The 57,671-nt window shown below is 35.9% G+C and carries 48 protein-coding genes (2 of these 48 only partly in view); 12 read left to right on the plus strand and 36 right to left on the minus strand.

Features of this window, described 5'->3' with window-relative positions; translation table 11 throughout:
* The 9 genes in view from BKH40_RS00740 to BKH40_RS00780 are tightly spaced (at most 60 nt apart) and all read right to left on the minus strand, a layout consistent with a single transcriptional unit that may run on beyond the window.
* Positions 1-1,330 carry the 5' portion of an SH3 domain-containing protein gene (locus BKH40_RS00740; RefSeq protein ID WP_095275942.1) on the minus strand. 92 nt of this gene lie to the left of the window's left edge, so 1,330 of the gene's 1,422 nt are visible here — the first part of the coding sequence; the start codon lies at positions 1,328-1,330; the stop codon falls past the left edge of the window.
* A complete protein-coding gene (gene purM, locus BKH40_RS00745; RefSeq protein ID WP_095275944.1) occupies positions 1,327-2,310 on the minus strand; it encodes a phosphoribosylformylglycinamidine cyclo-ligase in 984 nt (327 codons plus the stop codon). The genes BKH40_RS00740 and purM overlap by 4 nt, the downstream gene beginning before the upstream one ends.
* A gap of 47 nt (positions 2,311-2,357) precedes the next feature.
* Entirely contained in the window at positions 2,358-3,401 is a 1,044-nt protein-coding gene (gene hypE, locus BKH40_RS00750; protein ID WP_257842463.1) for a hydrogenase expression/formation protein HypE, read from the minus strand.
* Positions 3,391-4,530: a hypothetical protein gene (locus tag BKH40_RS00755; protein ID WP_095275947.1), complete on the minus strand. Its 1,140-nt coding sequence runs from the start codon at positions 4,528-4,530 to the stop codon at positions 3,391-3,393. The genes hypE and BKH40_RS00755 overlap by 11 nt, the downstream gene beginning before the upstream one ends.
* A complete protein-coding gene (locus BKH40_RS00760) occupies positions 4,527-4,892 on the minus strand; it encodes a TraR/DksA C4-type zinc finger protein (RefSeq protein ID WP_095275949.1) in 366 nt (121 codons plus the stop codon). The genes BKH40_RS00755 and BKH40_RS00760 overlap by 4 nt, the downstream gene beginning before the upstream one ends.
* Positions 4,893-4,904: 12 nt before the next feature.
* Complete coding sequence (gene accD / locus BKH40_RS00765) at positions 4,905-5,786, minus strand: acetyl-CoA carboxylase, carboxyltransferase subunit beta (protein WP_095275951.1); 882 nt, start codon at positions 5,784-5,786, stop codon at positions 4,905-4,907.
* The gene (locus BKH40_RS00770) at positions 5,786-6,649 is read right to left on the minus strand and encodes a hypothetical protein (protein WP_095275953.1); all 864 of its coding nucleotides are present in this window, start codon (positions 6,647-6,649) and stop codon (positions 5,786-5,788) included. Before BKH40_RS00770 ends, accD begins: the two co-directional genes overlap by 1 nt.
* A gap of 6 nt (positions 6,650-6,655) precedes the next feature.
* Positions 6,656-7,219, minus strand: a complete 564-nt coding sequence (gene efp, locus BKH40_RS00775) for an elongation factor P (RefSeq protein WP_095275955.1) — start codon at positions 7,217-7,219, stop codon at positions 6,656-6,658.
* Between the two features lie 60 nt (positions 7,220-7,279).
* Positions 7,280-10,795, minus strand: coding sequence for a bifunctional proline dehydrogenase/L-glutamate gamma-semialdehyde dehydrogenase (locus BKH40_RS00780; RefSeq protein WP_095276142.1), 3,516 nt, complete (start codon positions 10,793-10,795; stop codon positions 7,280-7,282).
* A gap of 254 nt (positions 10,796-11,049) precedes the next feature.
* On the opposite strand from BKH40_RS00780, the gene BKH40_RS00785 reads away from it, so the two are divergent.
* From BKH40_RS00785 to nrdD, 3 genes are all read left to right on the plus strand, one after another.
* Positions 11,050-11,604 (plus strand): YbhB/YbcL family Raf kinase inhibitor-like protein, encoded by a 555-nt coding sequence (locus BKH40_RS00785; protein WP_095275957.1) that lies wholly within the window; start codon positions 11,050-11,052, stop codon positions 11,602-11,604.
* A 281-nt stretch (positions 11,605-11,885) separates the two neighbouring features.
* The gene (locus BKH40_RS00790; RefSeq protein WP_095275959.1) at positions 11,886-12,365 is read left to right on the plus strand and encodes a hypothetical protein; all 480 of its coding nucleotides are present in this window, start codon (positions 11,886-11,888) and stop codon (positions 12,363-12,365) included.
* 10 nt (positions 12,366-12,375) lie between these two features.
* Positions 12,376-14,205 carry an anaerobic ribonucleoside-triphosphate reductase gene (gene nrdD, locus BKH40_RS00795; RefSeq protein WP_095275962.1) on the plus strand — a complete coding sequence of 610 codons (1,830 nt, stop codon included), beginning with the start codon at positions 12,376-12,378 and terminating at the stop codon, positions 14,203-14,205.
* A gap of 95 nt (positions 14,206-14,300) precedes the next feature.
* Here nrdD and prpD read toward each other — a convergent pair whose 3' ends face one another.
* The 10 genes from prpD to BKH40_RS00845 form a co-directional block, all read right to left on the minus strand.
* Entirely contained in the window at positions 14,301-15,746 is a 1,446-nt protein-coding gene (gene prpD, locus BKH40_RS00800; protein ID WP_095275964.1) for a 2-methylcitrate dehydratase, read from the minus strand.
* A gap of 14 nt (positions 15,747-15,760) precedes the next feature.
* Complete coding sequence (locus BKH40_RS00805) at positions 15,761-16,900, minus strand: citrate/2-methylcitrate synthase (protein ID WP_095275965.1); 1,140 nt, start codon at positions 16,898-16,900, stop codon at positions 15,761-15,763.
* 80 nt (positions 16,901-16,980) lie between these two features.
* Positions 16,981-17,856: a methylisocitrate lyase gene (gene prpB / locus BKH40_RS00810; RefSeq protein ID WP_095275966.1), complete on the minus strand. Its 876-nt coding sequence runs from the start codon at positions 17,854-17,856 to the stop codon at positions 16,981-16,983.
* A 21-nt stretch (positions 17,857-17,877) separates the two neighbouring features.
* A complete protein-coding gene (locus BKH40_RS00815; RefSeq protein ID WP_095275968.1) occupies positions 17,878-19,938 on the minus strand; it encodes an AMP-binding protein in 2,061 nt (686 codons plus the stop codon).
* Between the two features lie 340 nt (positions 19,939-20,278).
* A complete protein-coding gene (locus BKH40_RS00820) occupies positions 20,279-21,457 on the minus strand; it encodes a tetrahydrodipicolinate N-succinyltransferase N-terminal domain-containing protein (RefSeq protein ID WP_095275970.1) in 1,179 nt (392 codons plus the stop codon).
* A 16-nt stretch (positions 21,458-21,473) separates the two neighbouring features.
* A complete protein-coding gene (locus BKH40_RS00825) occupies positions 21,474-23,012 on the minus strand; it encodes a hypothetical protein (protein ID WP_095275971.1) in 1,539 nt (512 codons plus the stop codon).
* Entirely contained in the window at positions 23,013-23,561 is a 549-nt protein-coding gene (locus tag BKH40_RS00830; protein ID WP_143428437.1) for a HyaD/HybD family hydrogenase maturation endopeptidase, read from the minus strand.
* 31 nt (positions 23,562-23,592) lie between these two features.
* Complete coding sequence (locus BKH40_RS00835; protein ID WP_257842464.1) at positions 23,593-24,210, minus strand: haloacid dehalogenase-like hydrolase; 618 nt, start codon at positions 24,208-24,210, stop codon at positions 23,593-23,595.
* 242 nt (positions 24,211-24,452) lie between these two features.
* Positions 24,453-24,872: a thiamine-phosphate pyrophosphorylase gene (locus BKH40_RS00840; RefSeq protein WP_095275975.1), complete on the minus strand. Its 420-nt coding sequence runs from the start codon at positions 24,870-24,872 to the stop codon at positions 24,453-24,455.
* The gene (locus BKH40_RS00845; RefSeq protein WP_095275976.1) at positions 24,873-25,577 is read right to left on the minus strand and encodes a Bax inhibitor-1/YccA family protein; all 705 of its coding nucleotides are present in this window, start codon (positions 25,575-25,577) and stop codon (positions 24,873-24,875) included.
* Positions 25,578-25,700: 123 nt separating this feature from the next.
* On the opposite strand from BKH40_RS00845, the gene BKH40_RS00850 reads away from it, so the two are divergent.
* Together BKH40_RS00850 and BKH40_RS00855 are read left to right on the plus strand one after the other, a co-directional pair.
* Positions 25,701-26,678, plus strand: a complete 978-nt coding sequence (locus tag BKH40_RS00850) for a glyceraldehyde 3-phosphate dehydrogenase NAD-binding domain-containing protein (RefSeq protein WP_095276146.1) — start codon at positions 25,701-25,703, stop codon at positions 26,676-26,678.
* A 1-nt stretch (position 26,679) separates the two neighbouring features.
* Positions 26,680-27,315 (plus strand): ATP-binding cassette domain-containing protein, encoded by a 636-nt coding sequence (locus tag BKH40_RS00855; RefSeq protein WP_095275978.1) that lies wholly within the window; start codon positions 26,680-26,682, stop codon positions 27,313-27,315.
* 113 nt (positions 27,316-27,428) lie between these two features.
* On the opposite strand, the gene BKH40_RS00860 is transcribed toward BKH40_RS00855, so the two are convergent.
* Positions 27,429-28,709, minus strand: coding sequence for a hypothetical protein (locus BKH40_RS00860; protein ID WP_095275980.1), 1,281 nt, complete (start codon positions 28,707-28,709; stop codon positions 27,429-27,431).
* A 143-nt stretch (positions 28,710-28,852) separates the two neighbouring features.
* Between BKH40_RS00860 and mnmA the strand changes: the two genes are divergently transcribed.
* Positions 28,853-29,893 (plus strand): tRNA 2-thiouridine(34) synthase MnmA, encoded by a 1,041-nt coding sequence (mnmA, locus tag BKH40_RS00865; protein WP_095275982.1) that lies wholly within the window; start codon positions 28,853-28,855, stop codon positions 29,891-29,893.
* Positions 29,894-29,998: 105 nt separating this feature from the next.
* Here the strand turns inward: mnmA and thiC are convergent, their stop codons facing one another.
* Complete coding sequence (thiC, locus tag BKH40_RS00870) at positions 29,999-31,348, minus strand: phosphomethylpyrimidine synthase ThiC (RefSeq protein ID WP_095275984.1); 1,350 nt, start codon at positions 31,346-31,348, stop codon at positions 29,999-30,001.
* A 146-nt stretch (positions 31,349-31,494) separates the two neighbouring features.
* Here thiC and ispF point away from each other — a divergent pair, with 146 nt between their 5' ends.
* From ispF to BKH40_RS00890, 4 genes are read left to right on the plus strand one after another with little or no spacing between them, the layout of a single operon-like run.
* The gene (gene ispF, locus BKH40_RS00875; protein WP_180675039.1) at positions 31,495-32,796 is read left to right on the plus strand and encodes a 2-C-methyl-D-erythritol 2,4-cyclodiphosphate synthase; all 1,302 of its coding nucleotides are present in this window, start codon (positions 31,495-31,497) and stop codon (positions 32,794-32,796) included.
* A 13-nt stretch (positions 32,797-32,809) separates the two neighbouring features.
* The gene (locus BKH40_RS00880; RefSeq protein WP_095275988.1) at positions 32,810-33,697 is read left to right on the plus strand and encodes a hypothetical protein; all 888 of its coding nucleotides are present in this window, start codon (positions 32,810-32,812) and stop codon (positions 33,695-33,697) included.
* A 15-nt stretch (positions 33,698-33,712) separates the two neighbouring features.
* Positions 33,713-34,885, plus strand: coding sequence for a sulfate adenylyltransferase (locus BKH40_RS00885; protein WP_095275989.1), 1,173 nt, complete (start codon positions 33,713-33,715; stop codon positions 34,883-34,885).
* Positions 34,886-34,893: 8 nt separating this feature from the next.
* Positions 34,894-35,370 (plus strand): hypothetical protein, encoded by a 477-nt coding sequence (locus BKH40_RS00890; RefSeq protein ID WP_095275991.1) that lies wholly within the window; start codon positions 34,894-34,896, stop codon positions 35,368-35,370.
* Positions 35,371-35,450: 80 nt separating this feature from the next.
* On the opposite strand, the gene BKH40_RS00895 is transcribed toward BKH40_RS00890, so the two are convergent.
* The 3 genes from BKH40_RS00895 to BKH40_RS00905 are packed head-to-tail and all read right to left on the minus strand — an operon-like array spanning position 35,451 to position 38,272.
* Positions 35,451-36,263, minus strand: coding sequence for a CoA ester lyase (locus BKH40_RS00895; protein ID WP_095275993.1), 813 nt, complete (start codon positions 36,261-36,263; stop codon positions 35,451-35,453).
* A complete protein-coding gene (locus tag BKH40_RS00900) occupies positions 36,260-37,438 on the minus strand; it encodes a CaiB/BaiF CoA-transferase family protein (RefSeq protein WP_095275995.1) in 1,179 nt (392 codons plus the stop codon). Before BKH40_RS00900 ends, BKH40_RS00895 begins: the two co-directional genes overlap by 4 nt.
* A 3-nt stretch (positions 37,439-37,441) precedes the next feature.
* Positions 37,442-38,272, minus strand: coding sequence for a hypothetical protein (locus tag BKH40_RS00905; RefSeq protein ID WP_095275997.1), 831 nt, complete (start codon positions 38,270-38,272; stop codon positions 37,442-37,444).
* Positions 38,273-38,584: 312 nt separating this feature from the next.
* Between BKH40_RS00905 and BKH40_RS00910 the strand changes: the two genes are divergently transcribed.
* Entirely contained in the window at positions 38,585-39,871 is a 1,287-nt protein-coding gene (locus BKH40_RS00910; RefSeq protein ID WP_095275999.1) for an SLC13 family permease, read from the plus strand.
* 232 nt (positions 39,872-40,103) lie between these two features.
* Here the strand turns inward: BKH40_RS00910 and BKH40_RS00915 are convergent, their stop codons facing one another.
* The 6 genes from BKH40_RS00915 to BKH40_RS00940 are packed head-to-tail and all read right to left on the minus strand — an operon-like array spanning position 40,104 to position 50,821.
* Positions 40,104-40,448, minus strand: coding sequence for a dihydroneopterin aldolase (locus BKH40_RS00915; RefSeq protein ID WP_095276001.1), 345 nt, complete (start codon positions 40,446-40,448; stop codon positions 40,104-40,106).
* Between the two features lie 9 nt (positions 40,449-40,457).
* Positions 40,458-41,648 (minus strand): alpha-1,2-fucosyltransferase, encoded by a 1,191-nt coding sequence (locus tag BKH40_RS00920; protein WP_095276002.1) that lies wholly within the window; start codon positions 41,646-41,648, stop codon positions 40,458-40,460.
* A 2-nt stretch (positions 41,649-41,650) separates the two neighbouring features.
* Positions 41,651-42,727, minus strand: coding sequence for a M24 family metallopeptidase (locus tag BKH40_RS00925; protein ID WP_180675041.1), 1,077 nt, complete (start codon positions 42,725-42,727; stop codon positions 41,651-41,653).
* 11 nt (positions 42,728-42,738) lie between these two features.
* On the minus strand, positions 42,739-43,824 hold the full coding sequence (locus BKH40_RS00930; RefSeq protein ID WP_095276004.1) for a 7-cyano-7-deazaguanine synthase: 1,086 nt from the start codon (positions 43,822-43,824) through the stop codon (positions 42,739-42,741).
* Positions 43,821-45,479, minus strand: coding sequence for a DNA primase (gene dnaG, locus BKH40_RS00935; protein ID WP_095276006.1), 1,659 nt, complete (start codon positions 45,477-45,479; stop codon positions 43,821-43,823). Before dnaG ends, BKH40_RS00930 begins: the two co-directional genes overlap by 4 nt.
* A complete protein-coding gene (locus BKH40_RS00940; protein WP_095276008.1) occupies positions 45,479-50,821 on the minus strand; it encodes an AsmA-like C-terminal domain-containing protein in 5,343 nt (1,780 codons plus the stop codon). The genes dnaG and BKH40_RS00940 overlap by 1 nt, the downstream gene beginning before the upstream one ends.
* A 22-nt stretch (positions 50,822-50,843) precedes the next feature.
* Here BKH40_RS00940 and BKH40_RS00945 point away from each other — a divergent pair, with 22 nt between their 5' ends.
* The gene (locus tag BKH40_RS00945) at positions 50,844-51,725 is read left to right on the plus strand and encodes an endolytic transglycosylase MltG (RefSeq protein ID WP_095276149.1); all 882 of its coding nucleotides are present in this window, start codon (positions 50,844-50,846) and stop codon (positions 51,723-51,725) included.
* A 30-nt stretch (positions 51,726-51,755) separates the two neighbouring features.
* Here BKH40_RS00945 and BKH40_RS00950 read toward each other — a convergent pair whose 3' ends face one another.
* The 6 genes in view from BKH40_RS00950 to BKH40_RS00975 are tightly spaced (at most 22 nt apart) and all read right to left on the minus strand, a layout consistent with a single transcriptional unit that may run on beyond the window.
* Complete coding sequence (locus BKH40_RS00950; RefSeq protein WP_095276010.1) at positions 51,756-54,107, minus strand: UvrD-helicase domain-containing protein; 2,352 nt, start codon at positions 54,105-54,107, stop codon at positions 51,756-51,758.
* Positions 54,108-54,121: 14 nt separating this feature from the next.
* Positions 54,122-54,937 (minus strand): flagellar motor switch protein FliY, encoded by an 816-nt coding sequence (fliY, locus tag BKH40_RS00955; RefSeq protein WP_095276011.1) that lies wholly within the window; start codon positions 54,935-54,937, stop codon positions 54,122-54,124.
* Entirely contained in the window at positions 54,934-55,998 is a 1,065-nt protein-coding gene (gene fliM / locus BKH40_RS00960) for a flagellar motor switch protein FliM (protein WP_095276013.1), read from the minus strand. Before fliM ends, fliY begins: the two co-directional genes overlap by 4 nt.
* Positions 55,999-56,000: 2 nt before the next feature.
* A complete protein-coding gene (locus BKH40_RS00965; RefSeq protein WP_095276015.1) occupies positions 56,001-56,690 on the minus strand; it encodes an RNA polymerase sigma factor FliA in 690 nt (229 codons plus the stop codon).
* 9 nt (positions 56,691-56,699) lie between these two features.
* Positions 56,700-57,014: a hypothetical protein gene (locus tag BKH40_RS00970; RefSeq protein ID WP_095276016.1), complete on the minus strand. Its 315-nt coding sequence runs from the start codon at positions 57,012-57,014 to the stop codon at positions 56,700-56,702.
* Positions 57,015-57,036: 22 nt separating this feature from the next.
* On the minus strand, positions 57,037-57,671 hold the 3' portion of the coding sequence (locus tag BKH40_RS00975) for a P-loop NTPase (protein ID WP_095276018.1). It continues 238 nt past the right edge of the window; the window shows 635 of its 873 coding nt (coding positions 239-873); the start codon falls outside the window, past its right edge; it ends in the stop codon at positions 57,037-57,039.

Here is a 57,671-nt window from a genome sequence, read left to right on the forward strand (position 1 = left end):
CATCTTTCACGCCTAAGACGTTAACTTCTCTGCCTTGTGGGCTTTTAGCCACTATCCTTGCTTCTTCATTTGGCTCTAATCTAACATTAGCCTTATGGGCTAAAACTATAGCTTTATCAGACTTAGCAGGCTCTAAAGTATCTAAAGTAGTAGAATCTAAAGCGGTAGTATCTACCAAGCCTGCTTCATCATCTTTTTGTAAGTTCACATCACTTACATCTTGTGTGTTTTTAGGCTCTGTGTGCTCTACATCTACTAGTCTTTTTGCAACATAGCCTACTATCTCACCATATCTAATCTTATAAAAGTGAGTATATTTATCTTCTAAAACCAAAAAGTGTTTATTTCTTTCTATCTTGCCTATGATGCTACTTTGCACGCTAGGCTCTTGTCTAATAATGGCTGCATCTACTATAACTATCCCAGTGATATTAGGCTCACCTAAGTTGGTTTTAGCTTCTTCATTCTTAGCTTCTTCATTCTTAGCGTCTTCACTATTGGCTTCTTTAGTACTAGATTCTTTATCGCTTGTGCTTTGTGTGCTATTTATATCATTGCTTATATCTTTACTAGTATCTATGCTAGCTTGTGCATCTTGTAAGTTAGAATCTTTTTTAGCTTCAGTTTTAGTGTTGATACTTAAAATCTTATCAATATCATTTCTATTTTTTATATCAGCATGATTTGAAGGATTAAGAGTTAGCTCTATAGGATTTTCTTTTTTTGGCGTTTCTGTAGCAACCAAAGCTTTTGCTATATAGCCTATATGCTCTTTAAATCTAACTCTATAAAAGCCATCTTTAGAATCTAAAATGATAACTTTTTCATCTTTAAGCACCCTAGTTAAAACCTTACTTTTTGTGCTTGGTTCTTCTCTAATAAAGGCTGCGTTTGCTAAGATGCTGCCTCGTTTACGCGCTGGGATGTTAAACTCTATCTCACGCGCTATGTTTGATTCTTGCTGCGTGATTTTGACATTATTAACAGCCTTATTTAGTATCTGAGAAGCCCTAGGGCTAATAGATTCTATAACTACAGGAGTGGCTACTGTAGTTATTCCATCTTCATTAGAAGTTATAGTAGCACTACCTCTTTGTTCTATCTTAGATAGATTCTTTGATAAAGTATCTTTGATAAAGGTTTCTGAAGCGCTATTTTGCATCATTACAAGCTGCTCTTCTTCCTTGCTTAAAGACTTTTTAGACATAACTGTTCTAACTTGATCTGGCTTGCCTATAGTAGTGACTATAGCCCAGTAAATTATAAGTCCTATCACAACCACAGCTAGCGGTAGCGTATAGATTTTAAAAAGCGTGCTAATCTTTTTCATCCTAATGTATCAAAGCCCTTCAATATAACTCTTTTTTCACCATTTTGTATCTCACCTATAACATAGGCATCTGAAGTATCTAGGATATGCTTGCTTTCTTGCTTAGAGACAACTACTATAAGCCCTACTCCCATATTAAACACTCTATAAGCTTCTTTTTCTTCAACGTGCTCTAAGTAGACATCAAACTCTTTTGGTGTTCTTATTAGATCCTTATCGACTATGGCTTGTTTTCCTGAAGGCAAGACACGCACTAAATTTTCAGCTATACCACCACCTGTAATATGTGCTAGTGCTTTAAGTCTATCTTTATATCTTAAAAACTCATCTACATAGATTCTGGTAGGAGTTAGAAGATAGTTTATATCTCCTATATTTTTAGTTTTCATGATACCTTGTAAAAGCGAGTAGCCATTACTATGAAAGCCACTACTTGGAAAGGCTAAGATAGTATCTCCTTCTTCTATACTTAAAGCCCTATCCATGTCTTTTCTTTCAGCCACCCCTACACTAAAGCCTGCTAGGTCAAAGTCTCCTTGCTTGTAAAGACTAGGCATCTCAGCACTTTCTCCCCCTAAAAGGGCACATCTTGCAAGCTTGCATCCTTCAACTATGCCTTTTATAATCTCAAGGGCACTTTCTTTTTCAAGCTTGTGCATGGCATAGTAGTCTAAGAAAAACATAGGCGTAGCGAAATTACAAATTAAGTCATTAACACACATGGCAACTAAGTCTATACCTATGGAATCAAGCTTTTTAGCTTGCAAGGCAAGTCCAAGCTTAGAGCCAACTCCATCAGTAGCAGCACAAAGCACAGGGTCTTTGAAACCAGTTGGCATGCTAAAAGCACCTGAAAAAGAGCCAATTGACCCAACTACATTATCATTATAAGTTTGTTTTGCTAGAGGCGAGAGTGCTTTAACAAAGTCGTTACCTTCATCTATATCAACACCAAAATCTTTATAAAACATCTTGTCCATTTAAGCCCGCCTAGGAATTATTCTAAAAAGTGATTATAACAAACTGCTTAACATATACGTGGCAAAATCTCACCTTGCGGGTATTCTAAGTAACGCTTACTTCCAAAACTATTTTGCAAAATGACAGCATCTCTGCTTTTAGAGGGCACTACTTCCCCTACCATATGGGCCTTTTTTCCATAAGGGCTAGAGTTTAAAAGCTCTAAGGTTTTAGTGGCATCTTTTGCACTAACACTTATTAAGCAAGCCCCTTCATTAGCAAGCACAAAAGGCTCTAAGCCTAAAATCTCACATATGCCTAAGACTTCAGATTCTATCTTTATGCTTGCTTCATTAAGCTCTATGCTAACTTTTGAAGAAGTAGCCCACTCATTTAAGGCACTTGCTATCCCGCCTCTTGTAGCATCCCTTAAGGCATGTATCTGTAAGTCACTTTTTAAAAGATCTTCTAAAAGTAGCCACAAACTAAAGCAGTCACTTTTTAAAGTAGAATCTATTTGCAAGTCATTTTGTGCGACAAAGATAGTAGCTCCATGCCTTCCTATATCACTAGTTAGGATTATCTTATTGCCAACTTCTAAATTCTTAGCACTTAAGTTTGGTCTTATAATCTCTCCCATGCAAGTTGAGTTTATAAATATTTGTGATCTTTGCTTATCTAACTTTGAAAATCTTGGCACAACCTTAGTATCAGCACTAAGTATATAAGCATCTAGCTTTTTAAGCTCAGTATATATGGAATCTACTATGGTTTTTAAATCTTGTATCAAAAAGCCCTCTTCTATGATAAAGCCAAGTGTAAAGTATTTAGGTGCTGCTCCACTTACTGTACAGTCATTAGCACTGCCACAGATACTAAGCTTGCCTATATCGCCACCTTCAAAAAATATAGGCTCTATGATATAGCTATCTGTGCTTACTGCCATGCCTTCTTGTCTACTTGCAAACCTTCCTCCATCTTCTTCATCAAAAAGCAGTCTATCTTTAAAGCCAGCTTTAAAAACTAACTCTGTTAGTTCCCTTGAGCTAGCCCCACCACTTCCATGAGGTAAAGTGACCATTTTTCTAGCTAGGGCATCCCTATGTGTCACTATGTTCACCATTAAAAGGCAACTCTAAAGTCGTTGGAGTAACTAATACTGGCGTAATAGTAGGTTTTACTACTTGGGTAGTGTTAAAAGGATCAAAGAAGCTTTTTAGGTCATATCTTTTATCTTTTAACTCTAAGTAGGCTTCAAATATAGGAAAATAGCCCTTAGGATAGTGACTTATAAAGTCTTTTGCTTCACTAGTTTTTCCTATCTCTAAGAGTAAGTAGATATAGCCTAAGTTCATATTTTCATTTTTCTTTAAACCCTCTTCAAAAAGAGAAAGATAGAAGTTGATGTTACTAGGAGTTAGGCTTGGAAGCAAGACATTAACTAAGTCAAAAAACTCTTTTGCACTAAAATGGCAAAGCTCTAAAATCTTCAACATACTACTTTGTTGCAACTCAAGCTTGCCTTCTATGCTTCTAATAAAAAGCATCTTAGCTATCTCATAGTCCATCTTTGGCTTGCTTAAACCTAAGGCCTTATTTATATCTTTAGTCTCTTTTTTGGAATCTTCTACTATCTCTTCCCAAGCTTGCAAGTAAGCTTTTGAAAGGTCTACATCTGGATAACTCATATTAAGCACATCTAAAGGTTTTTTAGATCCGTTTTTAAGGCTAGCTATTAGATAGCTTTCATAAAAAACATTATGCACATCAAGATTAAGTTTTGTATCTTTTAGACTGCCTTCAGTTGCTAGGTTATGCAAAGATGTAAATAAGGAATCTATATGGGCATTACCACTAGGCTGAGAGTTTAAAAGAGGCTTTAAGCTAAAACGTGAAAGGATTAAAGAAAGGCTTTTAAACTCATCAGTACTAAAGTTTATGGGCTTTGGGTGACTTCCAAGACTTTGAGTATCTATCTGGGCTAGCAGTTTTGTGTACTCTCTTTTATATTTTAGTCTTTTTAGAGTAGAAGATATCTTATTAGAAGTCATAAAGATTAGTGCTATAACAAAAAGCACAACTAAGATGAGACCTATCCATAACGCCACTGGCATGGATACATGAACACTCTTGCCTACTATGCTAGTTAAAGTATAGTCTACTTGCTGTGTATAAAACAAAAAACCACATACACATACTATATAGATAATGCCTATGATTATAAAATATCTAAGCTTCATGATTCTTCCTTGGACTTGCAGTCTTCATAGAACTCCCTACAGCTAGTGCAGTACTTTGCGTGAGGTTTTAGTTTTAATCTTTCTATACTTATGTCATCATCGCACATTTCACATATGCCATAGATTTCAGATTCTATCTTTTTAAGTGAGTTTTTTATATCCACGATTTCGCTACGATACTTTTCTAGCACGCTAGTTTCAAGTCGTATTTGAGAGCGTAAAAAGACTGCATCTGCATTATCTTTTATCTCTTGTGCGTTTAGTTCTTTTATATGCCTACTCTGGGCTAAAGAGATGCCTTCTAAGTAGCTTAATCTTGCATTTAAAATATCACCTAGCTTTAGTATCTCTAAATGTCTCATGTGAACTTGCCTTTATTCTAAGGGATGACCGTGAAAAGAGTAGGCATCTTTTGTAGGGAGGAGTAGTGAGATTAGATTACTTATAGTGTCTTTTAGACTTGGTCTAGATACGACCATATCTATAAGACCATGTTCTAATAAAAACTCAGCTGTTTGAAAGCCTTCTGGTAAGTCAGCACCTATAGTTTGCTTTATAACCCTAGCACCGGCAAAACCTATAATGGCACCGGGCTCTGCTATGATGATATCTCCTAAGAAGGCAAAAGAAGCACTTACGCCTCCAAAGGTTGGATTAGTAAGGACTGATATATAAGGTAGGTTGGCATCACTTAGCTTATTAAGTGCAGTTGAAGTCTTAGCCATCTGCATTAAAGAGTAAGTAGATTCTTGCATCCTAGCACCCCCTGAGGTTGAAACTATGATCAAGGCTTGTCTTTTAGCAACTGCCCTATTTATAGAACGCACTATCTTTTCACCTTCAACTGAGCCAAGACTTCCACCCATGAAGTTAAAGTCAAAGACGCAAAGCTGTACTTCCCTACCATTTATCAAAGCTTCACCTGAGATAACAGCACTATTTTTCCCAGTCTTTGCTAGGGCTTCTTCCATCCTTTTTTTATAACTCTTTTTATCTACAAAGTTTAAAGGGTCATTAGCCATCAAGTTGGCATTTAACTCTATAAAGCTATCTTTATCACACAAGATATCTAGTCTCTCTTTAGCCGAAATCTTAAAGTGATAAAAACACTTTGGACAGATATGCTTATTTTCCGCTATCTCTTTGTTATAGATTAGTGCCCCACAACCCGGACACTTAGTCCAGTGCACTGAGGTATCTTTAGTGCTTTTGGCTTCATCGCGCCTAAAGTTAGAAAAAAAATCTGAAAATTTCATTACATGCCTACTATTTGATTTAAAGTTGTTTGATTATTAGAAATTGCAACATAGTCTTTTGTGCCTTCACTCATCTTAGAAAAGGGTATATTTAAAGCATATACTCCTAAGTTGCCATAGACATATAGATCCCTTGATATAAAAAGACCAGCTAAGACATCATACCTTCTAGAGATCTCTAGCATGATGACAAACTTATATCTAAAGGCAAAAGCTAGACTTAAAGCAGCAGCGCCTAACCCTCTAAACTTAAAGTGCCTATCTTTTAGATATCTTACATAATCTGGTGCAGTGTGTGCTCTTTCAAACACCCCACAAGAAGGTGCTACTGCATAGTTTTTTAGAGGCAAAGTTAAGCTTTTTATATCTACACTCATAAAGTCACTTACACTATCTATACTTTTTAGTTTAAAGGTTAGGGGTGTTTTTAACTCTAGATTAGAGTAGATGACTTCTAAAGAGATAAAGTTTATTACAAAGGCTTCAAGCACTCTATCTTCAGCCTGCAAGCATTTAGAATCTTTTTTTAAGCTATCTAAGTCTTTAACTTCACACAAAGCTAAAGAAGCACCATAATATGGAATCCCAGACTTTAGATTATCACTGCCATCAAGAGAGTCTAAGACCAAAACCCTATTAGTAGCAATTTTGGCTTTTATAAAGCCACTTTCTTCAGAATCTAAATTACAGTAGTCCAAAAAGTGCTTGGCATAAACTTTCTCACTTAGTAAATCAGCCCCTATGCTTATATCCCCTCCAGCACCTTTAGTAAAAGACTTGATAAGATAGTCCCTATCTTTATCAAACTCTTTTAACACTTCAAAAGATGCACGGATGGACTTTTCTAAAAAAATAGATTCCATATAAGACTACTTAACTCTTTCTAGATATTCACCATTTTCAGTATTTACTCTTATAACTTCACCTTCTAAAACGTGAAAAGGTATCTGTACTACAGCACCTGTCTCAAGAGTGGCTGGCTTTTTACCAGCACTACTTGTATCGCCTTTAAAGTTAGGAGGAGTGCTTATTATTTTAAGCTCAACTACTTGAGGTACTTCTATAGATATAGCTTTGTTGTTAAACATAAGCACAGACACACTCATACCATCTAGTAGCCACTTAGTATTACTCCCTATCTGACCTTCAGTTAGTGCTATTTGCTCATAGCTAACAGTGTCCATAAACTGGTAGTTATCCCCATCGTGATACAAAAACTGCATGCTTTTTTCTTCTAAGTTTGGCTCTTCACACTTATCGCCAGCGTGGAAAGTCTTTTCTATAACTTTTCCATCTAAGAAAGACTTTATCTTTGCCCTCACAAAAGCAGCGCCTTTGCCCGGTTTTACGTGTTGATACTCAGTGATTCTATAAGGTATACCATCAAGTTCGATTTTCAAGCCTTTTTTTAACTCACTCATTCCAATAGCCATATATTTCCTTCTTCTTAAAAATTATCGCAATTCTAGCAAAATTAACTTTTTAAAAACCTTTTATTGTTTTAGTGCATGTCGCCCTAGGTTTCCATACCTGTGAAAAGATATGCTTGCACTTTGCTCTTGATGGTAGTTAAGTAGCTCTAAGTAGCCATTCATCATAGGTTTTTTGTGGAAAACTACTTTGCCATAGCTTGCAGCCTTTTTGAAAACTATATCTTCAGTGCTAGCTTCTATTATGTACCTGATTAGATCATAATCTTTAGTCTTACTAGCAAAGTCTTCTAAGCTTTCATGGACTACTTCTACATCTTTTAAGTCTACATACTTAAAGCACTCTAAAACTAAGCCTATTTGCTCACTTGCCCCTGCTGGACTTAAACTTAAGGTTAGCTTAGACTTAGTAAGTGAGCAAGCAGCGATAACTGCAAATATGTCTAATAAACTATTTTCATTATGCACTCTAAAGCAGACTTTTTTAACTGCGTTGTAAGAAAAGATATTATTCTCCCCTCTTATGTGGACATACTCTTTTGGACTTGCAAACTCTTTTTCATAAAAATAAGCATAGTTTCTAGCTAGTGCTAGTACTTCTTGCATCTCTGTTTTAAAGCTACTATCTTTTAACTTAGAATCAAGCAAGAACTGCAGTCTTGAAGTGATATTAGAATCTTTTGACTTTTGCTTATCTAAGCTTCCGCTTGCTTCTACAAACTGTGTCACATAGTTATAAAATCCTACTTTTCTCCCAAAGCCTATAGCTGATTTTTTGATACCTCCAAAAGGCTGTCTTAAGACTATAGCTCCAGTTGTGCTTTTATTAATATATAAGTTTCCAGCTTCTATATTTTCTAGCCAGTAGTCCCACTCTCTTTCATCTAAGCTTTCAAGTCCTGAAGTTAGACCATAACCAGTATCATTAACCATGCTTATAGCGTGCTTTAAGTCTTTAGCACACATGACAGATAAGATAGGTGCAAAAAGCTCATTGTTATGACAAAAGTCTCCTTCTGTAGTCCCATATCTAATAGAAGGCTTTAAGGCATAGTTGTTGTTTTCTACATAGCTTGGTTTTAGTACCCAACTTTCATCTTTATCAAGCTTATCTAGTGCAAGCTGTGCATTTTTATTATCCTTTGGTGCTATGGCTAGTAAACCTATCCTATTTTTAAGATCAAAAGGACTACCTACATTTAGACTACTAGCTGCATCTACTAGGGTGTTTTTAAAGTTTTCATCATTATAGACTTCTTCTTCTAGTATAAGTAAAGACGTAGCTGAGCACTTTTGACCAGAGTTAGAAAAGGCTGAGTGAACTACGTTTTTAATAGCTTGGTCTCTATCTGAAAGCTTAGTGACTATAGTCGCGTTTTTACCGCCTGTTTCAGCACTTAGATATAAGGTAGGATTTTTTTTCAAAATCTCATAAGCAGTATCTTCTCCACCTGTAAGTATGGCAAAGTCTACTTGACCTAAAAGATACTCATTTACATCCTTCCCACTACTTGGTAAAAAGACAAGATAGTCTTTTGGCAATCCTGCTTCATAAAAGCACTTAACTATTAACTCGCCCACACTTACACTAGTATTAGATGGTTTATATATCACTCTATTACCACTTGCTAGGGCTGAGCTAATACTTCCAACTGAGATACCTACTGGGAAGTTCCAAGGAGTGATTGCTACTCCTATGCCTTTTGGAGTAAAGCTTAGCTCTTTGTTATCATCAACTAGCTTTTTCATAGAGTGAGGGTAGAATCTTAAAAAGTCAATCGCTTCACTCACTTCAGCATCAGTCTCTACAAAAGTCTTTCCAACTTCTAATGCACTAAGCCCTATAAAGTCACCTCTTTTACTAGCTATGACTTCAGCAGTTTTAAGTAGTATCTCACCTAGTTCTAAAAAGCTTAAAGTATTTTTAGATTCTTTTAAAAAGCTTACGGCTTTGTTTATAGAATCTTTATTTGCATTATAAACAGTGCCGATTTTTTCACCACTACCTTTTTTAAGCACATCTTTTGCTATATCTTTAGGAGTGTCTTCTCCTATGATAGGGCTTATCTCTAAGCCTTTTAAGTTTTCATATTTTGCTTTGATGCCTAGTGCCCATTCTTGATTAGGCTTTAAGATAAAGTCTGTATCTGCTTCATTTTCAAAAGTACTTAGCCTTTCTTCAAGATTAGTGATATTTAGATCTAGTTTTTCAGTAAGTCTGTTTTGAACTCTATAGCTTTCAGTCCTTAAAGTAGCCATGCCCTCTATTGACTTTGTGAAAATCTCTTCTTGGTCTTTCCACTCTTTACTTCCCACGCTTAAAGAAAAGGCATGACGCATGAAGTTAGCCTCATTAGTATTTTCATCAAGACGCCTTATAAGATAGGCTATGGCATTATTAAAGTGAGCGTCATTACAAACGGGCGCATAAAGTATAAGAGGGTTGGTTTGAGACACTAAAAAAGATGCCTTCATATTCATACCTTCTAGCATCTCAAAAGTAAAGCTTGGCCCTGCTCCTACTTCTTTGATACGCTCTATGGCATAAGCTATCTGAAAGATATTATGAGAGGCTATACCTATATCTACATACTTATAGTTTTCATTATCAAGTACATAGTTTAGCATCCTGTTATAGTTAGAATCTGTATCTATCTTACTTCTAAAAGTAGGCAGTGGCCAGTCTCTAACTGAAGCTATGGTCTCTTCAGATTCCATATTAGCACCTTTTACTAGGCGGATCTTAATAGGCGGCTTGCCACTTTCTACTCTAGCTTTTGAAAACTCAACTAGCTTTTTAAGATAGTTATAAGAATCTGGTATATAAGCCTGAAGCACGATACCTGCTTTTATGTCAAACTTTGATATAGACTCCATAAAGCTTGCAACTGTTAGCTCTAAGTCTTTAAACTCTTCCATGTCTAGGTTTATAAACTTCTTAACTTCACCTTTTGAGTGCTCTGCTGCTATAGTGTAAAGTTTATCAAGCCTTTTTACTATCTCACTTTTAGACCAATCAAAATCAAGTATATTAATCTGAGAAAAGATAGTAGTTATCTTTATAGAAATGTAGTTTATGTAGTCAGATTTCAAAGCCTCTTCATATTTGCGCATCCTATAACTTGCTTCACCTTCACCTAGGACTTCTTCTCCTATAAGGTTTACATTTAATGTGATATTTTGCGTTTTGCGTTTTTCAACATGGGCTTTTAGCTTAGCTGGTGCGTCATCTAAAACCATGGCCTTTGTATCATTTTTTAGCTTAGAGACAAAGAGGTTAACACTCATAGAAGGTAGGCTCTTACCAACCCCTAAGAATAAAAATAGCAAGAACTTCTCACCTGAAGTAAAAAAGTCTGCCATACCATACTTTGCAAGTATGGAAGATATAAGCTCATGGGATGTAGCAGCATCTTTAGACCTAAAACTTCTATCAAGCAGTTCTATAAGCATGACTTTGTTGCTTGGATTAGCAAGTAGCTTTTTCATCTTATCTCTAAAACTCTGTTCTGTCTTATCTACATCAGTATTGATGCTAGTTTGAAGACTTTTAGCTAGTGCTATGCTTTTTTCGATGATGGTAGATGACATATATGGTTTCCTCTTTGATTTTAGTATATAAAGTAAACAAATTCTATCACACAACCTAGTTTTAAAACTTTTGAAAATATTAGAAAAATATATATTTTATACATTATGTAACTTAAAGTTACTATAAAAAATGCATAAATGACCATAAAGTTACTATAGTGCTAAGTTAAAGCTCTATTTTCTAAATCTTAATGCCATTTACTTAGAATCCAAGTTCACATTAATGCAAAAAAGGAGTAAAAATGCACTTTATAAAAGTAAAACTACCAGACTTACAAAAAGATGGCTACTTAGGTGATAAATATGGTGGCAACGCAGAGGCAAAGTATAAAAATGAAAATGGTGATGCTATCTACTCGCCTGCTATAGAGTGGGATGCCGTGCCTAATGCTAAGTCTTACTGCCTAGAGTTAATAGACTATGACGCAACTCCAGTTGTAGGCTTTATAGTGCCTCACTGGGGCGTTATAGACCTAAAAACACCTTCTTTAAAGGAAAATGCCTCAAGTAGTGATAAAAGCTTACTTCAAGCAGTTAATGTTAGGGCTAGAGGGCTTTATAGAAGTGATATAAAAACACAAGAAGAAAAAGATAGGCTAAATGCCGCTGCTTCTTTTTATATAGGACCTAGACCACCAGATAAAGACCACAACTATCACATCAACGTCTATGCCCTTGATATAGAAAGCTTAGACTTAAAAGTGCCTTTCTTCTTAGGCGATATGATGTCTAAGATGTATGGTCACATCATAGCTCAAGGCTCAACTCACTTTAGATATAAAAGATGTATGAGTTAAAGTTTTAGTGTTTTAATATAGTTTTAGTCTCTTTATATAGCCATTTGCCACGCTTATTGCAACAAACGTGGCAAAAAGATATTTAAAAACATAAAACTATGACTAAGCTTTAAGTCAATCTAAGATAATAAAAAATCTTTATACAACTATTTTTTTCTTACATAATCTTTAGTCTTTTTTATAAACTATCCCCTAATAATTTTTATTAAAAATAATAACCATTTTTATTTTATATAAAGCTATTTTGTTATATAGTTTTGACAAATTTAAGAGGGACAAAAGTGCTAAGGTTTATAAAAGAAGATGTTAGTATAGGACTAATTGAACTACCTGATTTTATAAGCCTTATTATCCCGCTTTCAGGCTGTGGACAGGCTTGTCCAAGGTGTCATAGCAAGCATTTACAAAATCCTCAAAATGGCGAGATTTTAAGTCTTAAAGAGTTTGAAAGTTTATATCTTAAGTATAAAGAAAAAGTAGAAGTTATCTGCTTTTTTGGAAGTGCTTCACACTTAGAAAAGCTAGATAAGTTTATATTTAGTTTTCCTTTTAAGTATGCACTTTATTGTGGGCAAGATTTGGATATAAGTCAAGCAAAAAAGCTTATGCTAAAACATAAGCTTAGCTTTTTAAAAATAGGCAGCTTTAAGTATCAACTAGGTGCCCTAGATTCAAAAACTACTAATCAAAAATTACTTTTTTTTGATTCCATAGATGGTGATATAAAAGATATCACATACAAGTTTCACCAAGCAAGCTAAAGGAGCAAAGATGATAACACTAACTAAAAACCAGTTAGATGAAAAACTAAGGTATGCTAAAAGCTACATAGAAACAACGCACAACAACTCAACTCTTAGCGAGGTTGACCCAAATGCAAATGTAGATAAAAAGACGATTGCAACTTTAGGGGCTGAGTTTTTTAAAGACGCTGCTATGCAGGTTAATCGCTACGCTTTAGGAGAAAGGATTGAAGTACTTTTTGGTACAAAATCAAGGCAAAACTATGAAGATATGCTTTCTTCTCATCTTATCTACTCTCATGATGAATCTGTGCTTTTTGCAAGGCCTTATTGCGTGGCAATCGATCTTTACCCCTACATCCAAAAGGGCAATAAATGCGTAGGTGGGCTAAGTGAAGCACCTAAACATCTATCTAGTTTTTGTGGTAGCTATGTCAATCTTATCTTTATGATAGCAGGACGCTTTGCAGGTGCGATTGCAGATGTTAGCCTTCTTACGTATTTTGATTACTTTGCAAGGAAAGACTTTGGGGATGATTATTTAAAAACACATAAAGAAGTTATCATCGGGCATTTTAAGCAAGTTATCTACACGCTTAATGAGCCAGCAGGTGGACGGGGCTATCAAGCAGTTTTTTATAATACTTCTATTTTTGATAAATACTATTTTGAAGCGCTTTTTTCTCATATTACACTGCCTGATTTCTCTAATCCAAAGTGGGAAAGCGTAGAGAAGCTACAACGCTTTTTTATGGCGTGGTTTAATAAAGAAAGAGAAAGGGCCATCCTTACTTTTCCAGTTATAACTGCTGCTTTCATCACAGAGCTTGATAGCAAGACTAAGAATCTTATGCCAAAAGATCTAGACTTTTTAGACTTTATAAGCGAAGAGATGTCAAGGGGTAATAGCTTTTTTATCTATAGTAGTGATAATGCAGATTCTTTATCATCTTGCTGTCGGCTTAAAAATGAGATCACAAAAGATATGAAAAATACCTTTGCTTACACACTTGGAGGGACTGGCATAAGCACAGGGTCAATCAAGGTTTTTACTATTAATATCAACCGCCTAGTTCAAAAAGGCTATAACTTAGAATCCATAGTAAAAGAAGTGCAAAAGTTTCTTGTGGCATTTCGCGATTTAGTAGAAGATAATCTAAAGCATGGCTTACTACCTGATTATGATGCAGGTTTTATTAGCGCTGATAAGCAGTATTTAACTATTGGCATAAATGGCGTGGTAGAAAGTGCTGAGTTTTTAGGGTTTGAGATAAGTAATAATGAAAAGTATAAGGCTTATTTAAGTGGGCTATTTCAAAAAATTGCAAGTTTAAATAAAAAATATAGCCAAATTTATACTCAAAAGATGGGCTATAAGATCCGCTTTAATACTGAACAAACCCCCTGTGAAAATCTAGGTGCAAAAAATGCAAAATGGGATAAAAACGATAACTTATTTGTACCGCGCGATGTTTATAACAGCTACAACTATGTCGTAGAAAGTGACGCACTAGATATCTTTGAAAAGTTTGACTTATATGGAAGTGGGGTTACAAAACATCTTGATGGAGGCAGTGCCTATCATATGAACTTATGTGAATTGCCAACTAAAAGTGTATTTAAAAAACTAGTACTTTACTCAGTCAAAGTTGGCTGCAACTACTGGACTTTTAACGTCAAAGCTACTTGTTGTAATAATAAAGAGTGTGGTTATATCAACAAACACACAAAAGATCATTGCGTGAAATGTGGAAGTAAAGATATAGATTATGCAACGCGTGTTATTGGTTATTTAGTACGTGTGGGAAGTATGAGCACTGAAAGAAAGCAAGAATCTAAAAGACGCTTTTATGCATAAACTAGCTTAGAGGTTTATAAACTAGAGGTTTTGTTTTAAGATTCTAATAGCTAAGAGCTTAACTCTTAGCTATCTTAACTTAATGCATCTAACTTTTATAATACAAATAAATCACTAAACTCATTAAAGTTTAACTCCAAAAAGTCTTTACTATCAAAAGTAGATTCTATAAGCCCTGCTTGCTTAGCTGCAAACTTCACGCTTAAGGCCTTTTGAAACTTCTTTATTAAAAGTGGGATTCCTTCTTTTCTTCTAAATCTATGTCCTATTGGGTAGTCAATCTCTACTTTTTTAGACACTGTGCCATCTTTATAAAAGATTTGCACAGCATTTGCTATAGATCTTTTATCAGGGTCAAGATACTCTTTAGTATATCTATCATCAACTATCACTTCCATCTTTTCACGTAAAAGATCTATACGTGGATCACTTGCAGTGCTATCTTCATAGTGCCTAGCTTCTAAGCCTCCATAGATTAAAGGCACTGCTACCATGTATTGTATGCAGTGGTCTCTATCTGCTGGATTTTCAAGCTTGCCAACTTTGTTTATGATTCTATGGCCACTTTCTTGAGTAGTGATAACTATCTTTTTTATAGAATCTAATCTATCTTTTACCTCATCATGAAGCTTTAAAGCACACTCTACTGCAGTTTGCGCGTGAAACTCTGCTGGGAAAGAGATCTTAAAAAGTATATTTTCCATAACATAGCTTTTAAAAGCTTGGTTTAAAACTAAAGGCTTACCCTTCATCTTTACATCACAAAAGCCCCAAAACTTAGCACTTAAAACACTAGGGTAGCCCATCTCACCTTTTAAGGCTTTTAATGCTAAATCAACCCCACGACTTGAAGCATCTCCTGCTGCCCAGCTTTTTCTACTGCCAGTATTAGGCGCGTGTCTATAAGCACGCAAAGCCCCTCCATCCATAAAAGCATTACTTAAAGCATTTAGCACTTCTTCATAACTCCCACCTAGTAGCTTACAAGCAATAGCTGTGCTTGCTATCCTTACTAGTAAAACGTGATCTAGCCCTACTTTATTAAAGCTATTTTCTAAGGCTAAAATCCCTTGTATCTCATGGGCTTTTATCATGGCTACTAAAACATCTTTTACTTTTAAAGCCTTCTTACCTTTGGTGATATTTGCCCTACTCATATAATCACTTACTGCCCATATAGCTCCTATATTATCACTTGGGTGCCCCCACTCGCTAGCTAGCCAAGTGTCGTTAAAATCAAGCCATCTAACCATAGCTCCTATATTAAAAGCAGCCCTCACAGGTTCAAGCTGATAGCTAGTAGCTGGCACTTTTGCCCCTAAGTTAAAGCTAGCACCCTCCACACTTGGCCCTAAAAGCTTAGTGCAAGCTGGAAACTCCAAAGCTAAAAGCATGCAAGCTATACTGTCCATTAAGCAATACTTTGCACTCTCAAGTGCTAGTTTGGAATCTATTTCTACATCCATTACATACTTTGTTATATCAACTAGCAAGCTATCAAACTCTGGTCTTTTTGCATCTAAGATCCCCATATCATTCATATTATTCCTTTTTGTTATTTTCTATCTTTTAAGGCTACAAAGCTTTGTTTATCTAAGCCGATGTACTCACTACTTGGACGTATAAGCTTATTATCCTTTCTTTGTTCAAAGATATGGGCTAGCCAGCCGCTAGTGCGACTTATAACAAAGATTGGCGTAAAGTAAGCAGTTGGCACACCTAAGAAGTGATAAGCACTTGCGCTATAAAAATCAAGATTAGGGAAAAGCTTTTTTTGCTCCCACATCTCTTTTTCTATAACCTCGCTTATATCATAAAGCCTTGTATCATTAAGCTTATTAGCTAGCTTTTGGCTATAGCTTTTTATGATCACATTACGCGGGTCATTATCCACATAAACCCTATGTCCAAATCCCATAATCTTAGCCTTAGAATCTAGTTTTGCTTTTATACCTTTTAATGCATCTTTAGTATCTTTAAACTCTGAGATTAACTCATAAGCTGCTTCATTAGCCCCACCGTGGAGATTCCCACGCAAAGTGCCAATGCCCGCTGTAATACAAGAGTAGGTATCTGAGTTTGTAGAAGCACAAATCCTTGCTACAAAAGTAGAGGCATTAAACTCATGCTCTGCATAAAGTATAAGACTAGCATTCATCACTTCAGTGCCCAGTGGACTTAAAGCAAGGCTTACTTTAGAACTTGGCTTACTAAAAGCATGAAGCTTTTCTAAAAAGTAGCTTGCTATATCTTCTTTTGTGCTTTGTGTGTCTATCTCTTTACCGTGCACATGGAAGTTATGCCAAAAGGCAAGTATGCTAGGTAAGATTCCAAGTAATCTCACATCAACTAGCTTATCATCTGCTGAGATATTTCCTAAAAAAGACACACCCGTTCTCATAACATCCATAGGGTGTGCATCACGCGGTATAAGCTTTAAGACCTCTTTAAGCCTATCTGGCAAGGCTCTAAAGTGTATAAGCTTTTCTTTAAACTCCGCTAGCTCTTTAGCATTTGGCAACTTTTCTTTTAAAAGCAAATAGGCTACTTCTTCAAAGCTAGCGTACTTTGCAAGCTCATAGATGTCATATCCTCTATAGTTTAGTCCATGCCCTGTGCCAACTGTACTTATACTTGACTTTCCAGCTACTACACCTGCTAAGCCTCCAGTTTTTATCTGCTTTTTTTGTATCATATCTTTTACCTTTAATATTTACTTATCTTTTAACTAGTCACTTACTCTTCTTTCTCTTTGATTTATAAAACTACAAAATGCTATTTGCCAAATAGCTTATCTAGTGTTTTTTCATACTCTAGATAATCAAGCATGGCATAAAGCTCATCACGTGTTTGCATAGAATCTAAACTTTGTTTTTGACTACCATGCTCTAATATGTCTTTATAAACATTTAGTGCTGCCTTATTCATAGCTCTAAAAGCTGAAAGTGGATAAAGGATCATGTCTACTCCTACACTTTTAAGCTCTTCTTTTGTGAAGTAAGGTGTTTTACCAAACTCAGTTATATTAGCTAGGACTGGCACTTTTAGCTCTGTGCAAAAAAGTTTATAGTCTTCTAGGGTGCTTAGTGCTTCAGCAAAGATCATATCTGCTCCTACTTCTTCATAAGCAAGGGCGCGCTCTAGTGCTTTATGTAAGCCTTCATTAGCAAAGGCATCAGTGCGCGCCATAATGCTAAAGTCTTTATCTAGGCTTGCTTTTGCATTTATGCAAGCTTTTAGACGGTCTTGCATCTCTTTAGTATCTACTAGCTCTTTATTTGGGCGGTGTCCGCAGCGTTTTTGAGCTACTTGGTCTTCTATATGCACAGCACTAGCTCCTGCGCGCGCTACTTCTTTGATAGTCCTTTCTATATTAAAAGCTCCTCCAAATCCAGTATCTATATCAACTAGCAAAGGAAGCTTAGTAATATAAGTTATACGTCTTATATCTATACAAATATCTTCTAAGTTAGATATACCAAGATCAGGCAAGCCTAAAGATGCATTAGCCACACCTGCCCCACTTAGATAAAGTGCTTTTGCAGAAGCTTTAGTAGCTTGCAAGGCGGAGTAGGCGTTTATCGTGCCTAGGATTGTAAGAGGCTCACTTCTTTTTTTTGATTCTAAAAGTGCTTGTTTAAAACTGCTCATTAATGCTCCTTTTTGTTAGGTTTAATTTATCTCTCTTGGAAAGCCTATATCTTTTAAGACTTCTTTTATAGCTTCTATAATGCTTACATCTTCTATAGTTGAAGGTATAATGTAGTCTCTAGCACAAGCGATATCTGCGATTAGATTCCTTAAAATCTTGCCGCTTCTAGTTTTGGGGAGTGAAGCACTAAAAGCTATGGCACTAAGCGTAGCTATAGCGCCTATTTCTTCTCTAACTAATGTATTAATACCTTGTTTTAAAGAATCTAAGTCTCTTTCAACATCCCTCATAACACAAACTGCCAAAGGCACTTCACCTTTTAAGCTATCACTAATGCCAACTACTGCACACTCTATAATGTCAGGATGTTTTAAGATAGCCTCTTCTATAGCCCCAGTAGAAAGCCTATGTCCAGCTACATTTAAAACGCCATCCATCCTGCCCATAGCAAAGATATAGCCATCTTTATCTTTATAGCCACTATCTCCAGTTAGATAATAGCCCTTATAGTGATCTAGATAGCTTTTTTTATATCTTTCATCATCTTCCCATATACCCATTAAACAAGCGGGAGGAAGGGGTAGCTTTAAGACTATATTACCTTGCACATTAGGCTTGCACTCATTTCCTTCTTCATCTAATACTTTTACATTAAAGCCTGGCATAGCTATGCCTGCAGATCCGGGCTTACTTAAAGGCACAACACCATTAGCAGCTATAGCCCAGCCAGTTTCAGTTTGCCAATAATTATCAAAAACTTCTTTCCCTGTTATCTTTTTTATCCAAGCAAGCGTGTCAATATCACACCTCTCCCCTGCCACAAAAATAGCTTTTAGGCTTTCAAGGTTGTATCTTTTAGCAAAACTACCCTCTATGTCTTCTTTTCTAATAGCCCTAAAAGCTGTTGGGGCAGTAAAAAGGACACTAACCTTATACTCCTCACAGATTCTAAAAAAAGCACCGGGATCTGGCGTTTTGATGGGCTTTCCTTCATAAAGCACAGTTGTAGCACCATTCATCAAAGGAGCATAGACTATATAGCTATGTCCTACTACCCAGCCAACATCTGAGGCTGTAAACATAACATCACCACTTTTTATCTTATAGATATTATCCATAGACCACTTCATAGCAACACTATGACCGCCATTACTTCTAACTACACCTTTTGGCTTGCCTGTAGTGCCACTTGTATAAAGTATATAAAGTGGGTCTATAGAATCTACTGGTACGCAGTCTATCCCTTTAACTTTCTTTTCTTCTTCTGCCCAGTCTACATCCCTCCAAGGAAGCATAGAACAGATATCTTGTGGTCTTTGATGGATTAAACAAGTAGTTGGCTTATGAGTGCTTTGCTTTATGGCTTCATCAAGGATGATTTTATATTTTATGATTCTAGAGATTTCTATACCACAGCTTGCACTAATGATAACTCTAGGCTTAGCATCTTGTATACGTGAGGCTAACTCACTAGCTGCAAAGCCTCCAAACACCACCGAGTGGATAGCACCGATGCGCGCACAAGCAAGCATGGCAATAAGGGCTTCTGGAATCATAGGCATATAAATAACTACTCTATCGCCCTTATTTACCCCTTTGTTAACTAAGATATTAGCAGTCTTAGCCACCCTCTCTCTAAGTTGCTTATAAGTATAAGTCTTTTTAGTATCAGTAACTGGAGAATCATAAATTAAAGCTAGCTTATCGCCACTTCCATGGTCGATATGAAGATCTAGTGCGTTATAGCAAGTGTTCATACTGCCACCTACAAACCACCTATAATGGCCATCTATAACCTCTAAGGCTTTATCCCACTTATGATACCAGTGTACTTTAGAAGCTGCCTCTTCCCAAAACTGTGCTGGGTTGCTTATAGATTCTAAGTAGGCTTTTTGGTAGTTTTTACTTACTAAATCTAGCGCTACTTGCTCTTTTTTAATGCTAGGTTGCTTACTGCTTGCTTTGCTATTTACTTTGTCTAGTTTGGATCTTATATCTGAGTTAGATTTTACGTGTGGGCTAGTTTTTGCCTCACTTGCGGGCGGTCTTTCATTAGTAGAATCTTTGGTGGCATCTTTCATAGAGTAAGCTCCTTTTTTTTGAGTTTCGCTTGGTAGCTTACGATCTAGTGTTGTAGAAAAAAACTTAGATTCCCAAATTTAAAGCATGTGTTAAGAAAAGTTTTACAAAATATGTGATGATTAGTAACAAGTGATAATAAAATGGGTATAAAAGTAGCATATTTTAGGTGATTTACAAGCTACAAACTTAGAAAAACTAGAGATAGTTAATAAAACTTGATACTTACACAAAAGACTTGTGATATCAAAAAAGTGATACTAGAGATAAATATTATTAAAGATTTTAAACTCCACTGCCTTTTAGATGGCAGTAGAAAAAGATGAAAGATAAAAGATAGTTTTAGTGCAGGCTTTTATTTAAAGCAAACACTTTAGAGTTAGTCAAGGCTTTCATAGCACCCGTTTTAGAATCCATCCTAAAGTGGATTCCACTTAAGCCACTAAGCTCTTTACCTTTATAGAAACCATCTTCTTTTACAACAAAACTAGCATTCATACTTTTTATCTCTTTGGCAGTCTTAGAATCCATACTAAAGACACTTCCAGCCAAAACTGCTATCCCAGCATCAACTATACAGCCATCCCCTAGACTTATACCAGTGACTGAGTTTGCTCCTAAAAGGCAGTTTTTACCTATGCTTATAGGCTCACTATTACCACCACTTAAAACGCCTAATATACTAGCACCCCCTCCTATATCACTGCCTTCACCAACTATAACGCTAGAGCTTATGCGTCCTTCATTCATACAAGCACCTAAGGTTCCTGCATTAAAGTTAACATAGCTAGCCCCGGGCATCTGGGTGTAGCCACTAGCAAGTGAGGCACCAAGTCTAGTATTAGCACTATCAAGTAGTCTAATATTATCAAATGGCGGGATGATGTGCATAAGATAGCGAGGGAACTTATCTACAAAGTCAACTGCTGGATAGTTTCCTTTAAGCTTTAAAGCTAGCTCATTTTCACGCAAGTAAGCTAGCTCATAAGGGGTGTTTTTACTCCAAGCGACATTTTCAAAAAGACCAAAGATAGATTCTAGGTTTAAGCTTCTAGGCTTAGCCTTACCCAAAGAAAGGGCATAAAGCTTAGCAAAGGCTACTTGCATGCTTTGAGGTTTTAAGTCTTCATAAAAGGCTATAAACTGAAAGCTAGTATCTCTTGGATTAGCAAAATTATTAGCAGCTAAGATCTCTTGAACTTTTAAGATGCTTTGTATATTTTTATGAGACTGCCTGTCATTTAAAGCCTCTTTTAAGTAAGGGTCAAACTTAGCTAGCGCATGGAGTATAAAGTCTCTATCTATATTATGGACTATCTCATTTTGATCTAGTGTGCCTTTAGGCAAGCCACTAGCAAAGACTGCAAAAGACCCAAAGTTCTCTTCCCAGTTAAAAGTAGCAAAGCTGACATTTAAAGGCTTTTTTGATATCTGCCCTAGGCTAACTCTAGCTATACCAAAAAACTTTGGCTTTTTATTACCCTTATAAAACTCATCTACAAACTGCTTAAATTTATCCATATTATTCCTTTTTAATTTATGGTAAGAGTATCTTTAAGTTGCTAGGGATTTGTTCTAGCATGCCATTTAAAAAGACATCTTCTAAAAGCATATCACCACATAAAAATATCTCTTCTATACCATCATTTTTTATTAGGTCTGCAAGGTAGTCGCCCATGAACTCACAGATAGAATCTATCATGCCTTGAGAGAGTAAACTATCATCAATGCCCGCTACTTCAAAAGTCATAAGCCCGCGTAAGATTCTTACGTAGTCTAGGGTGTTAGGACACTCATGGTTTTTTTTAACTTTTATATCTATCTTTGGCCCCTTATCTCTTATACAGTCATGGGCTAGCTTCATAAGAGTAAAGCTATCACTTAGCTTCTCATCAAACCCTAGTAAAAAAGAAGTCACTTTAAAAAAGTCCACTAGGTTAGCACTCTTTACAACTGTGTTCATATCAGCCCTAGATTCCAAACCTTTGCGTTCTTCTAAAAACTTAGTAGCTATCTTAGCTCCAGTCTTTTTAGACCTCATAGAATCTAAAAGCTCTAAAGGAGAAAAACTAAAACTAAAATCTAACTCCTTGTGAAACTCCCCATCTCCAGCTATCAAAAATAGTGTATCTGCTTTTTTATCAAACTGAAATAAAGCTCTTTTAGGCTTAACTAGCAAGTTAACATCACGCGGTATAAAAAGCTTTTTGTGAGAAAGCATAAAGTTGCGCTCTGCAAGTGTGAAAGAGTTAAAAACTGGCTCTAAAAAACTAAGTGTTTCATAACTTAGATCAAAGCTAAGCTCTTTTACTTCTTTAGAATCTAGGCTTTTTATAAATACAAAGTCTATCTCAAAGCGCTCTAAGAACTTTAAAAAGCAGTTTAAAAGGATATCTTTAGGCAAGGAGGCAAATAAAAAATGATAGTTTTTTGTATCAAACATATCTTTAAATATCTCTTTAACCTTAACACTTATAAAGGGACGCTCAAAGCTAGGAAGGGAGTTTTTTGTCTTTTCATCTAGTCTTAGATAGCTACTAGCAGCACCAAGATTAGCAAACATAGCGTAGTTAGATATAGGATTTGCAGAGATGACAAAAGGCATATTATTAACTTCTACATAGATGTTTTCTTTATTTTTAAGCTTGATAGCTAAGTCATCAAAGCTTTTAGAGTTTTCTTTGATATCTACAAAGTTTGAAAGACCTTCAAAGTCTTCGCTTTTTAAGATCTCAGTTAGCTCTAAAACATCATAGACTTTATGATCTTTTTCTTTTTTGTCAAGCTTTTCATAGTTTTTGGTATCTATGAGACTAAAGGCTACTACTTCTTTAAAAGTGATACTTGAACAAAATGGCAGTCTTGAAGAAAGGGCGTTTGCAAACTCTAAGACTTCTTTACTATCTCCTGAAGCTACTACATAAAGCATAGAATCTTCATATAGAAAATAAAAACTAACATCTTTAAAGTCTAAGGCTATATTTTTTAGTATCTTTATAAAATTGCCAAGTATCCCAAAACTTTTATCAAATCCCACATCCACGCTAAAGCTAAACCTTAAAGTTAACTCTTCCATTTAAAATCCTTTATAAGAGAGATTAGCCACTTCTTGTAAGTCTAAGTTGGCATTTTTTATCTCATATCTAAAGCCTAGTTTTTGCAACTGGCTTAATGCCTCTTCTTCCATGACGCCTATAGACTTTAAAAGCTCTAAGCTTAGCTCAAAAGTTGTATCGTGACCTATAACATAGGGCACTATACCTATAACATGAACATTTGGGAGATCCCCCATCATCTCATGTAGTCTTAAAGTCTGAAGCATCTCTACTTCATGTGCGCTACCTGCCCACTGCACCACGTTTGGTATAGCTTTAAAGTTAAAACTATACACATCACCGACATTTCCTCCTTCTGCACTAACGCAATCAAGGATTAGCACTTCATCATACTCACTTATTAGCGGTATTAAAGCATTAGCCAAAGTACCACCATCTATAAACTCTACACTTAGCCCATCTGCTTTAAAAGCATACTTTAGCTTTAAGTAGTTGCATAGGTGCACACCTATACCCTCATCGCCAAATAAGATATTACCAACTCCTAAAACTAAAACTTTTTTCAAAATCCATCTCCCTTATCTTTAGCTTATATAGAGTTTAATTAAAGTATCTATAAAAGCCACAGTCTTTACTTGCAAGGGTTAACATCTCTTTATCTCCCCTAGTGTCACCATAAACATAGATCTTTTCATACTTACTTAAGTCAAAAAGCTCTTTTATGCGTCTTACTTTTTCAGGACCATAGCAGTTTTTGCTTGCAAAGTTGCCACTTAGTTTTAAGCCTTTTTTTTCTAGCTTAGTTCCTATTAACTCCATGCCCATACTTTTTGTAAACTCTTGTAAGTAGTCTTCAAATGAAGCACTTACTAGCACAACTTTTGCGCCCTCTTCTCTATGCTTTTTTATCCTATCAAGTCCACTAGCTTTGCAATCACTTAAAAGTAAGGGCAAAAAGTCTTTGCATTTTTGGTTAAAAAACGCTAAGTCTAGATTAGAAAAAGCCTTACTAACTACTCTTTTTTTTACTTGCTCATTAGTTAAAAACTTTAGCTTAAAAGCTATCAAAAGATGTAAGTTAGAAAAAACAGCTTTATAAAACCCCTTTTTACCTAAGACAAACTTCATAAAACGTGCAAAGGAATCACTCCTTGTGATGGTTCCATCAAAGTCAAAAAATGCTATCTCTTTAGATATATTCACCTTATTTGCATCCAAAAGCCAGTCCTTAGTTTATAGGGTTTTAAGCCATACTTTTTTTGTATATTTGTTTATATTTTACATCAAAAGTCATGCTTAAGAGAAGAATGCTTTTAAAATCATAAAACTTTAAGGATAGCTCTAGTGGCTTAAGGCTTAGATGTAAGTTGAAAAATATAAGTGAGATATAAAAAATAGTAAGAGAATTAGGGAAAAAGATAAGAAAATGAGGATAAAAAGAAGAAGGATAAAAACTAGCTTTATGTCCTATGCTGGCTTAAATGCTTGTGTTCAAGCTCTGCTAGCACGTCTTTTTCTAAGTCATAAAGCTCATATCTTATATCTTTATAGTCTTCCCATCTGCCAAGCTCTTTAAGCTCTTCTATCTTTAAGAACTCTTCTAAAACTCTAGCACTTTCTTCAGCACGCTTAAAGTTTGCCTTTAGTATGGAGGAAAGATCTAAGCGTGCCCCTTCAGATTCTATATTTTGCTTTAAGACATCATGTGTGCTATCTCTAGCATAAAGCACTTTAGAATCTAAAACTACTTTATGTCTTAGAAGTTTTAATCGTAAGCTTAGTTTTTTGGAATCTAAAATATAGCGCGTGCAGTCTTCAACCACACGCAAGCCTTCTTTAAGACGATTGACATTTGCATCAAGTAGTCTTAAAGTTTTCATCTATCTATTGTTGCTGCCTAAGATTCCAAAGATTTGAAGTAGTGAAACAAACACGTTCAAGAAGTCTAGATATAAAGCAATAGCCGCCATGATAGGGCTGTTATATCTACCTTTGATGATGTTTTGAGTGTCATAGGCTATATAGATGCTAAATATAATAGTAGCAATACCTGCTATGCCTAATTGAAGCATAGAGCTTTTTAGTAAAAACATATTAAGCAAAGAAACTATAACAACTACTATGACAGATATAAATAAGATCTTGCCGATGTTTGCTAAGTCTCTAGGCGTCTTTATAGCATAAAGGCTCATGACACCAAAGATGATAGTAGTCATAGCTAAAGCCTGTACTACGCCACTTAAACCATTAACGCTTATAACAAAGGCTAATAGCGGCACTAAGGTCACACCACTTAAAAATGTAAAAATAGCAAGTAGGGCTATGTTGATACCCGGCTTTTCTTTTAGAAACATTAGGGCTATCAAAGCTACTATTTCTAATATGAATATAGGCCATCTAAAAGATACTACGAAATTAACGTTATATAAGCCTATAAACGCACCTATAGTCGCTAAAAGCAAACTGGCTGCAAAAAACTTATAGGTAGTTTTCACAAAGTTCACTAAAGCGGTGTCAGACTGGGCTGAAGCAGCTTCTCTTTCTTTGTGTGAATCTCTTGTGTAATTTCTATTATACAATCCCATATATTCTCCCTTTTTAAAATTAACTTTAACTTCGGGATGTTAACACAAGATATTTAATCTTTAAACACAAGATATTATAATTAGCCTCTAATAGGTGTACGATAAGGACGGACTAAGCTAATGATAACAGTAGCAATAAATGGCTTTGGAAGAATAGGCAGGGTGATATTAAGAGAGGCTTTAAAACGCAACGATATCAAAGTAGTAGCTTGTAATGACATATCTAGCTGGGAGATTCTAAGCTATCTACTTGAGTTTGACACAGCACATGGCCCACTTAATAAAGAAGTGATCTTAGAAGGTGATAGGCTGCTAGTTGGGAATCAAGATATAAAACTAACTAGTCTTCCAAACTTTCATATTAGTGATGTAGACTTTGTCTTAGAGTGCACTGGGAAAGTTGGCTCTATAACTGATGTCACCTACCATCTAGATAATGGAGTAAAAAACGTCATCATCGGTGCTAATGCCAAAGATACGCCAACTTTCGTGCTTGGTGCTAACACCCACTTATATAAGGGTGAACGCATCATCTCTAATGCCTCTTGTACCACTAACTGCATAGCTAGTATTTGTAAGATTATAGATTCTAACTTCACTATAAAAAGTGGGACTTTAAGCACAGTCCACAGTTACACTAATGATCAAAATCTAGTAGATAGTGCCCATAGAAGTGATAAAAGAAGAAGCAGGGCTAGTGCACAAAACATAGTCCCAACTACAACTAACGCAGCCCTTGCCCTCCACAAAGTTCTTCCTAACCTAAAAGGCAAGATGCATGGTCATAGCCTTAGAGTGCCAGTGCTTGATGTATCTATGTCAGACCTTAGCTTTTGTGTAGAAAAAAGAGCCAGCAAAGAAGAGATAAATGACCTTTTTATAAAGCACTCACAAACTGATCTAAAAGGTATATTAAAAGTAGATTCTAAGCATCGCGTAAGTAGTGACTTTTTAGGCGATAGTGCTAGCTCTATAGTAGCACTAGATCTAACCTTTAGTATACAAGATATGATAAAAGTCATGGCTTGGTATGATAATGAAACTGGCTATGCTAATAGGATGCTTGATATGTGCAACTTTATACATAATTTTAAGGGATAGGATGCTAAAACTAGAGAGTATAACCCACGCCTTTGATATAGAGCTTTATAAAGACTTAAATCTAGATGTAAAAGCACAAGAAAGTGTGGCTATCTTAGGAGTTAGTGGAAGTGGAAAAAGCACTATCTTAAATCACGCCTCAAGCTTTTTAAAACCTCTAAAAGGTAGCGTAAAGATAGATGAAGTTGATATCTACTCACTTAAAAGTGACAAGCTTGCAAGCTTGCGCAAACAGACTTTGGGCGTTATCTTTCAGTCTCATTATCTTTTTAGAGGCTTTAGTGCTTATGAAAACTTAAAAGTAGCAAGTATCTTAGGTGATAAAGAAATAGATTCTAAGATGCTAGAAAGCTTTGGTATAGAACATGTCTTAAAACAGCAAATCGGCACACTTAGTGGAGGGCAGCAGCAACGACTTAGCATAGCACGCGTACTAACCAAGATGCCGCGAGTGCTAATAGCAGATGAACCAACGGGGAATCTTGATTCTAAAACTGCTAGAGATGTTATGAATCATCTTTTTAACTATATCAAGGCTAATGACGCCTGCATGCTTTTAGCAACACACGACACAGAGCTTGCAAGGCTTTGTGATAAGACCTATATGCTAAAAGACTGCAAGCTAGAAAGAATCTAAATATCTTCTTAGCCTACTAGCAGTTGCATCTTAAGTTTTATTCTTACTTCAAATACAAAAGTAAGCCCACATAACTTTGAGAAACTTTTAGCACAAAAGTCTCTCACTCTCTACTAAAAGTGAAACTTCCTTGTATCTATCCTTACATTTAGCACTTGATGATAAGTAAAGTTCATGCCCGGTAAAGAAGCCACTGTGTTATTAAAGCTAGCCTTCCACCACTCAAATACAGCATCAAGCCTCCAAGTCACATATTTACTAGATTTTAAAACTACAAAGAAGTCATTAACCACTAGTCTATCTGCTCTAAAAAGTGCTATAGGCTGATAAAGATTGTTTCTATACCCTGCTCCATCATAAGAAAGTAGCTGACCAGTTCCTTCATAGTAAGTACCGTTATAGCCTAGCCACTTATACTGTAGCTGCCAAGCTAGCTCTAAGCCACCACGAGGCACATACTTATCTATAACTGGTCTAAAACGCTCAGCACTTCCAGAGTAGCCAAGACCTATATAAGCCCTATTTAACCCTATAAATCTACCTAGATCACTTCCAACACTAGCTCTATAGTAAAGCTGCTCAGCTATATCTACAGCTCCATTTGCTCTTGGGAAGCTAGCTGCTGCAAGAGTATTAGGAGTAACTCCACCTTGAAGATAGTCTCTATCGTGTATATGGTGATAAAGCCCTTGTGCGTCAAAGATTAAAAGTTTATTAAAAAACTCATAGTGGCTATTAAGTGCTACTCTAAATCGCTCCTTGCTAGCACCACCACCTAGTATATTACCTCCATACCAGTCAAGGTGAAACTGACTATAACCATACTTTGTAGTACTATCTAGTAAAAAGCCTTTTACGTTAGGGTTTAAGAAGTAAAACGGCGCCCAAAATATAGACATATTAAAAGGCTTCATAATGTCTCTTGGGAAGATTCCAAAAACTGCCCTTAAGTGAGATCCTTCAGTATACTTATTAAGATACTGATAATAAAGTCTTAGGCCATAGTCTCCTAGTCCATCTTGGTTGCCCATAGTAGTGCTAATTTTAGGTGCGTTATACTGAAGCTCTTGTCTTACATAACCACCAACGTGGATAGAGCTTTTATCATCAACCGCGTAACCTAGATCATAGCTACCTCTAACTCCACCACGGGTTATATCACCCCAAAAAAGATTAGAATCTTCTATATTAATAGCAAACATATCAAACTGAAAACCTAAAGTAAAGCCTTTTTTGTTGTTTTTATGTTTTATCTCAAGCATATTAGTACTAGGAAGCACGCCTTCTTTAACCTGCGTATTGGCTAAATTAAGCTCCTGTGTGCTCTTTGGTAGTTCGCTAGCATTTAATGCTAAAATACCGCTTAGTGCTAAAAGTCCAAAAGATTTTTTCATGTTCACCCTTTTAAATGTTTTGCAATACTTTAATGCATAGTAAATGGTAACTAAAAATATATTTTTTCCAAATATATCAAGTTTTATTGACAAATAAACTTAAAACTAAACTTAAAAATTATAACTACACACAAAGGATTTTAATGAAAGGTAAAAAAATTGCTCACTTAATGAGTGGAGGAGTTGATAGCTCTTATTGTGCTTATCTTTTAAAACAGCAAGGCTATGAAGTGCTTGGCATGTATCTAAAACTGCATAATAAAGATAAAAAACATGACATTTTTATAAAAAACTGCGAAGAAGTAAGCCGCCATCTTGACATAGAGTTTATAGTCATAGATGCAAAAAAAGAGTTTAAGGCTAGTGTTTATGACTACTTTATAGATAGCTATAAAGAAGGCATCACCCCTAATCCTTGCGCAGTTTGTAATCCTCTAATGAAGTTTGGCTTAGCCTTACAAAAGGCAAAAGAGTTAGGCTGTGAGTACATATCTACTGGGCACTATGCAAGGATAGAAACGCTTGATGGAGTTAAAAGGATAAGGTGTGCACTTGATGAAAGCAAAGATCAAAGCTACTTTTTATATGGTCTAAGCCAAGATGCCCTAGATAGACTTATCTTCCCACTAGGTGATATGAAAAAAGTTGATATAAAACCTATAGCCCTTAAAGAGATGCCCTTCCTTGGCACGCTAGAAACTTACAAAGATAGTCAAGAGATATGCTTTGTAGATAAAAGCTATATAGACTTACTAAAAGAGCATCTAGAAGTAGAAAGAGAGGGAGATGTGCTAGATACTAAAGGTAACATAGTTGGCAAACACAAAGGCTATATGCAATACACCATAGGAAAACGCAAAGGCTTTAGTGTAAAAGGTGCCTTAACGCCTCACTTCGTACTAGACATAAACCCAAAGCTTAATCAAATCATAGTAGGTGATAAAAAAGACCTAGAGACCTATGAAGTAAAAGCTATCAATAAGTCGCTACCTACAAACTTTGTGAATGGAATCTATAATGTAAAAGTGCGTTACAGAAGTGCTTTTAGCAAGGCTGAAGTTAGTCTAAATAGTGATAACACCATAACTGCAAGACTTAAAGCCCCAGTTTATGGAGTGGCAAAAGGACAGGCTTTGGTTATCTACACTGATGATGTAGTAGTTGGCGGTGGGGTTATAGTTTAGATTCTAGCAAGGCATTAACTACACTTACTACTATTGATAAAGAAGTCACAAAGGAGTGATAGAAGTTTTAAAACTTATATCACTCCTAGCTTAAAAAAGCTACTTTTAACTCTCTTCTTTATAGTTTTTAAATATATCTTGAGTTATCTTATAGCTACAAAACTTTGGTCCACACATAGAGCAAAACTCAGCATCTTTAAATACATCTTGCGGTAATGCTTCATCGTGGTATTCACGTGCCCTTTCGCTATCAAGTGCTAGTTCAAACTGCCTATTCCAGTCAAAGCCATATCTTGCATCACTCATTAAGTCATCTCTAATACGGGCATTAACCCTACCCCTTGCTATATCTGCAGCGTGGGCTGCTATCTTATAAGCGATTATCCCTTCTCTTACATCTTTTGCATTTGGCAAGCCAAGATGCTCTTTTGGAGTGACATAACAAAGCATAGCTACACCCTTCCAAGCCGCTACACACGCACCTATCGCACTTGCTATATGATCATAACCTGCAGCGATATCTGTAACTAATGGCCCTAAAACATAAAAGGGTGCATCATTACAAAGCTCTTTTTGAAGCTCGACATTACGCTCGATTTGATTAAGTGGCACATGTCCGGGCCCTTCAATCATAACTTGCACATCTTTATCATAAGCTCTTTTTGCTAGCTCACCTAAGACTTTTAGCTCAGCAAACTGTGCTTCATCACTAGCATCAGCCAAGCAACCCGGACGTAAAGAATCTCCTAAAGATAAACTTACATCATACTCTTGGCAGATCTTAAGTATCTCATCAAAGGCTTCATAAAAAGGATTTTGCCTATGATAGTGCATCATCCAAGATGCCATAAGACTGCCACCACGAGAAACTACGCCCATCTTTCTTTTAGCGACATAAGGCATATGCTCTAATAAAAATCCACAATGTATCGTAAAGTAACTTACTCCTTGTTTTGCCTGCTTTAATAAGCAATCAAGCATAATGTCAATATCAAGCTTCATAACATCATTTTTAACATCATGGAGTATTTGATACATAGGCACTGTGCCTATAGGCACGCTAGAAGCGGCAATAATTGCCTCTCTTATGGAATCTAAATCCCCACCAGTACTTAAGTCCATAACAGTATCTGCGCCGTACTTTATAGAGACTTTTAGCTTTTCTACTTCCTCATCTATATCTTCTACTATTTGAGAGCTACCGATGTTTGAGTTTATCTTAGTTTTTAGGGCTATGCCTATGCCCATAGGTTGCAAGGCTTTATGGTTTATATTAGCTGGGATTATAAGTCTGCCACGTGCAACTTCACTTAGTATAAGCTTAGAATCTAACTCTTCAACATTTGCCACGTATGCCATCTCAGGAGTTATGATGCCTTTTTTTGCATAGTGGAGTTGAGTTTTAATCTTATCGTTTTTATTTTTTTCTATCCATTCATTTCTTGAAACTGACATGTTTTTCCTTGTAGTTATAGTTAGGCTCTATTGTTCAAATTATATTATGTTTTGACCTTTTTCAGGGCAATTAAATGTTACTATTTAGTCAAATATGCCTTGAATGTGTGTATAATTTCGCAACAAGAATATTTACGGAGATGTTTATGCTGTCTTTATCTGTTGTGATTCTAGCCGCTGGAAGCTCTAGACGCTTTAGCTATGGCTCTAAAACAAGCATAAAAAAACAATGGATTAGAAAGCAAGATCTCCCCCTTTGGCTTTACAATACTTACAAGATTCAAAAAATCTGCACTAAGCTAAATACACAAGTGTTACCAAAATATACACTAGCTGATATCATAGTAGTTGGTTCAAAAGAAGATGTTTCATATATGAAAAAACTAGCTAACTCAGATATCAAGATAGTAGAAGGAGGAAACACACGTCAAGAAAGCCTATTTAATGCCCTCTCTTTTACTAACTCAGACTTAGTTTTAGTAAATGATAGCGCTAGATTTAATACATCTAAAAAAGTAGTGCTTAAGCTTTTTAATGCCTTAAAAGAATCTGCCTTAAAAGCTAAGATATCTATGGAAGACTTGCAAGATAAAACACTTGATAGCACCTCTTTTTTAAGCCTTCTTCCAGCAGGAATAGTGCCTTATTTAAACATAACTGATACTGTAGTTTTAGAATCCACAACTACCCAAAAGACAAAGCTAGACTATCTTAATCGAGACAAAGTCTATCTAGTCCAAACACCACAACTTTCACAAACTGCTATCTTAAAAAAAGCCCTTTTAAAAGCTAAAAGTGAAGGCAAAGACTATAGCGATGAAAGCAGTGCTATTAATGCCTATTTGGAAAACGAAAAAGCAGACCTTAAAACTCCCCTAGCCTTTGTAAAAGGAAGCAAGGCACTAAAAAAGATAACTTATAGTGATGATGTAAAGTTAAAATGGAGTAAGTACGCACTAAGTGCTAGCGGTATAGATATACACGCCTTTGAAGAAGGCAAAAAGATGTATCTTTGTGGAGTAGAAATAGATTCTCCTTTTGGCTTTAAAGCCCATAGTGATGGAGACGTAGCACTTCACGCTATTATAGATTCCATCCTTGGGTGTATGAACTATGGGGATATAGGCGAACTCTTCCCAGATACAGAGGCACTTTACAAGGATGCAGATTCTCAAGTGCTTTTACAAAAAGTTTATGACTACGCAAAAAGCGTAGGTTTTAAACTCATCTCTTTGGATCTAACCTTGCTTGCAGAGCTGCCCAAGATTAGCCCTTATAAAACAAGGATGCAAGAAAGTCTAACTAAACTCTTAGGGGTGAGTAAAACAAATATAAGTATTAAGGCAACTACAACAGAAAGACTAGGCTTCGTAGGCAAAAAGGAAGGAATCTTAGTGCATGCGGTAGTGAATATGAAAAAAATCTCATTAAAAATGTTAAAGAAATAGGAAGGATTAAGCCATGAAAGTTTTGATTTTAGAAAATGAAACATACCTTGCCCAAAGCATTTCGAGTAAATTAGGCGATAACGGACACGCATGCACCATAGTTTCAAGCGTAGAAGAAGCTATGAATAAGCCAACCCACTTTGACGCACTCCTGCTTTCAACAAGTGTAGCAGGCTCTCAGTGCAAAGATATAATTTTAAAATTTAGAGATAGCATTATCATCCTTTTAGCTTCATATGTAAGTGATGATACGGTTATGAGGCCACTTTTATTAGGAGCTAAAGACTATATCATAAAGCCTTTTATCATGGATGAAGTGATAAGAAAGATAGAGCACTATAAGGAGTGTGAGGACTTAAAAACTAAGATTAGATTCCTAAGAAGCTACTTTGCTTTTATAGAAAACGAGCTTCAAGTGCCAAATCTCCCCCAGTACGCCCCACCCATACTTATAAAGGCTAACTCCCAAAGGAGTGCAGATATTTATGCTATGAAGTATGCTAGGGAGAAGCAGACTTTTTTTAAGTTCTTAAACCTAAAAAGCATAGACTGGAATGAATATAACTTTGATGATAATGAAATCTACTACATCACTAACTTTGAGTTTTTAAAGAAGCAAGAAAAGAAAGACTTTTTAGACTTTGCTTTGAAAAAGAAGTTCATCATATCCATGATATCTGATGATAAGGTCATCTTCCCTCAGATAGTAGACATCACAAGCATGGCTAATAATTTAGAAATAGGCAGTGAGATCTTAAGTGTAAAAGACTATGAGCGTATAGTTATATCAAAGTTTGAAGGAAGATATCCTGATGTAGAGCTTGCCAAAAAGCTAGGTATGAGTAGAAAAAGCCTATGGGAGAAGCGCAAAAAGTATGGAATCTTAAAAAAGAAGAATTAAAGGAGAAGTTAGATTATGAAAAAGCAGATTTACATAGACAAGGAGGCCTTAGCGGTGCTATCACTTGCTAAGGCAGAGCTTTTAAGCCCTGTCACTAGACTTATGAACAAAGAAGAGATGGAACAAGTAAATCGTGATTCCATGTATGAGGGTAAAAGTTTCCCTTGCCCCTTTCTTTTAAATCCAAGCGGTAAACGTAACAAGGAAGTCTTAAAGTCACTAAAGAAAAATGAAATCATAGACCTAGTTACTGAAGGTGAAGTAGTAGGAGAACTAAAAGTAGATTCTACTTTCAAGATAGACTTAGATGTTAGGATTAGAAAGCTTACTGGTGGGGATTTTAGTGCGCACGACTTGCCTTCTCTAACTGCACGTATGGGCGATATAGCCCTATGTGGCGAGTATAAACTTCTAGAAAACCCTCAACTTGAGTACTTTAATAGACTTAGCACAACTATAAACTCCCTTAGTGCAAAAAATATCACTGGCTTTTTTATAAGAGCAGAGCCACTCCATAGAGTGCATGAGAAGATTCTCCGTGAAGCTTTGATGAACACTGATGTATTAGTTATCTTTCTACTTAAGCCTTATAAAAAAAGCTTTATAGACTATGACTTAAGACTAAGATGTGTTGAGTTTTTTATAGATGGCTATTTACAAAAAGAAAGAGTAGTAGTTATACCAATAGATGATACCTATCTTTATGCCGGACAAAATAAGATGGCACTAAATGCCATAGTGGCTAAAAACTATGGCTGCACTAAGATGATAACAGGTGAGCACAACCCCGGTCTTGGTGTCTACTACAAAGATAGGCAAATCCACTCCATATTAGATGAACTAAAAGGTATAGATATCAACTTTGAGATAATCTCAGAGTTTGTCTACTGTGATACTTGTAGGACTATAGTCTCTACTAAAGTCTGCCCTCACGGACACCACCACCACATAAGCTATAACTCAGAATCTTTTATAGAGTTTTTTAAACTTGGACTTTTACCACCTGCTATGTTTGTAAGACAGCAGATTTCTGCGATCATGCTTTCTCACATCTTCCCTAATAGGTTCAAGAAACTTAATAGATTCTACTATGACATGATGACTTCAAAAGGTATAGTACAAGATGCCCCAGAAGAAGAGTTTTATCTAAAACTGATGCAGCTTTATCAAACGACTTCTCTTACTTAAGCCCTAGTTTGACAAATATAGCCACCCTTTTTGGAATCTATAGACTTGGTGCATTTGGTACTTTGCTTTGTTATATCTTTAGTTTAATCACTGGCTTTTTGGTTTACACCTACTTTAAAGAAAGCATCTTTATAGCCGCACTTGTATTAGCAGCCCTATGTTTTAGAGTGATAAAAACAGATGAAAGCTTAAAAGAAAAAGTACTTTTACAAAAAACTGCAGGTATCTGGCTTAGCTTTTCCTTTCTAGTCATGCTTAGTCCTTTAAGCCTCATACTATGCTTTGTGATATTTATACTTTTAGAACGTTTTAGATTCTCTTTTATAAAAAAGCTAACAGCTAGCGATAAAAGCTACACACTCATCCTAGCTACACTACTAAATGGCGTCATAAGTGGCTTTTTTACAGTAGTTATATATAAGTTTTTATTAGAAAAAAGTGAGTTTTTAAACACTCTTAGTCTAAAAGTAGAGCACTTTTTATAAAGAGCAAACTAGCTTTGAGTATGCCATATAAGCAAATGCGTGCTTATATCTTCCATCACGCTTAAGCACGCAAGGCTTGCTTAAAGTGCTTTAGTAACTATACTTTTAGCCCTTAAGATAACTGGCAGATCTATCATCTCTCCTTTATAGTTAAAAACAGCATTGTTATGAAGCTTTGCTAACTCTAAGATTTCTCTTGCCCACGCTAGTACTTTGGGGCTTGGGTTAAAAGCCTTATTTATTACTTCAACTTGACTTGGATGTATGCACAAAGCCCCACCAAATCCCATACTTTTTGCTACTTCGCACTCACTTGCTAGCCCTTCTAAATCTTTAAAGTTAGCATAAACTCCATTTAATGGAGATGGGAGGTTATTAACCCTAGATTGCACTACTAGCTTAGCTTGACAAAACTCTAACATCAAGTCTTTGCCTCTCCCTTTTTCTAGTCCTAAATCAAGGGCAAGATCTAAAGAGCCAAAACTTAAAGCTAGCAAGTTTTTAGCACGTGCTAGCTTTTTTAGATTAGAGATTCCCAAAGCTGTCTCTATCAAGGCTATAACCTTAAAGTCTAGTGCTTCTATCTCTTTTTTACTTTGTGCCTTTGATAGCATAACGCCTAGCAAGCTAGGCTTTATGGAATCTAAAAGCTTTAAGTCATCTTGATAGAATCTAGATTTGATACTATTAATACGCACAAAAAACTGCAAGGCCTTATTATCCCTAGCAAAGGCTTTTATATGGTTTCTTGCTAGCTCTTTGCTATCTTCATCTACAGCATCTTCTAGATCTAAGATAACCCCACTTGCTTTAAAACTAAAAGCTTTTAAGAAACGCTCAGGCTTACTTCCCGGCACAAAAAGCAAACTTTTTAAGGAATCTAACTCCATCATATAACGCCTTTTTCCTTAAAGCTTTCAAGTTCAGATTCTAAACCTAACTCTTTTAGTATCATAACTGTGTGCTCCCCAAGATCTGGGATAGCATCCATCCTAGCTTTAAAGTTACTATTAGTCGCAGGTGGTATTAAAGCAGGCAAGATTCCAGCTGGACTGTCCACTTCAGCCCATCTATTACGTGCTTTTAGCTGAGGGTGCTCCCAAAACTTATCTAGCGTGTTCACCTTGCCATTTGCTATCTTTGCTTCTTCAAGTCTATACGTCACTTCCTCACTAGTTAGATTAGCAAAGCAAGATTCTATAATGTCTCTTACTTTTTCGTTATTTTGCGTTCTTAAAGTATTAGTTTTATGATCTTCATGTAAGACTAACTCTTCTCTTTGCAAGACTATATGGCAAAAGTTTGCCCACTCTCTTTCATTTTGCAAGCCAAACATCACAACACCATCTTTAGTTTTATAAGGTCCATAAGGAGTTATAGATGCGTGAAATGCCCCACTTCTAACAGGAGGCTCTGCCCCTTCAAATGTATAATAAAGCGGATAGCCCATCCACTCGCCCAAACACTCAAGCATGGAGATTTCTACCTTTGAACCTTCTCCGGTTTGTTCAAGATGTAAAAGTGCACTTAAGATTCCACTATAAGCATACATGCCAGCACTTATATCAGCTATAGAGATAGGCACTTTTACGACATCTTCTTTTGTGCCAGTTATAGATAAAAGCCCGCTTTCAGATTGGATAAGTAAGTCATAGGCCTTTTTGTGCTCATAAGGACCACCAGCACCATAGCCTGAGATATCACAGACTATAATTTTTGGATTTATCTTTTTTAAGCTTTCATAGTCTAGTCCTAGCCTTGTGCTAGCACCGGGTGCTAAGTTTTGTACAAAAATATCAACTTTAGGCAAAAGCTTTTCTAGTACTTTTTTAGAATCCTCTTCTTTTAAGTCTATAGCTAGGCTTTCTTTAGATCTATTAGTCCAGACAAAGTGACTTGCTAGCCCTTTTGTCCTTTTATCATAGCCCCTTGCCAGGTCTCCAACTTTTGGTCTTTCTATCTTTATAACTCTAGCACCTAAGTCTGCTAACTGACGTGTGGCAAAAGGTGCTGCTATAGCTTGCTCTATACTTAAAACTATCTTTCCTTCTAGTGGTAACTTAGTCATGTTTTATCCTTTTTGTTTAAATATTATCTTGCCTCTATGTGCGATGCTTTCTCCTTCTGCTATCCAAAGAGAAGCTTCTGTAGCACTACTTATAACCCCTTGTGCATGTAAGGTCGAAGGTACACAAAGTGGCCTTAGTCCTTGGTAGCTATACTCAAGTATCTCTTTATCTTTATGGAAGTGCGAAAAGGTATTAATCATATAAGTTGCAAGCAAAGGCCCATGTATAACTATGCCCTTATAGCCTTCAACTTCAGTAGCGTAAGGGAAATCATAGTGAATCTTATGCCCATTAAAAGTAAGGGCGCTATAGCGAAAAAGAAGGGTTGAATCTGGAGTAAAAGTAAGTGAAAACTCTGGCTTTGGAAGGCTAGCATCACTACTTGTCTTAGGAAGGCTAGGCTCTTTATAAACTATATCTTGCTCTTCACTTACACATAAAGTATCGCTTTGAAAGTACTCATGAAGCAAAGTTACAAAAGTAAGCTTACCGCTTCTGCCTTCTTTTTCACTTATATCTTTTATAGTAGTTTTTTTCCTAGCTTCTTTGCCTATAACTAAGTCTTTTATAAACTTAAATCTCCCCCCTGCCCACATCCTATTTCTATTTTCTATCAAAGGCAAAAAGCCTCCAAGCTTTGGATGGCCATCACGCCCTAGCTTACTTGGATCTAGTGCTTTAACAAAAAAGCACCACTGCCAAAGATGGGGTAAACTCTCACCAGCTTTTAGCTCTTCTTGTCCTAAAGTGGCACATATCTTTTGAATCTGATGGATATTTATGTCTTCAGTAAACTCTTCACTTTTGCCTATATAACTCTTTAACTCTGACATAAGTCTCCTTTTATGAATAAAATCGCACATCCCATATAAACTTACCACTTAAGGTAATAAAAGTACTAAACATACTTTTTTATCTATAACAGAATGTTATATATCATAAGAATAATTCTTGTAAAACAACAATATTTCATGACTACTATTAATAAAAATTGACTTATAGTTACTTTTTTTAACATTAAGAGTATTTATATACTGCTAATTTACTTTTTTATACAAAGGAATAATCTTTTTGATAATATGTAAAATATCTCTGTAAACATAAAGAGATACTCAATAAATAAAATTTGTTATAAAGGGAGTTATATGGAGGTTATACACATTATTATAATAGGCTTTATCATACTGTCTATTATTCTTGGCTATGTTTTTAAAACTAACATTGGTGCATTTGCTATACCACTAGCCTTCATAGCTGCATTCTACTATGGGCTTAAACCTTCTGATATAGTGAACTTATGGGGCTTAAACCTCTTTTTTATACTTATATCTATCACATTTTTTTATGGCTTTGCTATTAGCAATGGCACGCTTAACTTGCTAGCCCATAAAGCCATTTACTCAGCTAGGAACTATGCGTGGAGTATACCAATAGTGCTTTACATAGTAGTAGTTATATTTGTAGCTATAGGACCTGGTCACTATGCAGGCTTTGCCTTCATGTCTCCCCTTGTGCTTTACATCGCTAATAGAATTAAAATGAGTAAGCTACTAGCCGCTATCATCATCTACTCTGGGTCTTGTGCTGGTGGCTTTAACCCCTTCACCTTAGGAGGTCGCTTCGTAGAAGGCTTTTTAGCTAATACCTTGCATATGGAATCTTCCCTAGCTAGCACTCTAACGTGGCAGATAGGAGAGAGTATGTTTTATGTTCATACCTTGATTTTTATAATTGGCTACTTTGCTTTTAAGGGCTATAAGGTCATATCAACTGAGTTAGACCTTCCAGAAAAGATTAGTGCTAAGCAAGCTAGAACTATAGGCTTAGTAGTTTTAATCTTTGCCCTTGTCATCATCCCTTCTGTGTGGCTAGCTTTTGATCCAAGCAACCTAAGCCTTAAGAAAGTAACTACTATCTTAAATCCAACCTTTTTGTGTTTCCTTGGCGTAGTGCTTGCTATCATCTTTAGAGTTGGCGATGAAAAGGCTGCTTTTAAAAACATACCTTGGGATCTAATCATCATGGTAGGCGGCCTAGGCATGCTAATCTCCATAGGTGTGCAAGCTGGTGCTATAAAAGCACTAGGTAGTTTTATAACAGATAGTGGAGCACAAAGTGGAGTTATAAGCTATCTTTTAGCTATAGCTTCTTCAGCTATGAGTTTATTTGCTTCTAGTATGGGTGTAGTTATGCCGACTTTTTTCCCACTAGTGCCAACTCTAAGCATAGGCTTGCCTCTTGGACTAAGTGTAGTGGCAGTTTTTGCTACCTTTACAGGCTACTCTCCTTTTAGCACTGGAGGTGCTTTAGTTTTAGCTGGGACTAAAGATGAGCATGAGAAAAAAGAAGTCTTTATCAAGCTTTTATTTTTCCCATTCTTCTTAGTTATAGGTGGGTTTATCTTGCTAAGCATAGGCTTTTTTAGCCTCTAAGGGCGTACTTGCAAGGAGATATAAATCTTGCTATGTGGCAATTTTTACATTGTCTTAGTACTAAGGAGGTGCTTATATCAACATGGCAATTAGATTCTAATTGCCATTACTGCTGTAGCACTCTTGTAATGAGTGCTATTTTTATAAACTAAGAGTATTTTGCTAGGGTGAAGTCATCAAATCTTTATATCATTATGAAGTTTGCCTTTAGGCAAACTTACACAACAATCTCTTAAAAAAGCTCGCTGTTTTTTATCTTAAGTCTAGCGCCAACTTTTGCGCCCTCTATTATCTCTAGCTTTATAAGGCTTAGATCTAGGCTTTTTATACTCGGATACTTTATAAAAAGCAGTCTTGATATATCTAGCAAAGCGTCTTCTAGTAAGCCATAGCCTCCTTCTTCTAGTCTAGATTCTATGCATCTTAAGATACTAGCGTAGTTTAAGTAGGCTTTGTTTGTGTTTTCATACTCATACTTTATCTTTGCTTTAAGCTTTAAGGCTTGAGGCTTAGCCTCGCTATCAAGTATGCCTATAACTGCTTTAAGCTTAGAATCTATCACAAGAGTAAAGACCATAGCCTCTCCTTATCTTAATATTAACTTTTTAAAAAAGTTTACCACCTTAGCAATTTTAGTAGTTTTTTGAAGAGGTATATTACCCCCCCCCCCCCCAGAATTAGGGTTATAAACAACATCAAATGCAGCTTCAAACATCTCTGTAAAAGCTGACACTTTAAGACTTTTTGGGCTTTTAGAGTTTGTATACATATAGTCTTTTTCTTCTAAAACTTCCCCTGTCTTGCAATCAAGCACTATAAAATCCCTAGGCAGCAAGTCCATATTAGAATGTATAAAATGAAAAGGAAAGGGGGCGATTACCACTTTAGGATTTTCCATTAGATAAGCACCCCAGTAACTAAAGCTAGAGTTAGCAGTAATGGCTCCTTTGCAAGCCTTCATAAGCTCTAAGTCAAGATAACCAGCATTTGGACTATTCAAGTTGACTACTTCATAATCTAGCTTATTAAGCCCAAACAAAGAGATACCTTCTTTTTTAACCCAAGCAACATCATCACTAAAGATATAAAACTTAGCATTTGGACACTTTTGCAAAACCAAAGCTATAGCCTTAGTGTAGTAGTTAACACCAAGCTGGGCATACTTGGTAACATTAACACTAGATAAGTAGTCACCTCTTCTAATATGTAAAAAGATAGAATCTTGCTCTTTAATCTTAGTAAGCAAAGCTTTAAAAGCACTAACTTTCATAACAGGGAGGTGGTTTTCTTGTAAGCTAAAGTCTTTTTTTAGCTCTTCTTTTACATCTTCAAAGTAAAGCTCACTTTGAAAGTAGCCTATGATAAACTTATTTAAACACTTAGCTATCACAGCTTTATCAAACTCACCATTTTCGTAAGTTTCCATTAGCGTTTCTGGTAGCATATGAGGCACTTCTTTATTTTTATGCCGATAGCTTATAGTTTTTTTAGTGATTAGATAAATACCCTTTCTTGCAACTCTAAACATAAAGAAAAAAGCTTTATCTATAGTAGTCTTAAAGCCATGAAAGGCACTAGGTCTAAAAAAGCTTTTATCAACATTATACTTTAAGATATCAGGCACTTCATAGCTGTGAATGTCATCACACACTAATATAACTTCTTGCTTTGCAAGCTTAGGGCTATTAGAGTTTCTTAGATGCTTTCTTAGATTCTTAGCAAAAGCATAGATAAAAAACTGATTCCCCAGTCTTCCTTGAAGCCTTATCTCTATCATACTTAAAGCACCTCCGCCCTACCATCTTTTAAAACCACTAAGTCTTCTATCCTTATACCAAAGCTTTCTGGCAAATAGATTCCGGGCTCTATAGAAAACACCATGCCATCTTCTAAGATAGTCTCACTTCTCTTTGTTATAAAAGGCTCTTCATGTATATCTAAGCCTATGCCATGTCCTAGTGAGTGTACAAAGTATTTAGAGTAGCCTCCTTTATCTATAACATCTCTAGCTATAGCATCAAGATCGCGTGCTTTCATGCCACTTCTTGCTTTTTTAGTCGCTTCATCTTTTGCTTTTTTTACCAAGTCATAGATCTTTTGGTGCTCTTTTTTAGTAAAGGTCTGAGTTTGAGAGAACTTAAAATCTTCTTTTATATAAGCACTTCTAGTCCTATCGCTGCAGTATCTTTCATACTTTAATCCAGCATCAACTAGCAAGCAGTCCCCTTCTTTTAAAAACACATCCTTACTAGGTAAAGCATGAGGCTTAGCGGCGTTGCCATTAATTGCCACTATTGGCTCAAAGCTTAAAGGATAGCTACCTTTATCTTCTAAAAAGCCCTTCATCTTAAACCATAAAAACTGCTCACTTAAACCTTTATCACCTTCAGTAAATAAGACCTTATTTATAAACTTTGAAAGTTTTTTATAAGCCTTTTTATTTAAAGCTTGAGAGTGTTTTAAAAGCTCTAGCTCATAAGGCTCTTTTATAGCCCTTAACTTTTGAGTAAAGTTTGGCACTTCTTTTAAGCTAACTTCATCTTTTAGCCTTAAGTACTCACTAACTTGCATCCTTAAAGGGTCAAAAACCAAGCTTTTTATCTTTTGCTTTTTTATTAAAGCTAAAGCATCTTCTAGCAAATCACTAGATTCTACAACTTCTACGTTTTTACACTTTTTATACTTAGAATCTTTTATCTTTTCTTTGGCCTCTGTTGTATATCTAGCATCAGTTATAAAGTAGCCACTATCCCCATGTTTTAAAAACAATACATTATCGCAAGAAAAACCACTCTCACTATAAGCCGCACTTTCATCCCTAGTGATGAAAGCCTCTTTTAAGATAACCTTTGACATATTGCCTCCTTTTAAGTAAAGAGTAGGTATTTATGAGCTTCTTCTTTTGCTAAAGGGCTAACTTCATAAACTTCTTGCCCTAATTTTACATCATAAAGCTTGTCTTTGCTAGCCTTAGAGTAGCCTAAAACTATCTGGCAAGCTAACTTTTTATCAGCCTTACTTGCATCTTTTTCTACTAGTGCTACTGGCCCTACTACATCACCTAAGCTTATATGCTCCATCAAAGAGTGAGGGCTTTCAAGCTTTATACTTTCTTCTTCATTCCTAGCTATAACACATCTTGCCCCTTCTGGAAGCACAAGATAGCGTCCAACTTTAAGCATACTTAAATCATCAAAAACAACCTTTCTATGCTTACTTAAATCTTTTAGCTTAGTAGATACACCAAGGTCTGTAAGCAAGCAGCCACCACCTGGCTTTTCGTGATACTTCCAGTTATTTTGTGTTACATAGCCTAGCTGCAAGCTTCTACCACGCCCACTTACATCAAGCAATCTTTCTCTATCTACCCATCCAGCTTTTTCTGGGAAACTTGGCTCTAGCAGCTTTGCACTCATGGGACGAAGGATTAGCTCATCTAAGCTTTTTGGCTTAGAAGGATCACTACCATCACGGCTTAATATGGAATCAAATATAGGCTCACTACTTAGCTCGCTTACAAGTTTTTTAACTTGATTAAGCGCATCTTTTCTTTGGCTTTTTGGTCTTTGACCAAGTACTTCTCCACTTATAGCAAAGCTAGCACCTAGTTCTACCATCTTATAAAAAGCAAAGCGAAACATATTAGCATGGCAGTCTATGCAGGGGTTAAAAAAGCGTCCATAGCCATACTTTGGCTTAAAAAGCACCTCATCAAAAAACTGCTTTTTAATATCTACTTGGATAAGCTTAGCGCCAACTTGGCTGCTTGCGTTTTTAAAGTACTCGCTTTTATCTTTATTACTCCCAAAGCCTATGTTAAAGTTTAAGGCATAGACTTCTATACCTTGCTTTTGAAGTAAGTGCATAGATATCATGGAATCTAGCCCGCCACTAAAAAGTGCTACTGCTTTAATCTTTTTACTATCTTTATCTTGTCTCAAACTTGCACTCATACTGTCACTAACTCTCCACTTCTTAGTTTTATAATCTTTTTTTGAAGTTCGTTAATCTTTTCAAACCTCTCTTTTGGATCTAATATAATATTATCTTTTAACACTTGTAGGCTAGACATAGCACAAGCTAGTAAAAAAAGTCTTACTTGGCTTATGAACTCTTCTTTACTTAAAACTTTTAGATTACTTTCTACATATAAAAAGTTAAGCACTTTTGCATCTTTATCTTTTAAAAGGGCTTCAAAAAAGTAAGGATTGCTAAAGTTTTTAGGGTCTAGGTAGTTAAGCCCTAGTTCAAAAAGGCTTGTATCTTCTTTCATAGAAAGAAGGATGTTTTTTTCAGCTAGGGAGAGAGAAGATTCCACACTGTTTAGATTAGCTTCGCTTTTATAGTTTTTAGATGTGCTAAGTCTTTTAGGTGCTATAAGCTTAGAATCCATCCCTACAAGTAAGCCCACATAGTTTTTATACTCGTTAAATAAGAAAGGATCTAGCGTGTTTAAAAAGCTAAGACACTCTTCATAGGCTTTCTTTTTTTCAACTGGATGTGAGAGATTATAGTTTTTAACTATCTCTTCAAGACTGAACCTAAAAAAGTCCTTAGAGTTTTTTATAAGTTCTAAAAACTCCTTCTTTTTATCAAGCTTCATCATATCTGCTGGGTCAAGCCCTCCTTCTATGATACTTACACTACCATCTATTGAGTGCTTAGCTAGCAAAGTGCTTGCGCGAAAAGCAGCCTTTATCCCAGCGCTATCTCCATCAAAGCAAAGACGCACTTTAGAATCTAGCTTTTTTAACTGGGCGATATGAAGCTCATTTAAAGCAGTCCCTAGTGTAGCTACAGCGTTTTTTATACCGTATTGATGTAGCATGATGACATCAAGATAGCCTTCACAGATAATGACTTCTTTAGTGTTGTAAATCTCAGGTCTTGCTAAGTTATAGCCATAAAGTAGTTTTGATTTATTAAATACCCTGCTTTGAGGTGAGTTTAGATACTTAGCTACATTTTTTTCAGCGCTTAAGGTGCGTCCACCAAAGCCTACGACATTACCAGTGTTACTTTGTATGGGGAAGATGATACGATTAGCAAACTTAGCATAAGTCCTATCATTACCTTCAGTTATAACGCCTAGCTCTAAGGCTTCAGCGCGTGAGAACTTATTAGATTCTATAAAGTTAAGTGTTTCTATACTACTAGAAGAGTAGCCTATCTTAAAAACTTCTATGCTTTCTTCACTAAGCCCTCTTTGTTTTAAGTAGTCTAAAATTGCTTGGTTTTTAAAAAGATTAGAGTGGTAAAACTTAGCCAAAGCACCTAATATATCACTTAATGGCTTATCTTTGCTAGCACTTTCTTTTGTGTACTCTAAAGTGACATTAAACATAGAAGCAAGCTTGCTTACTGCTTCATTAAAGTCTAACTTTTCATACTCCATAACAAAAGATATGCCATCACCACTTTGCCCACAGCCATAGCAGTGATAGAATCCTTTTTCTTTGTTAATAACAAAAGATGGTGTTTTTTCATTATGAAAAGGGCAAAGTGCCATGTAATTTATGCCACTTTTTTTAACTTCTATATAGTTGCTAATTAGCTCTACTATATCTATGGAATCTTTTAGCTTTTCTATACTTTCTTTTTTTATCATTACTGTTTATTGTTTTCTATGATGGTGTCTATTAAAAAGTCTATTGGCGTGAAGACTCTTTTTAGAATATTAAAAGGTGCTTTTATAACATCTTCTGCAAGGCTTATATTAACTTTTGGGTTATCATACTTGCCTGTTAAGATTAAATTAGTACTTATCTTTCCTTCCCTTCCTAAGATGATATATCCAACAACTGGGATTCTACTAAGTAGGCTACTTACGTTTTTGATAGTTGAGATATTTAAAGTCACTGAAGTTTCTTTGCTTGCAAGGTCTATTATCCCTTCTCCATTTATATCCATAGTTGAGCCAACTAGGTAGATGTTTTCTAATCCAAGATAGTCTTTGTTCATAGCAAGCTTTATTATCCCCCTATCTACTTTGTAGCCATCTGCGCCAAGATGAGGATTTTTAAACACTATCAAAGAAGGTACTGTATCTATAAGTGCAAAGATGTTTTGTACTACTTTAAAGTCAGTAAAGGCAGTATTGTTCATGTTAATAGTTGCACTTATATTGTCACCTCTCATAAAGGCTTTTATATTAAAAAGGCCTCCACTTACTATATCTTTACCACCGCCATTAGACTTAAGCACTCTATTAATAAAGTCGCCACTAAAGTTTTTTGCATCAAAGAACATGACGCCATCAACCATGGTCATATTAAAGATTCCATTACCATAAGATCCATCTATTATAGTCTTATGGCTTTTTATACGTGCGTTAACATCTTCTAGTGGAATCTTATAGCCTTTAAACAAAAACGTCATATTATTTAAGACTATATTAAAGTCTAAGGCGTGGATACCAAGCTGCTTTCTAAGGCTAGCTTTTGCTTGCTCTAGCTTTACGTTTTGCTCTGCTTCTTCTTTAGATATAGGAAGAGAGTTAGTGTCTTTAAAAAGCTCAGCTAAAAAAGGTATCTTAGAATCTAAGGCTAAATCTAAGTCTATAGCATAGCCACCACTTTTAAGCATACTTAAAGAATCTTTACTCTTATAGACTATGTTTTTATCACTAGTGATATTTAAAAAGCCTTTTTTACTTTCGCCAGCTAAGGAGATGTCAGTTAGCTTTTTGTTATCAAGAGAATAGATTGGATAATCAAGCTTTGTTAGCTTAGCTTTAAAGTTAAAATCATGCGTTTTATTATCATCTAGTGGATAAGCCAAAGTCACATCTCCACCTTTTAGCCCATAGTATCTAAGCAAAGGTGATATATCTACTAGCTTTTGTAAGTCACTAGCTTGTACGTGTAAGATTCTATGTTTAAGCTCACTTATAGCTACTTGTGCCTTAGTGTCGCTATTAGCTTGTGTGCTTGAAGTAGGCAGTGCTACTTCTTGACTTGCTTCATCTTGGCTTTTTGGACTAGGTGGCGGGGTGCTAGGTTTTACATTAGCTTCGCTTAGGGCTTCATCTATACTTAAGTTAAGATTAAGCGTAGGTACTTTTAAGATAAGGTGCTTTTTAAAGTCTATCTCAAAGCTAAGTTTTGTATTTGTCATATCTAGTAAGTCTTGTTCTAAGTTAAGCTCTTTTTCTTTTTCAACTTCTTTTCTTGCAAGGCTTGCTATATCTTTTGGACTTAGCTTAGTAAAAGGTCTAGTTTCTTGCTTTTGCACCTTTAGCTTATCCCATACTTGACTTTTAGTAGGCTTGGTTATGATGACATCTTTTGCATCTTTTTGCTTAGTAGTATCTATGCTTTTAGAATCTTGAGTATTGTTAGAATCTTTATTAGCATCTATGTCTTTTTCATCTTGCAGGCTTTGTGTTTTAGGCTGCGTAGTATTAATATCTTTATTTTCATTGGCATTTGGGCTTGTAGCATTTTCTTGTGTCTTAGTATCTAGACTAGGCTGCTTACTAGTTTCACCAACACTGCTAGGGTTGCTTTCTAGCGGTGGAATGGGTGTTATTATGATAGGAGTGCTTGGAGTTTGTGGGGCTTTTAAAGCATTAGTAGTGTCATCTTCATCTAAGCTTGATGGACTTGTTACTATCTCTTCTTTAGGTGTGCCTTTTAAGCTTTGGTCTATGGAATCTATGGAATCTTTTGGCTGTGATGGCTTTGAAGCCTCTATATCTGAATGAAGCTCATAGTAAAGATTTTTATCTTTAGATTCTATATCACTAGGCTGAAGTAAGCTAGGGGCTACATCGCTTACCTCACTAGGGTTATTAAGACTAGCATCAGCTAAGCTTCCATTAAAAGCAGTCTTTAGCACACTAGCCCCATAAGGCTTAACACCTAGTCTATCATCAAAGTAAAAAAGCCCTAATGCTTCTTTTTGTAAGGGCTTATCTTTAGTGTTAGTGCTTTCAGTAATGGGTGTAAACTTATCTAAGTCATTAGTGTTAATAGTGGCTTTTTTTATTAAAGTATTAGCCTTTAAGACTTCTGTTTTTAGGTCTAAAGAAGCCTGCATATTGCCATTTACTAAATCTTTATAAGTCACATCATTACCAGTTATGTAAATCATCTCTTGAGTGTGATTTATATCAAGGGCGACTTGTAAGTCTTTAGCACTTAGCGGGTAGTCAAAAAGTGCTAGCTGCATGTTCTTGCCAGTTATGATGCCTTTGGTAGTAAACTCATCTTTTTTAGTCTCTGGGTTATAGATAAGATTCATAGCAAGGCTTACTTTCATGGTGTTATCTAACATAGCACTACTTAGATCTCCACCATCACCTTCTTGGCTATCTTGGGTGCTAGAAGACTCACTTTGCTCTCTATCTGTGCTAGCTTTATTACTAGCTTCTTCTTTGGTGCTTTGTGTATCTTCTTGCTGCTTTACTTCTTTGTTTTCGTCTTCTTCTTGCTTTACTTCTTCTTGCTTTACTTCTTGCAAGCCTTCTTCTTTTGAAGCCTCTTTGTTTTCTGTGCTTAAAGATTCTGCATTAGTTTTAGTTGCATCTAAGTTTTGTGCTTTATCCTTGCTAGCTAGTCTAAAGGCTTCTAAGGTACTTTTTGAAGGTATAGCAAGCTGCTTTAGAGGCATATGCACATCATAGTGTTCTAGCAGTCTTTCTAGGCTTTCATCTAAGACTGCATTTTGTGCGATTATATTTATATGTATATCAGGATGAGGCATATTAACTATATCTACACTTGAATTATCAAGCACAGCTTCATTAAAGCTAGCCTTAGGAGTTTTTATATAAAGTCCTCTATCTTTGTAAGTAAGATAGGCATTAGGCGCTTCTATTGGGTCAAGTCCTTGGGCTAAAGTGACTTTTAAGTCAGTAAAGCTGATTTTGGCGTGGGTTTTATGTAAAAAGTCATAGGCTATGTCTTTAGGATCTAACCTTACATCAAACCTAAGATCTTCTATCTTTAAACTGCTATAAGCGATATTGGTATAAAGCCACTCTTCTAAAGTAGCTTTTAAGTGCTCATCTTCTATCAAATCAAAGTACTTTTTAAACATAGCAAGGCTTGCAAGGTTAGTGCTTTGAGTGCTAAGACGTAGCTTTTTAGTAGTGCTTATACCAGTAAAGGTAAGGGCTTCTTTTCTAGTAAAGTTAGCTTTTATATTAAAGGCTAGCTCTTTTTTAGGCACAGAGTAGATTAGGTCTCCACCTAAGATCGCATCAAAGCCTTTTATCAAAAACTGTCTTACGTTTAAGACTAGATCCCTTCCTTCACTTACTATGCTAAAGCTAGCATTAACTAAAGGCGTTTTTAAAATATAGCTTTTCCCATCAAATCTAACGCTGCCGGTGTATTTGTGATTGATACTTATATCTTTTATCTCTAAGAACTTAAAGTAAGAAAAGATAAAGATACTTTTTTGTATGTAGTTTATGGCGTCATTGACATTTTCTTCTATAGTCTTAGTGTTTTCTTGCTTAGCTTTAGAATCCATCACATCAACTTTATCTATAGTCAAAACAAACTTATTTTCTAACTTCAAAAAGACATTTTGCACTTCTATGCCAGCTATGCTTACATCTTTTATATGTATACCACCAGCTAGGATTCTATAAAGCACTACTAGGATGATGACTATTATAATTATGATGATTGAGAGTTTTAATAAAGCCTTGTTAGATTTTTTTTTTGCTATGTGCTTTGGATTCTTAGGGGGCTTTTTAAATGAAAGTAAGCTAGGCTTGCTTTCAGAGTTAGCTAAGTTAGAATCTTTTGAAACGTCTAAAACTTCAGGGTTTTTTTTTAGTGCATCTTCAGTGTTAGATTCTAAGTCTTTACTTTTATCTTCTATGCGTTTTGGACTAATAGGCTCGCTTTTTACTTCTTGCATTGTCGCATCTTGCGTTTTTATCTCTTGTGTTTGTGCCTCTTTTGGCTTTTCTTCTTGTGTTTTTGCTTCTTCTGCTTGTGCCTCTTGTGGCAAGCTTGCTTCAGTATTAATAGCCTTTGTTTGTATCTTAGCTTCATCTACTGCAGGGATTTTTTCTTTAAGCACATCTTTAGAAGCATCTTTTTTATCATCTGGCGTTTTTATCTCATAAAGCTTAAAATGAGGATTTGAAAGCTCATCTAACAGTATAGTTTGCTTTTTATCTTCACTTACTTTATGCCCTTCCTCACTGCTAGCTTTAAGACTAAGCTCTCTTGCCTTAGCCTCTGCTTCAAGTAAGGAATCTTTTATAGTTTTAAGATTAGCAAGGTTAAGATTTAAAGACTTTTCATCTAGATACTCTTCAACCCTTATAGCCTTTGGACTTATGTCATCAAGTGAGACTGACTTAACACTTGGCTCTTTTGTGTCTTTTAAGCTGCGTTTAGATTCTAACTCCTGCCCATCTAGCTTGCTAGCTTCTTTGGAATCCACTTTTATATCTTGTGCTTTTATGTCTACTTCTTTAGTGCTTGCTTCTTGGACGTCTCTTTCTTTGGTGCTCTTCTCTTTAGTGTTTGCTTCCTTAGTGCTTTCTACTTTGGAATCTTCACCTTTAGATTCTATATCCTTAGGGCTTTCATCATAGTTTTTTATCTCTAAGTCTGCATCTTCACCTAAGTCAAGATTTTTTATCTTAGATATGACATCACTAGAAATATCAAGATTTTTACCATCTTCTTTGTTTATAATGTCTTCATTAGGAACGACTTTTGTTATATTTGAAGCTGTAAGTACTGGCACAGCTAAGATATCCACACTTTTATCTTTCTTGCCAAAGAGTCTTGTAAAGAAGTTTCCAGTTTTTTTAGAAGGAGCCTTTTTGTCAGCATCTACCTCTTTTAGTAAGCTAATATCTCGCTTTTTCTTTACTTCCACACTTTCTTCGGTATGGACACTTCCTAAAGGCTTAGAATCTACGCTAGTGTCAGCTAGGATACTGTTAAATTTTTTATTATTTTTATTGATTGCCATGTCTTTTTATCTAAGCTACCCTATGAAGTCAGCAGTTATTTTATACATCCCAAAAGGAACTACTAGAGAGATTATAACACAGTTGCAAAGCCAAAACTACGATGTAAGTAAGGTAGATGCCTACATCACAAGGCTCTTTGGTTTTACTCAAAGTGGCTATATAGAGATGCCAAGCTCTACACTTTCAAAGGGTGAGTTTTTATACTATCTAGTTAAATCTAAGGCGGCTACTAGAAAGTTTACTTTGATACCGGGTGAGACTAGCTACTTCTTTTTACGTGACCTTGCAAGTGCTTATAGCTTTGATGAAGCTAAGCTTGAACTGCTATATAAGCTAAAGTTTCCCTACACTGATGGAGTCATCCTTGCTAACACCTACAACCTCCCCTACTCTACAAATGAGCAAAATCTAATAGACATACTTTATAACATCTCCATGCAAGAACAAAAAAGACTAGCTATCAAACTAACTGGAAGCTATGATGAAAAAAAGTGGTTTAAAGTCATAACTAAGGCTTCTATCATACAAAAAGAAGCAGCTAACATCAAAGAGATGCCTATCATCTCAGGTGTTATAGATAACCGTATAAAAATAGGCATGCCTTTACAGATGGATGGCTCGCTAAACTATGGCAAGTACTCTCACATAAGAGTAACTCCAGAGCGTATACAAACTGATAAGACTACATTTAACACTTATAAGTACCTAGGGCTTCCAAAAGAGCCTAGTGGAAGTGTAAGTATAGATGCTATAAAAGCAGCACTTAATCCTAGTAAAGTGCCCTATCTTTACTTTATGAGAAACGACAAAGGCACGCATGACTTTTCAACTACTTATCAAGCCCACTTGAGTAATGTAGAAAAACGTCAAAAGACACTAGATATAACAGATAAGGCAAGATAAAAACTAAGGTAGTAGGTGCTAAAAGGCTTTTTAAACCTTACTAAAAACACGGGCGATTTTAGATTCTAAAATTAGCGTTACTATGCTAGATTTTAAAGTGCTAAGTCCTTCATAGACTAAAACTTTAGGTTTATCTTCTAAGTGGCTTAAAGTCCTTAAAGCACTATCTTTAAAGCCTTCTTTTACTAAAAGCACTAAGGTGTTTTCATCTACTTCTTCTTCTACTAAAAAGCCTTCTTTTTTTAAAAGCTTAGTGATATCTTTTATATCACCTTCTAAGCCAGAATCTAAAGCTACAGTTATAAAACTAGGGTCTAGTGCGTAGCTAAACTCCCTTATCTTGCCACTAAAGTTTATCTTAAGGCTTATTTTAAATGCATCACTTTCTACACTTTCAACTACTCCTATGCCAAGTACTGCGTGTTTTAAGATGTCATTTCTTTTAAGACCTGTTAGTGTTCTAGCTTGAATTAAACTAGCTTCTTTACTTCTTTCAAATCTACCTGTGCTACCCCCTTCAAATCTAACACCATCTCTATAGCTTAAAGTCTCTTTTATCCCTAGTAAGTCTTTAACCTTGCACTCTTTTATAAAGCGTGATGTTGGCGTTTGCTTTCTTGTGCCGTGATGGAGGCGATTTTTAGCACTGCTTAGATAAAGCCCCTCTTTTGCACGCGTAAAAGCAACATAAGCTAGGCGTCTTTCTTCTTCTAGGTTGTCTTCACTTACTGGTAAAAAGCCCTCATTAAGCCCCATTAAAAAGACGTGCTTAAACTCTAAGCCTTTGCTTGAGTGTATATTTAAGACTGAAACCTCATCACTATATATATCTTCATCACTACTTGAAGTTAAGCTTATCTCATCTAAAAAGCGCTCCAAGCCAAAACCAAGCTCGTGCATATCTTTACAAAGCCCTAAAAGCTCATCTATATTCTGACGTCTTGAGTTAGCTTCCTCGCTTATATCTTTATCAGAGATTAGCTTTATGCTTCTTTTAAAGTTACCTGAGACTTCATAGAGGTTAAGTTTAAAATTAGATTCTATAAAGTCAAAAAACTCTTTTAACTTAGCAAAGCTTTTATGGCCATCTAAAAGCCCCTCTTTATAGGCTTGATAGACACTTAAGCCCTTACTTGCCTCTAAGATAGAATCTAGACTTTTTTCACCAAGACCACGTTTAGGGGAGATGATAGCCCTTAAAAAAGAATAATTATCATTTGGATTAATGATAAGTCTAAAGTAAGCAAGTGCGTCTTTTATCTCAGCCCTTTCATAAAAGCGAACAAGTCCTATAAGCTTATGTTTAATCTTGTAGCGATTAAGCGTAGCTTCTATGACGCGCGAGAGGGCATTAACCCTAAAGATGATAGCTATATCTTTTAGCCTTTCACCTTTGCTTTGTAGCTCATAAATAGCCTTGCAGACTTGCTCTATCTCTTCATACTCTGAAAAAGCATCGCTATAAGTTATGCTAGCTTTAGATTCTATAGTTGGGCGAAGGATCTTGTTAAGCCTAGTTTGATTGTGTTTGATTAGGTTATTAGCAAGTTCTAAGATCTCTTTTTTAGATCTATAATTAGATTCTAATTTTATAGCCTTAGCGTCAAAGTCACTTTGAAAGTTTAAGATATTTTCTAAAAGTGCCCCCCTCCACTCATAGATACTTTGATCATCATCACCAACTACGCAGATATTATTATGCTCACTGCATAAAAGCTTTATAAGCTCTAGTTGAAGCAAGTTTGTATCTTGATACTCATCTACCATAATGTACTTATAACGCTCAGATATAGCCCTCCTTAAAGCGTCAAACTCTTTAAGCAAAAGTGTTGGCATAAGTAGTAAGTCATCAAAGTCTACTAGGTTATTAAAGGCTAGATAGTCTTCATAGTCTTGATAGAGTCTAGCTTTTAAAGGGTGCTTTAAAGATAGCTCTTTGGGAGATAAAAGCTTGTTTTTAGCAGTACTTATAAAGTCGCGTACATCTTCAAGCTTTTCTTTATTTATCTTTTTGATGATGTCTTTTTGATCGTTTGAATCAATAATCACAAAGCTGCTATTTCGCTTATTGTCTAAAGATTCTATGTACTCGCGTAAAAAGATAAGTCCAAACTTATGGAAGGTGCAAAGGAGGGGGTCAAGCTTTTCTTTAGATTCTATTAAAGCAAGGGCACGCTCCCTCATCTCGCGGGCAGCTTTATTAGTAAAAGTAAGCGTTAAGGTGTTATAAGGGTCTATGCCTGCTTTATCTATCATGTAAGCTAGTCTTGTGGTTATAGTCTTAGTCTTGCCACTTCCAGCCCCAGCTATGATTAAAAGTGCACCATCTATGTGAGTGGCTGCGTAGCGCTGGGCTTCATTTAAGGAATCTAATATATCCATTATCTCTTAGCTAGCTAGCCTTTTAGCTGCTCTAGCCTTTCTTTTTTAGTAGCTATCTCAGTTATCTGCACTGCAAAGTTTCCATCCACTACTACAACTTCACCCTTAGCTATTACTTTATCATTAACTAGTATTTCAAGTGGGTCACTTGCTAGCTGATTAAGCTCTATGACACTTCCTATATCCATAGAGATAACGTCTTTTAAAAGCATGCGTTTTTGACCTATACGCACTTTTACATTTAAACCTATATCTAAAAGCATGGCTATGTTTTTTAGCTCGCGTTCATTTAGCACTGGCTTTGCTTGGACTTGTGGTTTTGGTGCTTCTTTAGATTCTAATAAGTTATCTTGGGTTAGCAGGAAAAAGCTTGATTTTAAAGAATCTATGGCGATGGAAAACTTATAAGCTTTATCATAGATAGTTAAGTTAGCTTCATCTTGCACAATTTCTAGATTTTCTACTTTAAAACTATACTTTGGTAAGGAATCTTGTGAGTTTAAAGTGGTACTTAGTGATCCTAAGACGTTATTAATAATCTCTTTTAAAGCATCTTTATCATCTTCTTCTAAGCTATCTTTTATAGCCCCATCCCCACCTAACATCATATCAGGCAGTGCTGTAGCTAGATCATAGCCCATAGCAAAGCTAAGCTTGCTAGAGACTTTGGAATCTAAGATGACATTTACACTTACTAGCACAAAAGGTGTTGGTAAGATGTCATTACTAGCCCTACTTTCTCCTTTATACTCTAAGATAGCATCCCTTCCAAAAAGGCCTTCTAGTGTACCTTTAAACTCTTTAAGTACTAGATCTAAGAACTCTTTCATACATCTTCCTCTTGTATATCATTAACTTTTGACTTTCTTTGAGTTTCAAGCATTTCTATAACTTCTTTTAACTTATCTTTTTCAGTTTTTATCTCTTCTCTTATCTGTATGGTTTTTCTATACCTTTGAAGGCCGATACTTGCTGCATACTTCTCTCTTCCATCTATATTAACAGTTACTACATCATCTGCCACTTTATCTAGCCTTATAACATCTCCTACTTTTAGCTCTAAGATATCTTTTAAGCTTATATTAGTGCTACCAAGTATGGCAGAGACGTTAACATCAGCCCCTCCGATAAGTGCTTGCAGCTCTTTGTTACGCGACTTTTTACCACTAGTCTCACTCATCAGTAAGTCTCTACTTGCTAGACGACTAAGTATAGTTTCAAGAGATATAACTGGATAGCAAAGGTTCATCATCCCACTGCTATGACCTATGACTATCTCCATAACTACCATAACTACTACTTCGTTTTGTGCGACTATCTGAACTACGTTTGGACTAGATTCCTTAGCGTCTACACTAGGGAAGATATCAGCTATAGGTGCCCAAGCTTCTTTTAAGTTTTGCATGATCTGACGAAGGATGGTATCAAGCAAGTTAAGTTCTATATTAGTAAACTCCCTAGTGCCTTCATACTGATCACCCCTACCACCTAAAAGCCTATCTATCATAGGAAAGGCAATAGTTGGGTTTATCTCACACACCCCTGCTCCATCCATTGGCTTCATGGAAAATACGTTAAAAGAAGTTGGGGTTGGAAGGGACATCAAAAACTCACCATAAGTCATCTGGTCTACTGAGTGAAGCTGGATTTCAACTATACTTCTCATGATGGCAGATATCTGATTTGATAGATTCCTAGCCATCTTATCATGGATACTTCTAAAGCTTCTTAGCTGCTCGCGGCTTACGCGGTTAGGCCTTCTAAAGTCATATACTATAACTTGCTTTTCTGTAGCAAGGTCTACTAGATCCCCACTTTCAAACCCATCTCCATCTTCATCCATAACATTTAGTAGGGAATCTATCTCTTCTTGACTTAGAATCTTAGCCATGGTTACGCTCCTAGGGACTTTCTAATTTTTTTAATGACCTCTTTTGAGATTTGTGAGATTCTAGATTCTGTTATGTCTAAAATCTCGCTAATCTCACTCAAACTTAACTCTTCTAAATAATAAAGCTGTATAACTAACTGCTCCCTTTGGCTTAAAGTACTAAGTATCTTTTTAACTGAAGCAAGCACTTCTGCATGCTCACACTCTTTTAAGATATCACCATCTTCTAAAGCATTATACTGCTCATCAATTGGTATAACCGTATAGATATCAGCAGCGATGCGTGCTTGCTTAATCTTTTCTAAGTCTTCGTTTAAAACCTTAGCTAAGTACTCATTACTTGGCTCTTCTTCATGAGTGTTAAAGTACTTTGAAACTTCATAGTCTATAGCCTTAACCAGTCTTCTTGAAGCACGTGATAATACATCTAAGCTTCGTAAGTAATCAAGCATAGAGCCATTAACCCGCTTTCTAGCATAGCCCCAAAAAGAATCATTTTTAGCGCTATCATAGCGACGAGAAAGCTTTATAAGCTCTTCAGTACCAATGGATACAAGATCATTCATATCTATAGAACTAGGCAATCTTTCTTTTAGCTTAAATGCCATAGCCCTAACTGCAGGGATGTACTGCAGTGCTAGTTCATCTTGAGTATCTCTAAGGTACTGATCGTAGTGGTTTTTTGGCTTCATTGCTTACTTCTAGTCTGAGCTTTGTATACTTTTTATAAAGTTTCTAATATTTTGTACTTCTTTTTCTTTTTTATCAAACTCTTTTCTGTAGTACTCAAGGCTATCTTCTAGCTTTTCTTTTGGTATATCACGCTCTTTGCTTAAGTCTACAAAGCGAGAGTAGACTGAAACGCAGGCTATGACTATAAGATAGATTCCAGCTGTAGCAAGGATAGCCCAAAGGATGATTAAAGCTGGGTCACTAAACTTGATTATCCCAAACATAATCCCTATAAAAAAGCCACAGACTATAGAAAAACCTATAAAATTATCCTGTCTTAACATGTTACAAATCCTTTTGTAAAGCCTATATATAACTTAGCATACGCCTAAAAAAGCTATTAAAGCCTTTACGGTCTGAAAGCATGTTTTGTTCCAAACTGTTAACTTCATTATGAAGTTTTAGTGCTATCTCTCCTAACTCTACAGATACAGGGTTAAATGGCTCAACTTTAGCAATAAGTGATCTATTCCTCGTGGCCTTATTCACAGCGGCGTTACTATCTAAACCACCAAGAAACTTAAGATTCATAGAAGGGATGTTTTTCTTAGCTATGGTTTGGATTCTAGAAAAGACTGACTTAGCTTCACTTTGATCCTTGCACATATTTATAATCATAAATATCTCAGACTTAGAATCTGCATTTATCTTAATAGTCGTATAAGCATCAGTTATAGCTGAAGGGTCTGGCATAGTAACTACTATGATGTACTCACTAGCTTTAAGTGTGGCTTGATTAAGTGCGCCTATGCCTGCACCTGTATCTATGATAAGATAGTCTAGAGTGTCAAGTATAGAGCTTTTATCAACTATAGATTCTACGATGTTGTTTTGTGCGTACTTTAGTATCTCTTCTCCACTATCCCCGGGTATAAGATATAAGTTTTGATCAACTTTATGGATGATGTCATCTATGCTAGCATAGCCTTTTAAGACATCTA

Source organism: Helicobacter sp. 11S02629-2 (assembly GCF_002272875.1).
Classification (GTDB): Bacteria; Campylobacterota; Campylobacteria; order Campylobacterales; family Helicobacteraceae; genus Helicobacter_I.

What these genes read in the sequence shown, in the direction of transcription:
- purM (WP_095275944.1), bottom strand. Translation starts at nt 2,310, where the DNA reads ATGGACAAGATGTTTTATAAAGATTTTGGTGTTGATATAGATGAAGGT.
- BKH40_RS00755 (WP_095275947.1), bottom strand. Translation starts at nt 4,530, where the DNA reads ATGAAGCTTAGATATTTTATAATCATAGGCATTATCTATATAGTATGT.
- BKH40_RS00760 (WP_095275949.1), bottom strand. Translation starts at nt 4,892, where the DNA reads ATGAGACATTTAGAGATACTAAAGCTAGGTGATATTTTAAATGCAAGA.
- accD (WP_095275951.1), bottom strand. Translation starts at nt 5,786, where the DNA reads ATGAAATTTTCAGATTTTTTTTCTAACTTTAGGCGCGATGAAGCCAAA.
- BKH40_RS00770 (WP_095275953.1), bottom strand. Translation starts at nt 6,649, where the DNA reads ATGGAATCTATTTTTTTAGAAAAGTCCATCCGTGCATCTTTTGAAGTG.
- efp (WP_095275955.1), bottom strand. Translation starts at nt 7,219, where the DNA reads ATGGCTATTGGAATGAGTGAGTTAAAAAAAGGCTTGAAAATCGAACTT.
- BKH40_RS00785 (WP_095275957.1), top strand. Translation starts at nt 11,050, where the DNA reads ATGCACTTTATAAAAGTAAAACTACCAGACTTACAAAAAGATGGCTAC.
- nrdD (WP_095275962.1), top strand. Translation starts at nt 12,376, where the DNA reads ATGATAACACTAACTAAAAACCAGTTAGATGAAAAACTAAGGTATGCT.
- prpD (WP_095275964.1), bottom strand. Translation starts at nt 15,746, where the DNA reads ATGAATGATATGGGGATCTTAGATGCAAAAAGACCAGAGTTTGATAGC.
- BKH40_RS00805 (WP_095275965.1), bottom strand. Translation starts at nt 16,900, where the DNA reads ATGATACAAAAAAAGCAGATAAAAACTGGAGGCTTAGCAGGTGTAGTA.
- prpB (WP_095275966.1), bottom strand. Translation starts at nt 17,856, where the DNA reads ATGAGCAGTTTTAAACAAGCACTTTTAGAATCAAAAAAAAGAAGTGAG.
- BKH40_RS00815 (WP_095275968.1), bottom strand. Translation starts at nt 19,938, where the DNA reads ATGAAAGATGCCACCAAAGATTCTACTAATGAAAGACCGCCCGCAAGT.
- BKH40_RS00820 (WP_095275970.1), bottom strand. Translation starts at nt 21,457, where the DNA reads ATGGATAAATTTAAGCAGTTTGTAGATGAGTTTTATAAGGGTAATAAA.
- BKH40_RS00825 (WP_095275971.1), bottom strand. Translation starts at nt 23,012, where the DNA reads ATGGAAGAGTTAACTTTAAGGTTTAGCTTTAGCGTGGATGTGGGATTT.
- BKH40_RS00840 (WP_095275975.1), bottom strand. Translation starts at nt 24,872, where the DNA reads ATGAAAACTTTAAGACTACTTGATGCAAATGTCAATCGTCTTAAAGAA.
- BKH40_RS00845 (WP_095275976.1), bottom strand. Translation starts at nt 25,577, where the DNA reads ATGGGATTGTATAATAGAAATTACACAAGAGATTCACACAAAGAAAGA.
- BKH40_RS00855 (WP_095275978.1), top strand. Translation starts at nt 26,680, where the DNA reads ATGCTAAAACTAGAGAGTATAACCCACGCCTTTGATATAGAGCTTTAT.
- BKH40_RS00860 (WP_095275980.1), bottom strand. Translation starts at nt 28,709, where the DNA reads ATGAAAAAATCTTTTGGACTTTTAGCACTAAGCGGTATTTTAGCATTA.
- mnmA (WP_095275982.1), top strand. Translation starts at nt 28,853, where the DNA reads ATGAAAGGTAAAAAAATTGCTCACTTAATGAGTGGAGGAGTTGATAGC.
- thiC (WP_095275984.1), bottom strand. Translation starts at nt 31,348, where the DNA reads ATGTCAGTTTCAAGAAATGAATGGATAGAAAAAAATAAAAACGATAAG.
- ispF (WP_180675039.1), top strand. Translation starts at nt 31,495, where the DNA reads ATGCTGTCTTTATCTGTTGTGATTCTAGCCGCTGGAAGCTCTAGACGC.
- BKH40_RS00880 (WP_095275988.1), top strand. Translation starts at nt 32,810, where the DNA reads ATGAAAGTTTTGATTTTAGAAAATGAAACATACCTTGCCCAAAGCATT.
- BKH40_RS00885 (WP_095275989.1), top strand. Translation starts at nt 33,713, where the DNA reads ATGAAAAAGCAGATTTACATAGACAAGGAGGCCTTAGCGGTGCTATCA.
- BKH40_RS00895 (WP_095275993.1), bottom strand. Translation starts at nt 36,263, where the DNA reads ATGATGGAGTTAGATTCCTTAAAAAGTTTGCTTTTTGTGCCGGGAAGT.
- BKH40_RS00900 (WP_095275995.1), bottom strand. Translation starts at nt 37,438, where the DNA reads ATGACTAAGTTACCACTAGAAGGAAAGATAGTTTTAAGTATAGAGCAA.
- BKH40_RS00905 (WP_095275997.1), bottom strand. Translation starts at nt 38,272, where the DNA reads ATGTCAGAGTTAAAGAGTTATATAGGCAAAAGTGAAGAGTTTACTGAA.
- BKH40_RS00910 (WP_095275999.1), top strand. Translation starts at nt 38,585, where the DNA reads ATGGAGGTTATACACATTATTATAATAGGCTTTATCATACTGTCTATT.
- BKH40_RS00915 (WP_095276001.1), bottom strand. Translation starts at nt 40,448, where the DNA reads ATGGTCTTTACTCTTGTGATAGATTCTAAGCTTAAAGCAGTTATAGGC.
- BKH40_RS00920 (WP_095276002.1), bottom strand. Translation starts at nt 41,648, where the DNA reads ATGATAGAGATAAGGCTTCAAGGAAGACTGGGGAATCAGTTTTTTATC.
- BKH40_RS00925 (WP_180675041.1), bottom strand. Translation starts at nt 42,727, where the DNA reads ATGTCAAAGGTTATCTTAAAAGAGGCTTTCATCACTAGGGATGAAAGT.
- BKH40_RS00930 (WP_095276004.1), bottom strand. Translation starts at nt 43,824, where the DNA reads ATGAGTGCAAGTTTGAGACAAGATAAAGATAGTAAAAAGATTAAAGCA.
- dnaG (WP_095276006.1), bottom strand. Translation starts at nt 45,479, where the DNA reads ATGATAAAAAAAGAAAGTATAGAAAAGCTAAAAGATTCCATAGATATA.
- BKH40_RS00940 (WP_095276008.1), bottom strand. Translation starts at nt 50,821, where the DNA reads ATGGCAATCAATAAAAATAATAAAAAATTTAACAGTATCCTAGCTGAC.
- BKH40_RS00945 (WP_095276149.1), top strand. Translation starts at nt 50,844, where the DNA reads ATGAAGTCAGCAGTTATTTTATACATCCCAAAAGGAACTACTAGAGAG.
- BKH40_RS00950 (WP_095276010.1), bottom strand. Translation starts at nt 54,107, where the DNA reads ATGGATATATTAGATTCCTTAAATGAAGCCCAGCGCTACGCAGCCACT.
- fliY (WP_095276011.1), bottom strand. Translation starts at nt 54,937, where the DNA reads ATGAAAGAGTTCTTAGATCTAGTACTTAAAGAGTTTAAAGGTACACTA.
- fliM (WP_095276013.1), bottom strand. Translation starts at nt 55,998, where the DNA reads ATGGCTAAGATTCTAAGTCAAGAAGAGATAGATTCCCTACTAAATGTT.
- BKH40_RS00965 (WP_095276015.1), bottom strand. Translation starts at nt 56,690, where the DNA reads ATGAAGCCAAAAAACCACTACGATCAGTACCTTAGAGATACTCAAGAT.
- BKH40_RS00970 (WP_095276016.1), bottom strand. Translation starts at nt 57,014, where the DNA reads ATGTTAAGACAGGATAATTTTATAGGTTTTTCTATAGTCTGTGGCTTT.